This window comes from Streptomyces sp. NPDC002156 (assembly GCF_053593675.1).
In genome coordinates this window covers 1-56,169 of record NZ_JBSFDA010000046.1, presented here as the reverse complement: position 1 = coordinate 56,169, position 56,169 = coordinate 1, and the positions used below count along the sequence as shown (strand labels likewise).

The window sequence follows — 56,169 nt, the reverse complement described above, 5'->3', positions numbered from 1 at the left end:
GTGAGTACACCGCACTCTGGCTCGAGTCGATCACCCGCACCGGCTACGCGGTGGACGGTTCGACGGAACGCCTGAACCCGGTGATCTTCGGCCGCAACAAGCTGGTGCTGCCCAACCGCGTAAAGAAGGCGACGGGCGACACAGACCCCCTCTTCGGCCGCCTCCGCATCCAGGACGTGGTCTCGGAGTACGGCGGCCGCACCCACGTCACGTACAAGGCACCGGAGGGCGCCTGCGCCACGGGCACGGACTTCCCGGCGGTCGACAAGAACACCCTGCGCTGCTACCCGGCCTACTGGCACGCGGACGGCGAACTGACCGACAAGCGCATCTCGTGGTTCCACAAGTACGTGGTCGAGTCGATCACCGAGTACCCGCAGCTGGCGGACGCCACAGACGTCACGACGACGTACGAGTACGACACCGACACGTCCAACAAGACGGTAGGCGCCCTCTGGGCCAAGAACCAGGCGGAGTTCTCCCGCCCCAAGACCCGCACGTGGGACGACTGGCGCGGCTACCCGGTGATCACGACGATCTCGGGCGTCCCGTCGGCCCCGGATGGGAGTGTCGCCTCCAAGTCGGTGACGCGCTACTTCCGGGGCATGAGCGACGACGTCCTGGACGACAGCACACCGAAGGACTCGAGCGACGACGTCAAGCGCTCGTTCAAGGTCCAGGACGTCACGGGTGCGGACATCGCGGACGACCGCAAGGCGTATGCGGGGATGGTCGCGGAGTCGCTGACTTATCCGGATTCGGGTGCGTCCACGTCGTCGGGGTGGCTGTCACGGACGGTCAACTATCCGGATGCGCCGGTGCGGTTGGCGACACGTAACCGGACAGACGGTCCGGACGTGGTCTCCGAGCGCGTCACCTTGGGCAAGGTCAAGACGGTCACCAAGTCGTCGGGTACACGGCCGGGGGATTCGGCGACGCTGCGTACCGCGCTGACGGAGACGGACTACGACGCGAAGTACGGTCTGCCGACCGAGGTTCGTGAGTTCGGTGACACGGCCACGGCGAAGACGAACGACGACTCGTGCACGCGTACGTCGTACGTGCACAACGACTCCGGTGCCACGGACGGTGTTTACCTCGTCGGTCTGGTCAACAGGACGGTCACGACGACCGGTACGACCACCTGCTCGACGGACCTGTCGGCGTCGACGTCCACGACGATGGTCAACGGCTCGCGCGTCTACTACGACGGTTCCACCGAACTGGGGGCCACGCCGACCAAGGGGCAGGTGACCCGTACCGAGCTGCCCACGGCTGCGGGCACGGGATGGCAGACGACCAGCCCCGAGTCGCGGACGACGTACGACGACTTCGGTCGGGTCACCAAGGTCATCGACCCGACCGGGCTGACGGACACCACGACCTACACACCGGGCTCCGGCCAGGTCTACGAGATCAAGACGGTCCACGGCACCAAGACCGACAGCAGCGGCGCCGAAACGGGCCTCGTCACGACCACCAAGGTGGAGCCCGGCCGAGGCGCGACCCTGACCTCGAAGGACGCCAACGACCGCGTCACTGCGTACGCGTACGACCCGCTGGGCCGCACCACGGCTGCCTGGGGCCCGACCCAGCCGGCCACGGACGACCCCGACGCGCGCTACACGTACAACACGGTCGCCGACAAGCCGGTGTCCGTGGTCACGGAGGCGTTGCAGGACAACCCCAGCAGCGCGTCCGGCGACGGCGTGTACACCCTGTCCACCGCGATCTACGACGGCCTGGGCCGTGAACGCCAGTCCCAGACGCCGGCGGTGGGCGGCGGCAAGCTGATCACCGACACGTTCCACAACGCGGCCGGCCAGGTCAGCTTCACCCGCAACGCCTACTACATGGCGGGCGCCCCCGGCACCGACCTGATCGTCCCCGTCTCCGAGTCGCTCGTCCCCAACGCGACCACCTACACGTACGACGGCCTGGGCCGCGTTCTCACCGTCACGCCCGTCCACCACTCCTTCCCGCAGACGGGTGAGGATGCGGTGGACGGCAATTCGACGGTGAAGACCACGGACCGCCGTACCCGCTACCAGTACGGCCTCGACTACACGATCGTCCGCCAGCCCACGGGCACACCCGGTTCCCGGGTGTGGACGGACGTGCTGGGCCGCACGGTGCAGCAGGACACGTACAGCGACACGGCGCTGACCGAGGCCGGGGCGATCTCCACGGCGTACGAGTACGACGTGCGCGGCGACATGTTCAGGTCCACCGACGAGGTGGGGCACACCCGCACCTGGACGTACGACGCTCTCGGCCGTGTCACCGACACGACCGACCCGGACACCGGCGCCACGCACACCGACTACGACGCGTACGGCCGGGTGGACACGGCGACCGATGCCCTCGGCGGGAAACTCACCTACAGCTACGAGCGCTTCCACCGCGTCTCGGAGATCAAGTCCACCCCGGCGGGCTCCAGTTCGGGCACGACAGTCCAGTCGTACGTCTACGACTCGGCGCCCGGCGGCAAGGGCCAGCTGGCCTCGGGGACCCGCTACAACGACGGCGGCAAGGCGTACAAGACGTCGATCGCCGGTTACACGGCGGACTACCAGCCGACGTCGATGACCTTGACGTTGCCGGACGGCACGACCTCGGGCACGACAGCGGACGGTTTCAAGACCAATTACACGTACGACTACACGTACAACGACGACGGTCAGCTGGAGAAGTACACCACCCCTGAGGTGGGCGGCCTGAGCGCCGAGTCCGTCATCACCCGTTACAACGAAGCCGGGCTCCCGACCACGGTCTCCGGTCAGGACTGGTACGTCGCCGAGACGTCCTACTCGCCGTACGGCCAGGTCATGCGCTCCACGGTGGGCGAGGTCGGCCACCGGGTCTGGCAGGACAACTCCTTCGACGAGTCGACCGGCGAACTGCTCACCAGCAAGCTCGTCCGGGAGAACATTGCCGACACGGGCGTCGTCCCCGACCACACGGTGAGCACGCGTGCCTATGCCTACGACCCTTCGGGCAACATCCTGTCGGTCGCGGACAAGCTCGGCTCGGGTACGACGGCCACCACCGACCGGCAGTGCTTCACGTACGACACGCTCGGTCAGCTGAGGACGGCGTGGACGACGCCGAGCGGGGGAGCCTGCACGGCGACCGGTAAGACGACGGCTGAGCCGGTGTACTCGGACGGCAAGGTCAACGTCTCGTCGAACTACGACGGCTACTGGCAGTCGTACGAGTACGACGTGCTGGGCAACCGGAAGTCGAAGACGGTCCACAAGGCGGACCCGACGATCACATCCGGGGTGGTCGACACCAAGAACGACGTGGTCACCGACTACGCCTACGGCAAGAGCGACGACGCAACGGTCAGGAACGACCAGCCGCACACCCTGACCTCATACGACACCACGTACAAGACGGCGGCCGGGGCCGAGGTCAAGACCCGCTCCACGCAGACGTACGACGCGGCGGGCAACCTCACGAACCGCACCACCGGCGGTGACACGGAGCAGGTCCTGACCTGGACGTGGGACGGCCAGGTCGAGTCGGTGACGGGCTTCGGCCCGGACGGTTCCGGGGCCTGGGTCGGTGCGTCCGACATGTGCCTGGACCTCGCGGGCGGCAACCCCGCGGCCGGCGGCATCATCCAGATCTACGTGTGCAACGCGTCCAAGGCACAGAACTTCCGCCTCAAGGCGCTGGATGCCGACAACAACGGCACGGTCGAGGACAAGACCATCGGCCAGTTCGTTGTCGCGGGCGCCTGCGCCCAGCCGACCAGTGCGGCGGCGGGAGCGGCGGTCCAGGTCCAGCCCTGCGACAAGACGGTCACGACGCAGCGCTGGCAGGTCCTGGACACGGGACTGCTCAAGCTCGTGGGCACCACCCTGTGCATGAACGCGCCGTCCACCGCGAACAGCACCGACCTGGTTCTGGCGACCTGCTCGGCGTCGGCGACGGGCCAGGTGTTCAAGCCGGCCTCGAAGACGACGTACGTGTACGACGCGATGGGCGACCGCGTACTGGAGCGCTCGACCTCCGGTGCGGTGCTGCACCTGCCGGACACGACCGTCTCCCTGACGGTCTCGGGCAAGGTCCGCTCGGCCGAGCGTTCCTACGGCCACGCGGGTGCCCCGACGGTGACGCGCTACCGCGAGGCGTCCTCGGCAACGGGCGTCAGCGAGCACCTGTTCGCCCAGGCGGTCGACCACAACGGCACCCCGCTGGCCGAGGTCCGGCTGGACGGCGGCCAGGCGGTCCGCATCACGAAGAAGGACCCCTGGGGCGAGGACCGCAAGGGGTACAACACGGCGCGCTCGCGCACGGCGTTCGCGACGGGCGACGACGACAAGGCTGCGGGCCTGGTGCATCTGGGCGCGCGGGAGTATGACCCGGCGACAGGCCGCTTCGTGTCAGCGGACCCGGCCCTGGACCACAGCGACCCGCTCCAGGCGAACGGCTACTCGTACGCGAACAACAACCCGATCACGCACTCCGACCCGTCCGGTCTGACCTCGTCGGCGTCGAGCTTCGACGCGTCGATCGCGGCGCTGGAGAGCCAGATCGCCGAGTACCAGCGCACCCTGTCGGTCTCGATCGGCGATGTGATCCTGTCGGTTGGCTGGGCGGTGTTCAAGGAGTTCATCGGCTGGAACGACGTGGTCGGCTGCTTCTCCCAGGGCGACCTGTGGGCCTGCGGCAGTCTCCTGATGGACGCGATTCCGTGGACGAGTGTCTTCTCCAAGGGCAAGAAGATGTGGAAGGCCTTCAACGCGACGCTGAGCGCGGTGAAGGCGTGGAAGGCGGCCAAGGCCGCCGCGGAGATCGGCCTCAAGGCGGCGAAGGCGGCCAAGGCCGCGCTGATCAAGGCGAAGAAGGCGGCGGAGGCTGCCGCGGCCGAGGCGAAACGGAAGGCGAGAGAGGCGGCCAAGGCCGCCGCCGAGGCCGCCAAGAAGAAGGCGCACACAGGGTCGAAGGGCGCGCGGGGCAATGCTCCGCAGGTCCAGGCTCGCAAGACCGCGCAGAACAAGGGTTCATCCGGCGGAGGCCGGGCGGAGTCCAAGTCGGGAGGTTCCCGCGGGGGTTCGGGGCGCGATGACGCGGACTCGGGCGGCGGTGGGTCCGACGGCGGCTCGGACGGTGGCGGGTCCGCCGACAGTTGCACGACCAACAGCTTCACGCCCGGCACCCGGGTTCTCATGGCCGACGGTTCCGCCAAGGAGATCAAGGACGTCGAGGTTGGCGAGCGGGTCATGGCCACCGACCCGGAAACGGGCGAGACCCGGGTGGAGACGGTCACCTCCGAGATCAAGGGCGAGGGCGTCAAGCACCTGGTCAAGGTCACCATCGACACCGACGGCACGAAGGGCTCGCAGACCGCCGACGTCACGGCGACCGACGGCCACCCCTTCTGGGTTCCGGAACTGGGCACCTGGATCAAGGCCACCGACCTCAAGGCCGGCCAGTGGCTCCAGACCGGTGCCGGCACCCTCGTCCAGGTCACTGCCGTCAAGCGCTGGACGGCGCCCGACGCCACGGTCCACAACCTCAGCGTCAGCAGTCTGCACACGTACTACGTACTGGCGGGCGCGGCACCCGTACTCGTCCACAACTGTGAGGTCGAGTACGGAAGCACCGACCTGAGCCAGGCGGTCATCCAGGAGCGCCTGAGGACGTCCAACACGGGCAACAACTTTGCCGCCGCCCGGTACGTCGACTCGGACGGTGTGTCCCGGATCGCGGTCGCGCACTCGTCACGGGGACGCGGCAACCACGCGGAACTGAAACTGATGAGGGAGCACGGGGACTCGATCACCGAAATGTACTCGGAGTTCCAACCGTGCATCGGGACGAACCAGTGCCGCCGCAAGCTCGACGACGCGGGGATTCCGACGTCGTATTCCTGGCCATGGACGACCTCGGCCGAAGGCAAGGCGGCGCAGGACGCCAGGAAGTCGGCCGTGAGCCAGTTGTTCCGCGACGCCAAGTCAGGAAACTGGGGGCTGCCGTTCCAATAGGCTGACCGGAACGGGACGGTCGGAACGGCCACGATCAGAACAAGGTGTTCATCGCATGGAGAACCATCAGTATTCGGCCTCGTATGTGGGACGAGTCCAGGACCGGGTGGCTCGTGAGTTCCTCACGGCCACCGGCCTGCCCGTGGCCTCCGTCCTCTTCACCGCGGACGAGGCCGACGGCCCGGACCTCGGCGGGGCGGTGGACCGCGAGGTCGTACGGATCGGGTACGACGTGGAGGGCGAAGGGTCCTACTACGTCGACGCTGAGACCGGTGCCGTCCTGTATGTGGAGGCGTACGCGTCCACCGAATTCCATGTGAGTGCTTCACCGCAGGCTTTCGCGGAATGTCTTGAGGTGTTCGAGAGGAAGACCTCTGAGACCGCTGCCGACGCGGATCCCGACGAACTGGAAGAGATCACGAATTCACTCCGCAGCGCCATCGAGGAAATCGACCCGTCCACCCTGCGCGAGGATCCGGGATTCTGGCACTCGCTCCTCTTCGATGTGGCGAACGGCGACTACCGAGCGGACGAGGAGGAGTGAGGCAGGACGCCGACGGCACGCTACCCGCTGTCGGCGTCCAGCTGCTCCAACTGTCGTAGGAGCCACTGACGTAGCTGCCGTTGTCGACAGGACCGACCCGGAAACGGACCGAAGTCAGCCCCGCTTCTCCCCGAGCGCCGCCCGCAGCCAGTCCAGAGACCCCGTAGCCAGCACCGCGTCGGCGAGTCCAGCTTGTCGGCGTCCCGGGCGCAGATCGCCTCCGGGGACTCCTTGGCCTCGTACTCGGCGACGATCTCCCGCACCGCCGAGGCCAACACCTCGGGCATGCCCGCGACTTGGTCGGCGGTGACGGCCTGCGGGTCCGCGTCCGAGGCGTACTTCTTGCCGAGGTGGTTCACGTCGCCGGTACGGGTCTCCTGCGAGTCGTGCCACACCGCCAGAAACGCCGCCTGCGCAGGATCGGCACCTTCGAGCTTCGCGATGATCGTCGCGAGCAGCGCGGTCCGCCAGGAGTGCTCGGCCACCGACTCGGGGTCGCGTACGCCGGCCATCCACCACCCGGTGCGCCTGGTCTGCTTCAGCGTGCCCGCCTCGTACAGGAACCGCGCCACCGCGGACAGGTCCTCAGCCACCGTCGAACTCCTCTCACGCCTCGGCGAGGCGGATCGCGTACCGGGTCTTCTCCGTGTTCGCCATGTTCTTCAGCTTCCTGCCATCCAACATCACGAGCGCCCCGCCGACTGTTGTCGGCGACGCCTCCTGAACTGCCGCCGTCCGGCACGGGATCCCGTCACGACCCGAGTACGTCCATGAGGTGGTCGTCGAGGTCGGTCACCCACTCCTCCCGCCGCCACGGCCGTAGCTCGCGCCGCGCTCGCCGAAGCCGGATCGCAGGCACCCGGCCGCCCGTCGCCGTCGCCCCGCTCACACACTCGTGCAGCAGATCGGCCGCGGCCCTCGGTTCCCCGAGGCGGATGCGGGCGAGCGCCTGGTCGGTCCGGACGATCGCGCGCTGCACCTGCTCGCGCGGCGCACGGAGTGCTTCCGCCGAGTGCGCGAACCGATCCTGCGCAACCGCCGCATCGCCGACGTACAACTCGCAGACGCCTTCGAAGCCACGGAGGTACGCGGGCGTGAACGAGGCCGGGGCGGGGTCGTCGGCGTGGTCGGTCTCGACGTCGTACCACGCCAGTGCCAGCGCCCCCTGCGCCTGACGGTCCTGTCCGGCCCTGGCCGCGATCTCCGCTCGCAGGGCGTGTGCTCGTGCCCGTACGAGGACCGAGTCGCCCGACCCCGCCACCCGTACCGCGTCGTCGACGAGTTGGCGCGCGCCTTCGAGGCCCCGCGCGGAGTAGAGGGTGACCAGGGCGTGGCTCAGCTGGACGCCGGCCTGTCGCCACGGCTGGCCGAGCAGATTCGCCTCGCGGGTGGCCTCCGCGTACAGGGCGTGGGCCGCCATGTCGTCGCGGGTCTCGAAGGCCAGCCGCCCGGCGAGAGTTGTCGCGGCCACCATGACTTCCCGCAGGCGGGGGAGGAGCGGTTCGGGTGTAGGCCCGGCGACAAGGCGGCGGGCCGCCTCCACTGCGGGGGCGAGCAGGAGTTGGAGACGCACCATCGGCAGCGAGCCCACTTCGGCGTTGACGTCGGACACGACGGACGCGAGCCCGGCCACCGTCCGGTCGTCCGCCTGCGCCGGGTCTGCCAGCGCAGTGGCGAGGCCGGTTCGCAGACCCGGGGCGAGAAGTGCGAGCATGCCGCCACCGTCGTCGGTCGTAGCGCGGACGACGAGGCTGCGCAGTTCACCGATCCGGCGCTCGCTCTCCCCGAAGAGGCCGAGCGCGTACAGGTACTCGGCGAAGTCGGATCCCGCACCCAGGGGGAGGCCGCCCCCGGGGGTTCGGGCGTAGAGATGCGCCAGGAGGAACTGGTACCGCTCGTCCGGCATCGGCGCCTTCGCGGATTCCCAACGGGCCGCTGAGCGCTGGACGTTGACCACGGACGGCAGTTGGGGTTGGTGCAGGTCCTCGGCGATGCCGATCAGGGCGCGGGCGAGCCCGGCGAGCGACAGGCCGCGCCGGTGTCGCAGCGCCTTCAACGAGGCCGCCCCCGCAGCTCGGTCTGTGCCACAGTCCATGCCGTTCACGCCGTCCATCCGTCCAGAGTGCGGCAGTTGGCGTCTACACGGGCACGATCAGGCGTGGCTTCCCCTGATCGGATGTGTAGTTGATGGTCTGCCACGTCCCGGAGCCGGACTCGTCGCGGTGTGGGAAGCCGATCGTCATCGACGAGCGGTCGACCATCCACCGGTTCCGTGCGTGATACGCGGCAGATTCCAGCTCTGCGGCCCGGAGTTCGACGATCTCCTTGATCCGGTCGCGGGTACGGGCGATTGCCTGCCGGGCCTCGGGGGGCTGTTGCCCGACAGTGCCCGGCACGACGACCGTGAGGTCCGCTGCAGTGTTCTCGGCCAGCCAGACCAAGGCCAAGGAGTCGATGCCGACGGCGCCGCCGATGCAGAAGTGCGCGTCGTCGTTCGCGAACGGCCCCACATAGGCCTCGAAGATCCGGGCGTACTCCTCAGGCGTCCGGTGCCCTGTGTTGCGGCTGCCCGTGATCGTCACCGTTCGCATGATCCACTCCGTGTCATAGATTGTCGTATCCCGAACCAGCGGACCGGCTGGGATCGTCGATCCGTGGACATTGACGACCTGCGACAACTCGCTTCCCACCTGGAAGAACACCGCCTCCAGGTGGTCGTGAACGAAGCCGAACTGCGGCTGCACGTCACGAACCCCCGCAACAGCCGTCTCACCGAGGAGATTGTCGCTGTCGCCGACCGGTACGTCACCGGATTCGACTACGAGATCGGTGAGCGGGGCGCTGAAAGGGAGTGCGCCGACCGCATTGCGCGCATGCTCGCGGTGGGCGCTCCTACGGTTTCGGAGAACACGCCGTGAGCGGCGGCGGCGCGCGCCGGACGAGCGCGGCTGTGACCGACCCAGTGGCCCACAGGTATCTGTCACTGATGGAGCACTGCTCTTCGTGCGTCCCGTGCCGGGCCGACACGTCCCGAGCGTGTCCGGAAGCCGATCGATTGCGTCACGAGTGGTCGAAGGCGCGTAGGGGGAAGACCTCATGAAGAGGCTCTGCGGAAAGTGCGGCCAGCCGATCCTGAACGACGAGAAGTACACCTCGTACGACAAGTTCTCCGCTTCAGCGGGCGGCGACACGGTGCACCTGCATGTCGAGTGCCCGCCGAAGCCCCGCCTGTTGGCGCGCGGGTAAGAAGTGCTGGCGCCAAAGTTCCTCCTCCCGTCCCCTTTTCCTGGCGGAAGACGGCAGGAGCAATGGAGATCCGCGCGACTACCGTGGGACGCATGAAACTCTCGCCACCAGTTGCCCGGGAACGTTTCATCGCATCGCCCGTCGCCCGGCTGGCGACGGCCGACCGCCACGGGGTACCCCACGCGGTACCCGTGACCTTCGTCGTCCTGGACGACGTCCTGTATTTCGCCGTCGACCACAAGCCCAAAAGCACGTGGGACCTGCGCCGCTTGCGCAACATCCGGGAGAACCCGTCGGTGACGGTGCTGGTCGACCACTATGACGAGGACTGGGCACGGCTGTGGTGGGCGCGTGCCGACGGGCGCGGGGAAGTCCTGGAGGACGGCGAGGAGCGGCTCCACGCGGTGGAGTTGCTTTGCGGCAAGTACGACCGGTACGGGCAGTACAAGGACTCCCCTCCCCAGGGCCCCGTGGTCGCCGTTCGGGTCGGGCAGTGGAGCGGCTGGGCTTTCTCATAGCCCTGCCGTGGCCTGCCGTGGCCATGTCGGCCGGAGACGGCGATCGCCAGGACCGCCGTCCCGTACAGCCGGTCAGCCGGTGCTTCAGAGGATCCTGACCTTGTTGATGCTGACCCCGCCCGGATGGTTCGGCCAGGTCATGACGGTCCACTTGTTGATCCCCTGAGCGGGCTGCCAGCTTCCGTCCCCGAGCCACTGGACGCGGTTGTTGCCCGTCGAGATCCGGGTGACCCACCAGTTCGTGGAGATCAGGTCGGCCTCTCCGGCGTTGGCGTAGCACCGCATCTGCGAGTTCTCGCCGGGCCGGTGGATGGTGATCTGCAGGAAGTCGGTCCTGCTGCACGTGCCCTCGTTGATCGCGAACGCGCTCGTCGCGCCGACGGTGAGCGAGGCCGTCACCGCGACGGACGTGAGCGCGGCCAGGACCGCCTGTTTGGCGATTTGCTTCATGGGGGGTTGTCCACCTTCCAGGAGCAGAGGCGGAGCGACCCTTCGGGACGAACTCGCCTCGCGTGCCACTCCGTTGAGGCGATCTTCTTCCGCCGGCCCGGTCGCTGACCAGCCCGAGGAGGCGGAGCTGCCCGAAGATACGGGAGGTCTGCCTGGCGGGCCATCGGCTGCTGCCCGGGGGCGAGATGGTATCGACGGCGATAGTATCGCTACCGATACCATTGTCTACGGGAGTCTTCTCATGCGCCGTTTCATCGGCAGGGACCGCGAGCTGACCGTCCTCCGCACCGCCCTGCAAGCGGTCGGCGATGCCGCCGGGTCGCCGGCGCCAGGCCAGTGCATCCTCATGCGAGGCAGGCGCCGAGTAGGCAAGTCCAGCCTCGTCGAGGAGTTCCTCCGGCGTACCGAGACGCCGTATCTCTTCTTCACCGCGGCCGGCGGAACGGCGGAGGGCGAGCTGACGGAGCTGCTCGATGCCGTCGACCGGTCCACGCTCCCCGGCCGGGAACTGTTCTCGGAGGAGGCCCCCACGCAGTGGAACGCGGCCTTCAGGCTCCTCGCCGAGGTCCTGCCCGACGACCGCCCGAGCGTGGTCGTCATCGACGAGGTCCCGTATCTCATGGACCGCATCGACGCTTTCGAGGGCATGTTGCAGCGGGCGTGGGACCGGCTGCTCAGCCGCAAGCCGGTCCTGCTCCTCCTGGTCGGCTCCGACCTGTCGATGATGGAGGCGCTGAACAGCTACGACCGCCCCTTCCACCAGCGCGGGCGGGAGATGGTCGTGGGCCCGCTCAACCCCGCCGACATCGGCGAGATGCTCGACCTGGAACCGGCGGCCGCCTTCGACGCCGCCCTGATCACCGGCGGCCTACCACTGATCTGCGCGGAGTGGCGGCCCGGAGCGGACGTATGGGAGTTCCTCCGTGACTCGCTCGACAATCCCATCTCGGCACTGCTGGTCTCCGCCGAGCGCTCGCTCGCCGCGGAGTTCCCCCCACAGGCGATGAGCGGGGAAGTCCTACGGGCCATCGGCACCGGCGAGCGGACCTTCACCAACATCGCCCGCGCCGCCGGCGGCATCTCCCACACCACTCTCACCCGTGCCACCGAGCTCCTGACCGGGAAAGGGATCGTGGCAGCCGAACTGCCCCTCTCCCTACGGCCGTCGAAGGAACGCCGCTATCGGGTGGCAGACCCCTACCTGCGGTTCTGGCTCGCGTTCCTGGACCCGCACATGGCGGAGATCGAACGTGGGCGAGGGGATCTCACGCTGGGCCGGATCAAGGAACGGTGGACGAGCTGGCGGGGCCGCGCGATCGAGCCCCTGGTCCGGGAGTCCCTCGCCCGACTCCTGCCGGACGGCACCCTGCCCGCCGCCCCGGCGATCGGCGGGTACTGGACCCGCAGCAACGACGTCGAGATCGACCTCGTGGGCGCCGACCGGCAGCCGGTGGCCCGGCAGTTGCTCTTCCTCGGCTCGGTCAAGTGGCTGGAGAACTCCGTGTTCGACAGCCACGACCTGGCCGTGCTCCAGAAGCATCGCGCGGCGATCACCGACGAGCCGGTACCGCTCGTCGCGGTCTCCCGCAATGGGGTCAGTTGCTCCGGGCTCCAGGCGGCGTACGGTCCCGAGGAACTCCTCGGCGCCTGGCGCACGAGTTGACGGGCGCCTACCGAAGCACTTCGAGTGAGATGTGCGCCGACAGAGCGCCAAGGAAATCCGCCGCGTCGAACACCGCCCCCGCCGACACAACCCCCACCCCCCCGCCCCCGCCCCGCCAACACCCACCCCACCGCCTTCACAGCCAACGGCGCGCTCACCGCGTAGATGTCCCGCCCCCGCGCCACCCGCCCGCCGCGACCGCCCGCTGACCGTGGAGGACCTGGCCCGCCGGGCGAACATGAGTTCGCGCAACCTCGGCCGTCATTTCCGCACGATCACCGGCACCACCCCGCTCCAGTGGCTGCTGACCCAGCGCATCCGGCGCGCACAAGAACTGCTGGAGGCCACCGGCGACAGCGTCGACGCCATCGCCGAGGCCGTCGACATGGGCACCGCCACCACCCTGCGCCGCCACTTCAACCGCACGATCGGGGTGCCCCCGGACGCGTATCGCCGTACGTTCCGCAGCTCGCGATCCAGCGCTGGATGACGAGCCGTCCGGTCAGGGCCAGGCGTTGATCAGGTCTTCGGGGGTGAAGCCGAGAACTCCTTCGGCGGTGCAGTTGCTGCGGGCGACGGCGACGAGTGGAGTGTCGTCGTCGGCTCCGGGGAGCTGGGAGCGGTGGGTGATGAGGCGGGCGAGGTCGCGGTGGTCGAAGGGCTTGTTCTCCAGCCACTTGATGGAGCCGACGAAGGTGATCTTCTTGGCGATGGGGGAGCGGTCGGCGCCGATCAGGTCGATCTCGGGGTCGTTGGTGCGGGTCCAGTAGCCACCGATGGCGTTGGTGTCCTCGGGGAGGCGGTCGTCGGCCAGACGCCAGAGCGCTTCCCGGAGCACGGGCTCGATGGCCCGGCCGCGCCACGAGGGCCAGCTGGTGTGGATGGCATCCAGTACTCGGTCGCCGCGTCCGCGCTCGACGGCCGGGATACCGGGGCCGATGAACGAGAGCCAGAAGCGCAGATAGGGGTCGTCGATACGGTAGCGGGTCTCACGGCTCGGCCTGGTGGACAGGGGCAGCTCGGCGGCGACCATGCGGCGGCCGGTGAGGAAATCCAGGGAGCGGGTGACGGAGCCGGGGTTGAGGCCGCCGGCGGCCCGGCCGATGAGGGTGAAGGTGCGCTCGCCGTGCCCGATGGCACCAAGGACGGTACGGGCCTGCGCCTCTGTGGGGAATTCGGCGGCAATGGAGCGCTCGCCGCTGACGAGCAGGGCCGAGGTGGGCATGCGGAGAGCCTGCCGCAGGTATCCCCAGAGGTCGGTGCCGTGCGGCCACTCCTCCAGGATCAAAGGGAGCCCGCCGGAGACGAGATAGGCGTCGAAGGCATTCGCGGGAGACAGATCGAGCATGGTGGCGACGTCGTGCGGGGTGAGCGGGGGGACGACCATCTCGGTGCCGCGCTGGTAGAAGGGGCGACCGTAGGTGTTCAGCTTCTCCATCATGGCGATGTCGGAGCCGATGAGGACCAGCAGTACGGGCAACTTGGACAGGTTCCGGTCGAAGGCTTTCTGTAGGGCGCCCTCGAAGGTGGGGTCCTCGCGAACGAGGTAGGGCATCTCGTCGAGTACGACGACACTGGGCCTGTCGGTGGGCAGGGCCGTTGCGAGCAGACCGAGTGCCGCGTCCCAGGACTGAGGGGCTGCGAATTCTGCGAAACGGGCGGCTTCGGGGAGGCTGGACGCTGCCACCTCGGCAGTGAAACCTGTCAGATCTTCCTCGCGGGATCCGCCGACGGCCGTGAAGAAGACATGCGGCATCTCCGCGCGCTCAAGGAACTCCTCGACCAGCCGGGACTTGCCCACGCGGCGCCGCCCGCGGATCAGCACCGCCCGCCCTGGCCGTCCGCTGCGCCCGCCGGCTTGGACGGCGTGCGTCAGGGCGTCCAGCTGCGCGAGCTCGGTTCGGCGTCCGATGAACCCGTTCACGACGTACGACCTCGCATGGTTGGCTCCGTGCTGGGAGCGTTTCGGCAATGAAACTTTCTTTCATGCAAGTATAGGTCCAGGGTTCCTGCGTGTGCGCGACGCCTTGACGTGCCCCTGCCGCAGTGGGTTTATGGGAGCGCTCCCACGTTTCCGCTGATGCTGAAGTTTCTTGGCGCTCACTTTCTGGAGTCGCAGTGAGAACAACGAGAAGCACCACGAGAAGCACCACGAGAAGCACCACGCGAAAGAGCCCCTTAGCCGTCCTGCTGACCGCACTGGTCACCCTCCTCGGTCTCCTGGCGCTCGCCCCAACTCCCGCCCAGGCGCAGGCACATGAGGTGGTCGAGCCGCCCCCCACCACCCAGGCCACCGGCATTCACATCTCCAACGGCCGTCTCCTCGAAGGCAACGGCAACGATTTCGTGATGCGGGGCGTCAACCACGCCCACACCTGGTACCCGAACCAGACCCAATCCCTCAGGGACGTCAAGGCGTTGGGCGCCAACACCGTCCGCGTCGTCCTCGCCGACGGCCACCGCTGGACCGCGAACACCGCCGCCGACGTGGCCGCCGTCGTCGCCCAGTGCAAGGCCAACCGGCTGATCTGCGTACTGGAGGTGCACGACACCACCGGCTACGGCGAGGACGCCGCCGCCGGCACGCTCGACCAGGCGGCCGACTACTGGATCGGCCTCAAGAGCGTGCTCGCGGGCCAGGAGAACTACGTCGTCATCAACATCGGCAACGAGCCCTGGGGCAACACCGATCCGGCGGGCTGGACCGCCCCCACCATCGCCGCCGTACAGAAACTCCGCGCCGCCGGCTTCGAGCACACGATCATGGTGGACGCGCCCAACTGGGGCCAGGACTGGCAGGGCGTCATGCGTGCCAACGCCCAGTCCGTGTACAACGCGGACACCACCGGCAACCTGATCTTCTCGATCCACATGTACAGCGTCTTCGACACGGCGGCAGAGATCACCGACTACCTCAACGCCTTCGTCACGGCAGAACTCCCCATCCTGATAGGCGAGTTCGGCGGCCCCGCCGACCAGTGGGGCGACCCGGACGAGGACACGATGATGGCCACGGCCGAGCAACTCGACCTCGGCTATCTGGCCTGGTCCTGGAGCGGCAACACGGACCCGATCCTCGACCTGTCGATCGGCTTCGCCCCGACGCAGCTCAGCTCCTGGGGCCAGCGCATCTTCAACGGCGCCAACGGCATCGCCCAGACGTCCGAAGAGGCCACGATCTACGCCGGTACCGGCACCGACACCCAGGCCCCGACCGCCCCCGGCACCCCGGCCGCCTCCGCGACCACCGCCACCTCGACCACCCTGACCTGGGCCGCCTCGACGGACAACGTCGGCGTCGCCGGCTACGACGTCGTACGGGTGAGCAGCGGCGGTACGGAGACCACGGTCGCCGCCTCCACCACCGGCACCGTCACGGTCACCGGCCTCACCGCGGCCACGGCGTACACCTTCGCCGTGTACGCCCGTGACGCGGCCGGCAACCGTTCGTCCCGCTCGGCGACGGTGAACGTCACCACGTCCCAGGGTGGCGGCACCCCCGGAGTCAGCTGCTCGGTCGCCTACCGAGTGGTCGGCGAGTGGCAGGGCGGCTTCCAGGGCGACATCACCCTCCGCAACACGGGCACGGCCACCCTCACCAACTGGACCCTGGGCTTCTCCTTCGCCAACGGCCAGACCATCAGCAACATGTGGGGCGGCACGCCCACCCAGACGGGCGCCGCCGTGAGCGTCGTACCCGCCTCCTACACAGCCACGATCCCGGCGGCGGGCTCGGTCACCGTCGGCTTCATCGGGGTGAAGGGGACGACGAACGCGGCGCCGACCGCCTTCACGGTCAACGGCACTGCCTGCACGACCAGTTGATCCGCGTCGGCGACTCGGGGGCGGCGTTCCGTGGTTTCGGGACGCCGCCCCCGTACTCCCTCACTCGAGCCCGTTCCCTATCCACAGATGGAGAAGGAGATCCACCCCTGGTGCGACGCGATCTCCACCCGCCGTCGGGGAGGCTGGACGCCATGACCGGCAAGAAGCGGGAAGGCAGCATGGAAGCGATCGTGGAAGCACTCATCGAGCCCGACTGGAAGACCGTAGGCATCCTGGGGGCCGCCCGGGGCGGCGCGCTCGCGACCGACGGCGCGGCCATCGGCACCGAGCACCTTCTCGCCGCCATCACCACGACCAAAGGGCCCGCGCGCGAAGCACTCGCCGCCGAAGGGGCCACCCAGACCGTGCTGTTGGCGGTGATACGGGACCGGATGGGCCGGGACGACGCGTGGCGCGGCGCCGACGACGCCGAGGGAAGCGTCGCCGCGCAGGACGTGCTCGGGGAGGACGGGGGCCGGCGCGACCGCTTCACGGGCGCCGCGGCCGGAGCGTTGACGGCGGCGATGGGTCAGGCACGACGAGAAGGCGCGTCGAAGTTCGGCGCGGTCCATCTGCTGCGGGCGTTGCTGGAGGAGGACAGCCGTACGGAGGACAGCAATGTGGAGGACAGCCGGGTGGAGGGCAACCGCGCGGTCGAGTTGCTGGGCGTCTGCGGGATCTCACCGCAAGCCGTACGGGACCGCCTCGACGGAGGCACCGGTGGCACGGTCGGTGAGGCGGACGGCCTCGCACCCCATCTGCACGCCACCCGCGACGTACTTCTCGGTCGTGACCAGTACCGTCATCTGCCCTTCTGGAAGCGCTGGCTGGTCAAGAGCGCCGGGATCAACCTGGCGTCCAAGCCCGCCTGGTGGACCGGGATGGAGACCTACGAGCAGGCGCGTCGCCTCGGCGACAGGACGGTCGGCACCGAGCACGTCCTGCTGGCGATCCTCGCCACCCACGAGGTCGCGCTCCGGTACCCGCACCTGGCGGCGGAGAACGCTCCCGCTCCCGACACCCGGTACGCGGGCGGCGAGCGGCTGGCCGGCCTGGGCATCGACTACGCCTCGGTGCACAGTGCGCTGACCGGCGATCACGTCCTTCTGACGGCCGACGCCCGCCCCGTCGAGCAGTACCTCGAAGAGGCCGCGGGCCCGAGTGCGGTGAGTACGGCCGACTCCGGCGGCGAATCGCCGGTCGACCCGGGCACGGGCCCGCTGGTCGAGCTCCTCCTGAGCGAGGAGACACGCGCCCGGCAACTGGTCGACGCGCTGACCGCCACTCCCGGCGACTGACAGACGAGCGCAGGAAGGCGCCTCCACGCTGCTCGCCAGACAGCGCCACCGCCGTACGGCGCTCGCCCCGTACGTCCGCGTCTGGGGATACGTCCAGGACGCGGCCGTCGGCTACGGCTACCGTCCCCTCCGCGCCTGCCTCTGGCTGCTGGACCTGCTCGTCTGCGGCGCGCTGTACTTCGGCCCGTATCCTCCGGCACCGCTCGAAGCGGGCAAGACACCACAGTTCAACGCCGTCTTCTACACCCTCGACCTGCTGGTCCCGATCATCACCTTCGGCCAGGAATCCGCCTTCGCTCCCCGGGACACCGGCCAATGGCTGGCCTGCACACTGATCGCGTCGGGCTGGATCCTGGCCACGACGGTCACGGCAGGAATTTCCCGCGCGATCAGCCGCCAGTTGCAGGCCTGGCACTCCCCAGGCCCCCGACAGCCCAAAGGCCCTCCCGTCTGCCGGACGGAAGGGCCCTTGACCTGCGATTTTCCCTGTGCGCCTCCGTGACTCCCTTTCGAACCCCAGTAAGCCCCTGGTTCGGCTACTCAAAGCGCTGGGGGATGCCGGTGTGGTGGCGTTGTCACAACAGGTAGAGCCCGCGCCGACCGATCCGGCTGTAGCGACGGACATCCGCGAGTGTCGGATGTTGTCGCCGGACGAAGTGACAGGACTGGTCGAGGCATACCGGCATGGAGCCGAAATGAACGAACTGGCTCGTCAGTATGGCGTCCATCGCCATACGGTAGACCGGCATCTCGAGCGCGCAGGCGTCGCCAAGCGTCCCATGGTCAAGATGACACCCGGTAGGATTGCACGAGCACGCGAGCTCCAGGCGCAGGGATGGAGTTTGGTGCGTGTTGGTCGGGAACTTGGAGTGAGTGCGAGTACGGTTGGGAAAGCGCTTAAGAAGTGAAGTAGTGAGAACTCTTTCTTAAAGGCAGCCCAGCCAGTGAGATGCATGATTCTTCGAGGGCTTCAAAAAATGCACGCATATAAAATGCACCTTCTTTGCCTATCTTGGAGTGCGGGTGTTTAAGTTTCATAATAAACCCCGCCTGTCGACTGTCGCTATCCCAACAATCATGTAACATTTGCCATATGTAGACGAATTCGGTATGTGTTTCAGAATCTAAAGATTGACCGTGCAGTTGAAGTACGTCTTGCACTGTCTTGGCTGCTTTTATGAGCTTCTCGTGGAGTATCTCTGCTTCATTCCGTTCGAGCTGAGCAAGTCGGGAATCGGTGAGGGCGGAGAGATACTCAACTTCAATTTTTCTCACTTCCCACACAAACTCCCAATACCTGCCGTTTCTGTCTATTGATCGAGAGAGTTTACTTAATCTCTCGTCATTCATAATATCCGTATTGTCTTTGCCGAAGTAGAGATACCGAGCTGCGCCGACTAAGTGGCGTATTTCCTGCTCTACTTTGTCGTAGGCCATGACCGCTGATGTTGATTTAAGCGCGTTTTGGCGCCGGTCTTGGAGAGTTTCAATTAACAGAGTAGTGACGACAATTATAGCCGTACTCGCGCTCAAGTTGATCAGAAAACCACTTAAGATATTATCCGCTTCAACGATACTGCGACCAGTCACGAATAAGACCGCAGTCGTCGCAGCTCCACCAAGGAGCACGGTTCTTTTTGAGTGAAGGGCGATTGAATCTAGTGTACGTTGTATGAAATCTCTTCTCTGTAGAGGGGAGAATGATAATCGAACTCTCCATTGCCGGAGTTTTCTCTGCATTGTTTTCTTCTGCCTCATATTCGCTACTCAGTATATCGCAATCTTGTCTCTTTCAGAGCTTAGTATGATGTACGTGTAAAGATATGCCCGCTGGTTGCCTATCTGCGCGAGTTCAGTTCGTCGCACTGTTTCTGGACTCGGGCGACGCTCTCTTCGATAATTTCCTTGCCACCGCCGTGCCAGTAGGTTTCATACTCTTTTAGCCAAAGATGCGCCAGCGCTCGTCTAGTGATTTCGTGTAGATCTTCAAAGGTCAGATAGACCGGCCATGTGGTCGGTGGATTACCCTTGCCTCGCTCGCAATGTCGAGGCATATGTCTTTCATCAGCCAGAGGCTGGTAGGTCGCTGCATGACTATCATCGTTGCGCATTTCAAGTAAGAAGTTGACTCGCGCGTCGAGCCGTCGATTGGCGTCGGACTGCCAGAGATGGGACGGTAGCGGAATTTTACCGAGGAGTGTACGTCGACCGTCCTCGTCGAGATTCTCCCTGTAGAAAGCGCGTATCTGACGACCCATGCCATACTTATCGTTGTACTCGTTGAATAACTCATCAAGCAAGATGCCTACATCCTCTGACGTCAAGGCGTTTGCGAGTTGCTCTTTAGCACCCTTACCTTTCAGGAACTGCTCGAGACTCTTATGCTTGTCGGTCTGCATTGCGCACTGCACAGCAGAGAAGATTTTCCCTATATCTCGCGTACGACGGGACGCATCCAAATATTGAGAACTCTTAAAGAAGTTCGCCATGCGTCCGCTGGGCAAGCTGAAGTATAGAAAATCGTGCTTGTCGAACACTTCGGGAAACTGGGCTGTTATGTTTTGTCCGGTGACATCAGGGTGTGTCCACATGTTGACATATCTCCATTTACTACAACCAGTATAGTTTTTTTGACAGTAAAAGGAAAGCATGGCGACAGCTCAACTCTCTTGTTTAGTAGCAGTAAGCTCAATTAATGCGCGGATGAGTAGTTTCATATTCACCTCCGGCCTCGCCACCACCGCAATCGTGTAGCGTTTTCCATCCAACGCATCCATGCGTGCCGGCGATGGATTGCGGCGTCGAATCGGTGTGCTTAACACCGAATTCCACTCCGAACGTGGAATATCAAGCTCCTCAGAAATCTGCCGAAAGACGCGCTGTATCAGTCGGGCGTGCTTGCCGGCTTGGTGGACAAGCGCAGGCTTCACGACGGCAAGATTTCTAATGTGGGTGGTGAGCTCAGCTCTAGTCGGCTGCTTAGACGGCTGATAGAACTCATGGAGTTGCCATTGTTCATGAAGCGAGAGAACTGCGTACAACTTAGGGAAGTCCAGCCACGCAAGCCGCAAGAAAACATAGCGTTTGTAATGCTCTCCTGGGCTGACTCGTGGCATCCGGCGTTTCTCCGCTTACCTAAATTAAGCATGCGCTCTTGTTGCGTCTTTTGCAACAAGTCCGGTACATAGCTGGTCTCGCCATCAGGGGTCGGCTATTTGACAAATCATGTACCGGATGGCAAAGACCCTAACCAGATTCGAACCCCGCAATAGAGGTCACGCCGTTATGCTTCGTAGCTTTGTGGCACATACAACAACGAATATCCAACACAAAAGATCGCCGCACTGCTGCGACGACCTCTGTTTTGGTAATGAAAATCATTATCTCTTGGTGCGCCTCCGTGACTCGCTTTCGAACCCTGGGAAGCCACTTGCGCGCCTGTTCAAGGCACTGGAAGGCGCTGGTCAAGTGGAGGTTCCGCAGGTAAGGCCGATTGTGGTGGATCCTGCGGTAGCGACTGAGATCCGCGAGTGCCGGATGCTGTCGCCCGACGAAGTAGCCGAGTTGGTGGAGGCATACCGGCACGGTGCCACCGAGCAGGCGCTCGCGCGGAAGTATGGAGTCCACCGCCACACGGTGGATCGGCACCTGGAACGTGCGGGTGTTGCGAAGCGCCCGTTGACCAAGATGACACCAGCGAAGGTGGAGCAAGCCACGGAGCTTTACGGGCAGGGGCTGAGCACGAACCAGATCGGGAAGCAGTTCGGTATCAGCGGCAGCACGGTATGGAAGGCACTCAAGCGGGCGGGGGTGAGGATGCGCCCGCCGGTGGCGAAGTGAGGTGCACCCCCCTAGCGAAGAACACCTCGTGTCCGCTGGTCGGGCGCGGGGTGTTCTTCATTTCTGGACTACACGCTTCTACGACTCAGTCAGGCGCATCATATACTTGGCCTGGATTGAATTCTTGCGAGAATCTTCCCAAGCTCAGCCAAGGACTCGTTGGTGAGCAGTGAAGGATTCGCCTCAAGTATCAATCTGACATTTTCCGCGATTTGCTGACGCGTGGGATTTTCGGCGGTGCTCAACTCCAGGGAGTCACCCTCATCCTCGATCCGAGCGCTACGCAAAATTCTCATCTGTTCATCGCTGAATAGCCTAGCCATCAGGGCTGCGGCAAAGCGTGCCGATGCTTCTTCGCTACTCATGCTCACTTGATCTTCTTCGAGTTTCGCAATCACTTCTTGTGAGGAATCCGAGGATTTGGATTCAATCAAGGTGGCTGACTCGGAAGGTGTGTCCGGGCTGTCAGTCTTACGAGTCCGGGCAAATCTGTTGCGCGTCGACTTTATGAACGGGAGGGCCTGAGCGTTCCACAAGTTCTTAAGGCGTGGTGCAGTCCACTCCGCAAATTTGATGAGAATAATCAGAGCTTCGACTATCTCCTCGGGGTCCAAGCGCTCCCGTGTTTGGGAATCCGACTCGCAGTCGCACTTGTTCGTATTGCAGAAGAGCGGCGGCGGTTCCGTTGGCGGGTCTTCCTCGTTCTCATCGTCAGGAATGAATTTAGCGTGCCCGACGAGGTTCTTTTGGTCATCGTACAGATTATGATGGAGGCCACCATCTTTTGAATGGCCAGGAGTCAGATCGTCAGGATACTCAAAACGACCTTTAACACTAGCCATTTATGACCCTCTCTTCATCTGGTCATCGAAAAATTCATCCGTACGTCGGAAAATCATTGCCCAGGATGATCCGCCAAAGACGGATGGCTTCACGGTAGTCGCCTCGATCCTCCGCCGCCAGGGCAAGGTCCGCCCTGTCCCGCGCACTCTTGAGACTGTCGTTTACGGCGTCCTTACTCGCCCAGTTCAAGTAGGTGGAAAGGTCACCGCTAAATCCAGCAGGGTCCTGCACTGAAAGGTTGTAGAGATTGTAGTCGAAGAACAACCGCAACGCTTTGCGCGAATTACTGCCCAGAGTTCCGTACGTTCGCGCAACCAGCATCTCAAGGTGGAAGGATGAAAGATGCGAACTGTGTGCCTTGTTCCACTTCTTGGCGAACCGGATGATCTTCTTGAGGTCACCGTCCAAGGCGTTGTTACGCTCGTTGAGATATGTCTCATGCTTGTTGGGATTGGTAGTCAACCAGTTGCCCGCGCCATCAGGGATGCCGTAATCGCCACTCGTGTATTTCTCGACCGGCGCCACGTCCACGCTCAGGCCGTCGGCGTAGAAGAACCGCACAGCCTGGCCGCGAGCACCAATCTTACGTACGGGCGAGTTTTCGTTAAGAACCTTCCGAACCCGATATAGAAACTCGGAGGAATTATCCCGGTATTTTCGGTTCCACAAGTCCTGGTCGACATGCAGATGCACCATGAGGTCAATGTCATCGACAGGATTGCAAGCAGTGTTCCGCCCGAGTGAGCCGATGATCTTATGGGATTGGTAGCGGATGTCGTTCCCGGCAGGGAACGCCGCCTTGATGACGTTCACGACGATGTCTCGGCGCTCGTAGACCTTGGTCCAGGTGGCAGGCGAGGGCTTTACCTTGGTGTCGAACTCGTTGAACGCAGCCACGATGGTCGTTGCCATTCCTACTCCCCTTCGTCTGTGGCATAGCTTTGGCCACCGCCGCTGATGTTCTTGCTGGACTTCTTGTATGCGAGGCGACCCGGCGGGTCGGACGTCTTGTTGAGCTCATCCCGAGTGTTGGTGAGATTGCGCAACGCATCCCGCGCGTCTTCGCGGCTAAGATCGGCCAGGTCGATGGTGAGGAACTGCCGTGCGGTTGTCTGAAGTTCAAGGTAGGCACTGGCCGAAGCCTGGGCCTGTGTCATACGACGCGACGCGTTCACGGTAGTCAGGGTGGCGCTGAACGCAGCCGAGATAAGAGCCAACACCCCCGGCCAGATACCGAGGTCACCGCCGAGAGCGGTTCCACCGGAGATGGCGGCGAGTGCTGCTGCCGGGACGCCAAGCATCAGGTTGATGAGCCGCCACAACTTGGCCTGCTCGAACTGGCCTTGTGCGCTCCACAGCGCACTCTCATGGATGCGGTCTGCCTCTTGCGCGATCGCTTGGTGTGACTCAGGGATGCCGTCGGGGATCAGTGACACGAACACCTCATAGGACCAGGAACCGCGTAAGTAGGTGAAGACGGGGCAACAGGAGCAACGGGCCAGTGTAGACGGCTGGGTTCATGGTGGGCCAGCGGTGTGCATGTGGTGCGACGGCTCTAGCGTGTCCGCCAACGTGGGGCGTGCTCGGGCGTGCTGAACCGGTCTGATTCACGGGGTGTGGCCGGCTGCGGGTTGGTCTCCTCAATCTAGGAGCCCGTCTGCCGCACCAACTCGTCGCGCTGGACGACGCGCGGACTCGACTTCCCGCGCTTGCTGGCGGAAGGACGCGGCTTGGCGTGCACCGTCACCATGTACACGGTGATGCCTTCAACGTGGAGCCGTGGCGGCCACGGCTTCGTGTCCTCGTCGGTAGGGAGCTGTAGGCCCTGGTCGCTCAGATTGAAGACGACGAGGTAAGCCACGTTCTTGCCGTAGTTCTGGGCGTAGCTGACCGCCTGTTGGAACCCTTGGGCCACGTACCCCACGTCGTAACTCTTCTCCGGGGAGTACAGCTTGACCTCGCAGACGAGCGGATCGTCACCTTCAAGGCCACTCACGATGTCGGCCTGACCGGAAGCAGATTTCGGCTGCGAGAACGGATAGTCGATGCCCTGGTCAAACAGGAACTTGCGAAGGTACTGGTCGTACAGGTCCTCACCGTGCTTAGTGTCAGCTTCATACTTATCGAATAGCTCCGCTTGATCGAACCACTCAAGACGCCGAGCGAACCGTTCGAGCATGTAGAGGATCTCACTCGCCGAACCGATCTGCTCTTGCAGATACTCGACGAACGGCTCGACTGCTTTTTCAGTCAAGCCCCGGATCATAGCGTTGAAGTTGGTATCATTAGAGAAGCATCTTGCGTGATTCTGTGGGTCTTCTCCACCTGCCCATCTCGCGATAAAGCGCCATGTGACCTTTGCGCGACCAATCTCAGAATCGGGCCAGTCATAGTAACCGCGACGTGTGAAGTTCTCCGCAATCCAATTATCTGCGTCCAGCTCAGGGAGGCTGGTTGCCACCCGCTCTGCGATCGCACGCAAGGCGGCCGACCGCTGAATGAAGTCGTAAAAATACTTGATCTCCCGGTCGAAGACCGTGTAGTCCGTCTTGTAAAGGCGACGGTATCTTTCTTGCAGCTTGACCTGTAGGTCGCGTTCGTAGCGCATCAGAAGAGTCCTTTCAAGGCCTTAGTTAGCTGTTCCATGGCAAGGTCTACTTCCTCAAGCGCTCCGAACATAGAGCCGTCGGCGTCAACCAGGCGGATGCGTGCTCGACAGCATGGGCAGTACCGATATGCCTGTACACGGGCATCAAGAAACTGAATCTCAACCTCGTACCCGCAGCGAGGGCACGGAAAATTTACGAGGCTGGCTAGGATTTCAAAAGACAGCTTCATGGTTGGATTATATCAGCAGAAAGTGACTCGGTGTGACATTTCGACTACCACTCGCTAATTCTCTGGTGGTAGGGATGTCGCGTATTCCGCACCCGCTGTGTGCGGAAGTCGTACGCACGGCTTCTATTCAGTACGACGAGCGCTTGCCTGCGCGGCAAGCGCCGGGATCGCTGCAATCTTCTCCGCCGTGAGGTCGTTCCAGACGAGCCCTCGGGGCCGGCGCCTGTTGGGGCACTCGATCACCTCGTCCGGCGTGACGATGAGATCCACACTGAAGTCGTGCTCTGTCTCGGGGATCTCCTCGTCGACGACCTGGAGCTGGTGAACGGGCGCGACAATGACCGTCTCGTCCGTCACGAGGCCCGCCTCGATCAGGAGCGCCACCTCTAGGTCGGAGTACCCCGCGCCCTTGCCAATACGTGCACCGGAGCGGTTGACGGCCACGCTGCCGCAGATCACCACGTCAATGGGACGCATGTCCTCGACGCCGACTCGGCGAGCCACCTGTGCGGCACCCTTCTTTTCCGCAGCCTGCTCGACAGGTAGCTCAAGCGTCTCGGGGTCCAGCAAGTAGAACGGTTGGAGGCTCGCCATCCTCGGCACGGCCATATAGAGGAGCTTGCCGTCCTGCAGAGCGCGGATTCGGACCGGCAGTTGGGCCCAGTCGGGGTTCGCCTTGACCGTCCGGGCCTGCTTCCACACGTCCAGCTCGGCCAGGCGCTCAGCCGTCGCCTCCGCGCCGTAGAAGCCGGGGATCTTGCCGTACGAACCTTCCGGCACCGCGCTCTCACGTTCGAGCAGGCGCCATACCTGGTCGCGGACGGCTTCCTTGGCCTGGTCGATGTTCCTCATGTGCCCCTACCGGTCCCGTCAGATCGCCGCCATGAGGGCCAGAAGACGATCATTGACGTCCTGCACCCACGGCTCGTGCCGCCACTCGCGAAGCTCTCGACCAGCGGCGAATGCCAGGTTAAGACCGCCGCCACCGCGTGTCAGCTCCACGGCGTCGATCGTCCGGTGCATGGTCGCCGACGCTTCGTCGAGCTTACGCTGGCGGATCAGAGACAAGGTCAGATTCCCTAGCGCGATGGCCTGGCTCTTCTGCTTCGCGGCGAGCGCCCTGGCGGTCATACGCAGGATGGGTTCGGCGCGCTCGGGCAGGTTCAAGAAGAGGTAGCACGAGCCCGACAAGCGGCTGAACTCGTTGATCGTGTAGTACTCGGCCGCTACGTCGTTGGCACCGACCCGGTCGAGCTGCGCCTCCGCTTGCGTCAGTGCCTCCTCGCATGACTTGAGGTCGCCGCTCATGGCGTAGCCCTCGGCCACGTGAAGCAAACTCAGCCCGGTAAGGGAAGGACTGGCGGATCGTGCGACCTCCGCCGCCTGTCCCGCGAGCGTTGCGCCCTTGAGGGGGTCTTTCTCGCCGTAGAGCGCCACGAAGCTCTTGCGTAGCGTCGCGTATGCCTCGGCGTACGGATCTCGTACCTGGCGGGCCGCGGTCACCGCCTCGTCCAGATAGGCGACCGGTGCGTCGTGGTCGCGCCGCTGGCTCACGTCCCAGACGAGCTGTCCCATGAACGTGGCCGACTCAGCTTCGACTTCGAAGAGGGCTTTGCGCACGCGGGGGTTGGTCGCGTTCTCTCGAAGGAACTTCACCTGCCCGTGGACCTGGCCGGCGGGTCCGAGCAGAGCCGTCGAGGGTGCTCTGTCGTACCGCTCGTCGAGTTGGCGAATCCGCTCGTGTAAGTAGGCGACTGCCACCAGGTCTACTGACGAAGGGTGCTCCAGGACGTAGCTCATGCGCTCGCTGGGCTTCGTCTGGATGACCGTCACGTCGTCGAGTAGGGACTCCAACTCGTCGAGTGTCACGTTGAGCGCGGCAGCGAGCTTGGGACGTACCCAGGGCTGGGGTTCACTCTCGGCCGTCTCCCAGCGCACGACCGTCGAGCGCTCGATGCCCAGTCGTTCGGCGAGCTTGTCTTGGCTGTATCCCGCAGATTTGCGACGCTGAGCGAGCCGCATGCGCTTGGCCGCCATCGCACTTCCCTCCCGGGGCTCGGGGGCGTACCCACCATAGCCACCCGGGGGCCGTTTACGCAGGTCAAGGCCGCCCTTGCCTCATTTTTGCGTCGTTCTTGCCCCTCCTTCGCTCTGGGTTTCCGCAGGTCAAGGGGCTTTTCTTGCCGTTATGCCGGTCCAACGGCGCCTGGCCCCAAGCCCGTCACTGGACCGGCTTCGAAGCGGCGAAAGGGGACTTCATGCGACCTGCAATTTACGGCTACATGCGCGTCGTGAGCATTGAGGAATCGGACGACGAATCCGAGCGCGTGAAGCGAGAGTTGACCGCATACGCCCAGCGCGAAGGCTTTGCGCTCGACCAGGTGTTCACAGAAAACATCAGGTGTTCGGAATCCGCGTTCTCCGTGATGCTCGACTCCTTGAAGCTCCACGACGTCAAGGACATCATCGTCCCCTCGCTCTGGCACTTCGCTCGGCTGCCCGGCCTCCAGGACGCCATGCGGCAGCACATCGAGCAGGAAACCGGCGCTCGTATCTGGGTAGTTCAGGGGCGGCGCGCGTGACCGACCAAGAACGTCCCCTGATCTACGGGTACATGCGCGTCCAGCGAAGCCAGACCGACGACGAGTTGCTTGCACTTGAGCGTGGTCTCCAACTCTTCGCCGCCTCCGAGGGCTATCGGTACGCCATGACCTTTCAAGAGTTCGTACCCGGCTGCACGAGAGTGTTCGGGTCATTGGTCGCTGAACTCACCCGCGTCGGTGGTCACCACGTGGTCGTACCGACCATGGATCACCTCGCGCTTCATCCGCTGTTGCAGATTCACCTGCTCATGAAGTTGGAACTGGACGCAGGCGCTGAGGTCTTCGAGGTGATTGCCTCGTGACCGATGAACAAGAGGTCCCGCCGAACCGCGACTGGGTCTACACCAGCAGCTTGCAACTGGCTGCCGTACCGTCAGCCGCCAGTTGCTCGCGCATGCTCGTCCGGCTGACGTTGACCCGGTGGAAGTTGGCCGAATACGTCGAGACGGCGGAGCTGGTGATGTCGGAACTCGTCACCAATGCTCTGCGGGCAACCGGGCTCACCGACCCGGAACCGAAGTCATGGGAAATTACGGCGGAGCACGTCATCGGGGTGCAGCTCCGTGCCACCGGTACGAGCCTGGTCTTGGACGTCTGGGACAGGAGCCCTGACGTACCCGTAACCGAGAGCCCCGGCGACGACGCCGAAGGTGGACGCGGACTGCTGCTCATTGGAGCGACGTGCAAGCAGTGGGACGTCTTCCGACCGCACGCCGGAGGGAAGATCGTGTGGGCAGAACTCGAACTGGACAGGGCAGCGAAACCGCCGCCGCTCACCACCATGCCCGTACGTATCCCCGGAGCCACCAAGCCTCCCAAGGGGCCGGTCCTGCGCGTGGCGGAGGAGGCGCTGCTGCAACGCTTCCTTGACGCGCTGTATCAATGGGATGAGTCGCGGCCTGTTTGAAGGACGCGGCTCAACCGTAGGCCGGCGACTGTCCTTGATCCGACAAATCGATTCCCATACACGAGCACCCCGTGACTGTTGTTGTCACGGGGTGCGAGTTGTTTTCCTGTTCCCTGGAAGGCGTAAGCCACCCAGGGGGGCCGCACACTTTTAATTCAAGCACGCTCTGGCAGCTACGATGAGTTGCCAGTCTTTATGATTTCTTGTTCCTGCCCCTGAAAGCGTAGATAAACCAGGCGCCCAAGGTTATGTAGTACACAAGCACGCCGAACTGCTGGTAGGCCATGGCCTTGACGCCGTACGCCTGTCCGGCCGTAAGTATGAGCAGAAGCACGAGGACAAGTCCGCCTGCAATAAGAAAAGTTGGCGCCGCAAATTTTCGATACTTCTTTGATGACTCCACCAAAAAGAAAGCCCCGAGTAGTAGAAGCCCGACTGGCCAAACGATGGTCAGCTGTGTTAGTAAACTGTAGATTGCTTGCAAAATAATCTGAATCATTTCCATTGATAGGTGCCCTGTTTAGTTTCTTATACGTGTTGATGTGCCGTCGGCCGGGGCGAATACCCCGAGCCGACGGCCCACACCCGATTAAGGACGGGTCACTGGATCACAGGCATGGCGTGTAGAACTCCATGGTCGTGTACCAGGTGCTGGTGATGATGTGTCCGCGTACGCACATACGCGGCGAGTGGATTTGGTTCGACCATGCGGTCTGCCACTCGTTCCCGTTTTGCCAGTCCGAGTTGTAGCCCGACTCGGGCTGCTCGGCACGGACCTTGTACGTGAAGCCTCCATACACCGGCGTGAAGCGTGCCCACTGGACGCTTCCGCAGTTGTTGGTGCCACGCAGTTCGAGCCTGCCCGCGTACACCGGCTTGCCGAGGGTGGTCTTAGCGAAGACGTCCACGGCAGCCTGAGTCCAGGCTCCCGCCGTACAGCCGGTGGCCTGCGGGTCCTTGTTGTTGCAGCTGCTGCCGTAACACGAGGCCGCGCTTGCCGGGCTGGCCGACAGGAACATTCCGCTGGTTGCAAGAACGGCGCTGCTTGTCAGCACCGCGAGCCGTTTGATGGCCCTCATCTAAACATCGCTCCCTGATGTTGTCCTACAGGTGGGGAATATCTTGCGATATTCTTGATTGATTTAGACATGGTTGGTTACTTTTGAGAAGGCGTGAAATTTACAACGTATTGGTTCAATGGGGGTAGAAAAAAAGAACACCCCGTCCTGATGGCCTGTGCGGACCACCAGGACGGGGTTTCCGCCGTCAACCGCCGGGAGCTGGCGGGAGGCGGAGTTTAGAGAAGGCTACTGCCGTTCCTTGATCTATTAATGCCACACTTCGCGAGCTTTGCAGAGGGCGGAATTTACAACGCCACCGAATTAGTGTTGACTTTGATCAACGCATGGTTCATAAATAGAAGTGTTGACGGAAATCAACATCAAAAATTCCTCGTCGATGTCCTGCGGCTACACGAGATGAACCACCAGGGTTCGTCGGCCGCAATTCACCGAGGAGGTGGCTCGCGATGAGCGAGCAACCAACAGGAACAGGCCAGCTTCGCACGCTGGCAGTCCGGATCACCGAGGATCTGCGAGCACAGCTGGACGTTGTCGCCCAGATCACCGGACGCAGCACCACCGAGGAAATTCGGTTCGCCCTGGAGCACTGGGTCGAGAAGACCAAGTCTGACCCGGCCATCCTCCAGAAGGCAGCGGCAATCCGTGCCGACATCGAGCGTGAGGTGCAGACGCGCCGTAACGCCATTTCGGCAATCTTCGGTGCCGAGGACACCGCGGAGGAGAAGACTGAAGAGTCAACCCCCGTCGGCCGTCCGGCTACTCGCCGAGGCAAGACCTCGGACGAGTAGCACACCGCTTCACCTTCGAGCGTGAGGTCGAAGGTGAAGCACAAGGCGGGAGCCCACCTGGACGCGACTGATGTCGCTGCCTGGGTGGCTCCCGCCACTTTTCATTATGCCTCTGCCTCTGAATCTGTCACATCTGGCATGTACTTTGAACTAACCAAAACCCGGTGGAGCCTGCCATGTCTGGCCGCTACCGTTGATCCATGACAGGCAATCAGCACACGAGAGGTGTGTCGCATGGCAAACGGTAAGCCGTCGGCAAGTCCGTGGGATTCACCGATCTTTCAGCCGCTATTGCATGAGGCTGGTCTCGCAGCCCAAACCTTGTATATTGGTCTAACAACCCTGCGCAAGGCCAGCTATCAGGAGCCGGAGAAATACTACGGAGGATTCTTCAGCTACACCATCGGGCTGGAACGTGTCATGAAGTTGACCATCTTGCTCGACTCCCTTGTGGAGAATGGGGAGTTCCCCAGCGACCAGCAACTCAAGAAAGCCTACAGTCACGACTTGAGTAAGTTGCTTTGCGCCGTACGAGAAATCCGGGAAAAGCTCGATCAGAGTGAGCTTCGTTGGAAGTTGCCGCACCCAGAAATCATCGACGACGCGGTGACGTTCCTCGCCGAGTTCGCCAAGACCACCCGCTACTACAACCTTGATGTGCTGTCGGGTAAGGCTCCGTCTCTCGACCCAGTAGCGCGCTGGTTCCAGGTGGTTGGGAAGCCGTTGCTTGACAAGCGGCCTGCGCGGCAGACACGTCGGAATTCGGAGTATGCGAGCGCCATCGAGGAGCTCATGGGGGACAAGCTGATCATCCGGTCCATCAGAGAGGACGGCACCCCAGTGACAAGCGCCGGAGAAGCCTCCATCGCTGAGTACGAAAGCGAGTACGTAGCGAAGGAAGGCACCTTCCTTTGTACAGCACTGGCGAGGTACGTCATCGAAGTGCTTCGGGACCGAGGACATGCAGCACGAGGCGCGGGCCATGCGATCCCGGCCTTCGGCGACTTCTTCGCCTTGTTTAACAACCGTGACGACCTCCTCAAGAACCGCAGGTCGTTCGTGATGAGGTAAGCGAGGTGCCCGGCATCATGCAAGCCGGGCACCGACGATCGCTCTAGCCTTCCGGACGACGAGCCCGCCGGAACCATCTTGGAGTACGTCTGCCTACCAGGCCGGCCACGGCCTGAAGGGGCGAGTGGTTCTGAGCGGCACCCTCAGAAAATCAAAACACCCCGCGACCGCCAGCGGACACGGGGTGTTCTTCGCTGGGTTGCAGGGTGGGGTTCGTCGGAGCTGACTCAGTCTCGTGAGCTTGTGGGGATGACCTGAGCGATCACCTCATCGAGCTGAATGTCCAGGTTGGGGCTGCCGTTGGAGTAGACGTACGCGCGTACGCGCCTCTTCGGGTCGCTGTAGCTGGAGCCTTCCTCCACGATCCAGCCCTCGAAGGACCAGTCCGGGTACTCGAAGTAGACGGTGTCCTCGGGCGGATACACATCGCCCGACTCGTCCTTCGCGAAGACAGTTCGCGCCACGGTGACGGCCACCTGAACGGTGGTGTCGTGATCCAGCTTGACGGGGATCGTCTTGGGGTCGCTGTATCGGGTGTCGAAGGCCGAAGCCTTCATGTCCTCGATCGTGAACTCTGGCGTAGACCCGAACAGGCTTTTGTTGGATTCAAAACCGATGTTACGAAGGTCGCTGGTGAGGCGTTCTTCCGGCATGCTGTCGTACCTCTCATTCGATTCGGATGGGGCACGCCGCTAGTTCGGGGGAACGGGCAGGGTGCCACACCAGAAGAGAGAGGCAAGGATCTATTGCCAATTCGGCAATCTGTGTTTATTTAAACATGTAGACGCACTTTAGTCAACACTATCCAAGCTTGACCTTGACGTCGAATAGAACGTAACCAGCATTTTGGCCGATAACGCCGTCTAGCTTATTCTCCCCAAGGAGTGTGCCGGAAGGCGTTGTAATCCCACTTGTTGCGGTGTCACCGTTAAACGTCTCCGCGAGTTGCGGAGGGCCAGGAGTGTTGTCGTAGGGCAGCACATGTACCCGTGCACTCCCACGCTGGTACGTGATTGTGACGGGCTGCGAGGAGGTAAAAGTGCAGCTTGCCCACACCGTCATAGAGTCCGCTGCCGACAGGATTCCGACGAGGGATGGGGTATTGGATTTGTTTACGGGGAGACGCACGCGAACGCGCGTGTCATGCAGCTTTGCCGCACTGTTTCCGTCATTGAGGTTCGGAGCTACTGCGTTATCGAACCAGATGTAGCACTGGTAGGTATGGTCGTCACGAGCCGTTACTTCCGTGCTCCAGATAGCGTTTTCTCTGTCACGGCACTGCACAAAGTTGCGCTCATCCCCGTGCTGATCGTGGTCGGTGATCGAGTTGAGTACAGGATAGGGCGCAGGCTTCTTCATGGTGAATGCGCGTCGCTTCGGCCCCCATCCATGACTATCGTCTGCGCTGGATTGGCCTGATACTGCAACTTCGACTTTTGCCAAATTAGGATTGATGGATCCTGGCGGTTTGGATTCTAGCCTGGCATACCTCTCTTTGAGTGCATCGCTAATCAGGTCGTTCTTGTCTGGCGATACCTCCTTCATGATGAGGGCACCCGAAATAAGACCTAGCACCAATACGAGTGCTAGGCAGGCGTCGGCGCCTATAGTCGCCCTGTCGGAGTATCGATCGACCAATGACCAGAGAAACTTTTTGAACTTTTCCTCGTTGGTCGGTTCCTCTTCTTCAGTTGAGGGCGGCAATTGTGGCGGATCATGGATGGGATCGGCAGATGCGTCTTGCTGTTTGCCGAGCAATGCCGATGAGTTCTTAATTATGATGTCGGCCAGTGTTTCGAAACCTTTTTCTTCATATCGTCGAACCTGTCGCTCACTACGCGCGATCTCTGCGGTTACATGCGGCCCACTTTTAGCGATTTGCCTTCGGCGCTCGTCCGGGCCTGTGCGAGGGTCGTACCCTAGGGCCAGGGCACTGCGGACAGCTTTTTGCTGATTTTCGTCATCGATCAGCATAGACATTTTATCGAGCGTGGCGATCAGGCTTGCCGAGTCTTCGGGACTCAAGACCAACTTCGTAACGCCTTCTGGTGGAATATCTACACCAAGCAGATGCAAAAGAAGGGGGTGCGACTTGAGCTTAATTGCGGTTAGCCCCGTACCTTCGCGCAGAAATTTGAAGCTCGCGACGAGTTCATCCCGGATAACGACGTTCAAGCCCACTCCTCCACAACCAGCCGCGTCACTACTGCCCGCAAGGTAGTGCATGTCGCCCATCTGACACGCCACCGGATGTCATGACATCCGGTGGCTGCTGTCATGACACGTTGAAACATGGCAGGTCAACGGCATGTACGCGAGCTGGTGGCCTGATTCATGGTTGGTGTGCGGCGACCAACTGGTCCGTGCCAAGGCCCGGTTCCAGGGCTTGACGAGTGGGACTGACGTTCGAGCGACTGCACGAGAGTGCCCGCTCGTCCTTCGTCTCCGGCGCCGCTCCGGTGAAGTCGACGTCTCGGCTCACCACTTCTCACACCACACCATCAGCAGAGGAGCTTCGCCATGCCTCGAAACAGCTACACCCCGCGCATTCGCACGGCCGAGCGCGCCCAGATCGCACATCGGACAGAGGAAATGACCAGGCTCGAAAAGAGCCTCAGCCGAAAGGACGCGGACATCTCCTTGGTCCAGCCCGCCGGCGACGGCAAGGAACGTCGTCGCATGCGTCGTGAACAGAACCAGCGACACAAGCCGGAGCGCTTTCGCGGTGCCAACCAGCCGTAGCTAAAACGCTTCCGGGGGTGGGGCTCCTTCTGGAGCCTCACCCCCGGGACGAACTCCCCCAAGCACAAACGACATCACCAAAGGAGGTCCTGCTATGCGCCTCACCATTCACACCACCGACAGTCTTCGCGTTGTCCCGAATCCGTCGCCGCGACGTTTTCGGCTCGCCGCAGTTGCTGCGCTCACAGTCGCGACGACCATGACTGCCTGTTCCGTCGGCTCGTCTCCGCACGGCGAACTCGCCCAGGACAAGCAGATCCTCACCGATTGCGACGCGTCATCGCCGCCCGCCTCGGATATCCAGGTCGACGGCACGGGGTCGAGCGACACGAAGGAAATCACCGAGGAACGGATGGCCGCCATCGAGCAGGTTGTCCGCACCACCGCCATTTGCTCCGGCCGCCTGCGGGTATCCGTCTTCTCCGCCTCCAGTGCGGCCACAGCGACACTCTTCGACGGACCGCTTCTGCTCCACGGCGCCACCGACAATGCTCGGCTCAAGAGGGCTGCGGTCGTAGTCGACGACGCCATGACCGAGATCCGGGATGCATACGGGCCCGCGGTCGCCGGCCTCAAGGGCAAGGGCAGCGACATCACGGCCGAGTACCGGCTGGCCGGTGAATGGATCAACCAGGTAGGCGGTGACTTCCGTCTGCACCTGTTCATCCTCACGGACGGCTTCCAGAACGTTGGCATCGATCTGGGCAAGCGAGCCATCAGCAAGCAGGAAGCTGCGGAGCTGGCGAACAAGACGGCCATGCCGAAGCTCCCGGGTGCTTCCGTCACCGTCGCTGGACTCGGCCGGGTGGCCGGGACACCACCGCGTTCGGACGTCGTCGAGGGCCTGGTCACCTATTACGACGCTCTGTGCAAGAAGACCGGCGCTGCGAAGTGCGTCTCCGTCACCGACTACGCCTCCGAGGGACGGTGACCGCCGTGAAGCTGTTCCGCGACACGACAGCGCCGCTGGACGCATGGACGCAGGAAGCCGACGCGGTTTCGCTGCCCCGACTGGATGAAGTCGGTGGTCACGCCCGCCCGTCCGGTGTCGGCGTGACGTATGCCGAGCAGGAGTACCACACGCTGGCCGACGAGCAGGAACTGATCTGGCTGGCCGAGGGCGAGCGCGCCGCTCGCCCGTTCCAGGAGCGAGCACGCGGCCTGGACCGCGTTGCCGCGGGCACGGAGTTCCTGCTGTCGGAGCAGGAGCACGAGGTTCGCCAAGCACAGGCCGACTACCAGCACGCGGCGTGGGTCCTGACCCCATATACACGGCGCGAACCGTGGACGAAGCTGCGCTATTGGATCGGCTGGCCGGTGCTTTGGTTCGGCGACACCGCAGGTGTCTGGTCGGCGGCGGTCACCAACGGCGATGTCCCATCCATCGCGTTCGGGCAGTCGCTCGCCTCCGGCTTGGCCGCCGCCTGCGCCGGACTGGTCGGGGCGGAACTGAAGTACATCCGTATGGCCAAAGCCCGGCAGCGCGATCCCGAGTCGCTGACCGACGACGAGGCGCGGTATGCGCGTCTGTTCGCGGGCACCGACAACGGCGGCAGCATCGTGAAGCTCATCAGCTTCTTCTCCCTCGTCGTCGTAGCGCTGCTCGCCGTCGGCATCTTCTGCCTTCGGGCCAGCATCGAGGGCAGCGCATCGGGGCTGACGTTCGGGCTGCTGGCTGCGGCCACGGCGATCGGGTCAGGCCTGCTCGGCTACTCGGCCGCCGACGAAGTGGCGGACTTGCTTGCCGGTATGGCCAAGCGCGCCCAGAAGGCCGAACAGCGATACCTCAAGCTGGCCAGGTCTTCGGCGTTCAGGGGCAAGGCACAGGCCGAGGCAGCAGAGCGCTCCATTCGGGACGAGTACCAGCTGCGCGGCCAGGCCGCCGGCAAGCGGGTGGAGTCCCTGTCCTGGAGGGTGCAGCGCCGCAACCCGCAGGTGCTCGGACACGGCTTTCCGGCCGGTGAACAAAGCGGAGTTATCGGGAGGCGTACGCGTCGAGGTGGTGCCGCGTGAACCGCATCGGCTCGCTGCTTCCCAGCACGCTCCTCGGCAGTCGCCTACTTGGATCCCCGACGCTGGGCACGCCGGCCACGCGAGCCCGTACGGACTACCTGCTCGGCAGTGCTGGTCGTCCGGCCACCGTGCCGACGCTGACCATCGCCGACTTCGACAACTCCGGCTCGGTCACCAGCCCAGCCGGAACCGACCCCCTGTCGAACCGGTTTACTGAAGTGGCGCATGCCTTCTCGGTCGTCGCTCGTCGTGGTGCGCGCCACGAGCTGGGGGCTGTGCTGCACTTCGACATCCCGTCGAGCGGCGACGTCCGCCCCACACCGATCACCAGACGTGGAATCGCGAGGCTGCGCCCCGGCCTCCACGTCCCGCCGGACGGTGCAGGTACGAGCGAGCTAGCCCCCAGCCTCTGCCGAGCGATCGAGATTGCCGATGCCCACCCGGACCACGCGGCAACGCTCGTTGTGCTCTCGGACTTCTGGCTGCTGGACCCTGAACCATCCGACGTGCTTTCCGAGTTGGCGGGATTCCCCGGTGACGTTCACGCCGTCGTCCTTGGCAACCGCCTGGGCTCACGAGTGCTCGACGAGCGCATCACCGTGACGCATATCGAGCGGGACGATCCGCCCGGCGCGGTCGCACGGGCATTGTTCTCAAGCCTTGTCGCCCGACGCCCCGGAAGTCACGTCCACGCGCCGATGTGACGTGCTCTCTGGCTGGGGTCGTCGCCGATTCCACAACACATTTCTCGTCACCCGTGCGTCAACAGGTAACCGAGGAAAGGTCGCTCTGCGGGGCCGAATCTTCGGGCGATCATTCGACCGATCCAACGATTTCCCAACTCGCAATCCCGCTTCATAACTAGAAGCAGATTCCGGCAAGTCACATTCAAGATTTCCGGAGACCGAAAGGAGAAAACGACATGACGAACACCATCAACGAACCGACCCAGTCAAGCATTCCGCGCAGGTTTCGCACCATCCTGGCCGACCCGCCATGGGACATCCAGCAGAAGGGCGGACGAGGGGCGGAGCGCCACTACCCGCTCATGACCCTGGAGCGCATCAAGGCTTTGCCCGTCGCCGAGCTAGCCGAGGACGATGCCCATTTGTGGCTCTGGGTAACTAATGCCACCCTCCGTGAGGGCTATGACGTTGCCGAAGCCTGGGGCTTCACCGTCCGGTCGCCGCTCACGTGGATCAAGTTCCGACTCGGGCTTGGCGTCTACCTGCGCAACGCGACCGAGCACCTGCTCTTCGCCACTCGCGGCAAGGCACCGGTCCAGTTCCGTGCACAGCCGACGTGGATCACCGCCCCAGTGCAAGACCACTCACACAAGCCCGAGGAGCAGTACCCGCTCATCGAGCGCCTGTCGCCCGGCCCGTACCTGGAGCTGTTCGCCAGGCGTCGGCCGCCGAGCAACTCGCCGTGGTTCGTGTGGGGCAACCAGATCGACGCCGACGTGTCGCTTCCGGGCTACCCGGTGCCCAGCGACCGTCGCCGCGACGAGCGGGCCATATGAGCGGCGAGAAGAAAGGCGAATCCCCGATGGGAAATCCGTTCGTGTGGGTCTTGCGCGCCTGCCTGCTGTGTCTCGGCGCAGCCATCGCCATCAATCTCGCCGTCGCGTTTCTGCGCCCTGTGTTGCCCTGGATCGTCGCCGCTATCTGCCTGGGCTCATGCGCGTGGATCACAGTCGCCATCGTGCGATGGAGACGCTCAAGGTGGTAGCAACCGCCGTACAGAGGTCGCGCGTTGTGGAATCGACAAACGCCATTGACGCGTTGACTAAGATCAACGATAACTGGATATGTGGGGTGTTGATTTCAGTCAACACTCGCAAGGAAAGGAGGTGACCTTATGACTTCAAAACGAAGGGGGAACAACAAGGAACGCAGGGGGCGCGAGGAACGCCGCTTTACGGTCCGTGGCATTCGCCGCGACTCACCAGATATCCGCAAGCTCTCGAAGGCGCTGCTCGGCCTGGCGATGGCAATGGCCGAGGCCGAACTCGAGGCGCAGGCCCAACAGGCCGCTCGTCAGCCTGAAGTGGAGGCCACCTCTTCCAACACGGAGGTGAGGCAGGGGTGAGCTGGATGCGTAGCCACACCGAGCTGGTGTTCTCTGGCCTTCACTTGCCCCGTCCGCTGGATTCCGCAGCCGTCGTCGGATTCCTGACCCGTCTGGCCTCCGACCGCGATGCACCACGCGTCGTCCTCGAAGTCCGGGCCGACCCTGGCGGCATCCGACACCTGCTCGGTTGCCACGCCACCGACGTCCAGGCGCTCCGCCGGATGCTCGGTGACCTGATCCCCGGCAGCCTGCTGACCACACCGGGCCTCGGCACAACTGAACCTCGTCCGCCCGTGGATGAGGCAGGGCGGTTGCGTCTCCACCCAACCGGATTGCCGCTACGGAGCGACGATCACGAGGCCACCACCCGGGCGTTGCTCTCCAGCCTTGCAACGCCACTCAGGCAGGGTGAACAGATCGTCGTGCAGGTGCTGTTCGGACCACGGCGCGCTCCGCGGGCCGTTCCGCCGAACGCTCCCGATCCCAGCACCACCCTGCTTCAGCTCCTTACCCAGGGCGAGCGTCCGGCCAGCACCGAGACGCGGGCGCGGCTCAAGGAACGCGCGTCGCAGGCCGGGTTCGCGACCACCATCCGGCTCGGAGCGTCGAGCCCGGATTCCGGCCGGCGCCGCCGGTTTATCGGGAGTCTGCTCAGCGCGATCTCTACCGCCCAAAGTCCTGGGGTGCACATCGACCTGGTGCGCGAGCATCCCAAGCACCTCAACGAGGCTCGCTCGCCGTGGCGTTGGCCGCTGTCGCTCGGGGTGTCCGAAGTCGTCGGGCTGCTCGGCTTTCCTCTGGGTGAGGGCGATTTCCCGGGCCAACCGCCTGCACACCCGAAGCTTCTGCGCGCCGAGGCCAGCGTCCATACCGGATCGCGCGTCTTTGCAAGGAGCGCCGTACCAGGCGACGACCGTCTGCTCGGCATCGGGCCGAAAGACCAGACATACCATGCTATTGCGTACGGCCCGAGCGGCTCCGGCAAGACCAATGTTGCGCTGCGATTGATCCTCGCGGACATCGAGGCGGGACGCCCTGTTGCTGTCCTCGACCCCAAGCGACAGCTCATCGACGACATCCTCGCGCGGGTCCCCGAGCATCGCCGGGGTGATGTGGTCGAGCTGAATGCTGGCGACGAAAATCCAGTGGGGTTCAATCCGCTGGACGTTACCGGCCGTGACCCCGACGTCGTCGTCGACGGCGTCCTGGCGGTCTTCGAGGCGGTCTTCGCTGACGGCTGGGGACCCCGCTCGGCGGATATTTTCTCGGCCAGTCTCCGCACCCTGGCCAGGGCCAGCACGCCGAGCAGGCCGGCCACCCTGGTCGATCTGCCGCGGCTGCTCACCGATCCGAGGTTCCGTCGCCAGCAGGTCGGACGGGTCCACGGCGACGTTGGCCTCGCCGGATTCTGGTCGTGGTACGAGGCTCAGTCGCCGCAGGCGCAAGCTGCCGCTATCGCACCGCCGCTCAACAAGCTGCGGCAGTTTCTCCTCCGCCCGGCCCTGATTCACATGCTCGACCAACGCACCGGCAAGTTCCGGCTGCGCGACATCTTCCGCGAAAATAAGATCGTGCTCGTCCCTCTGAACGAAGGACTCATCGGGCCGGGAACGGCGTCGCTGCTTGGCAGCCTCATCATCGCCGACCTGTGGCAGGCCACCCAGGAGCGCGCCAACGAGCCGGGCGCCGAGAAGCGTCCTGGCGTCGTCTACGTCGACGAGGCTCCGAGGTTCCTCAACCTGCCCGTGTCCCTCGCTGACGCCTTGGCCGTCTCAAGGTCGCTGTCAGTCGGCTGGTTCCTGGCTGCTCAGTTCCGCAGCCAGTTCCCACCCGCGCTACGCACCGCGGTGGACATGAACGCCCGCTCCAAGATCGCGTTCGCCACCGAGTACGAGGACGCGCGGGACATGGCCAAGCTGACCCGGTCCCTGATTGCCGAGGACTTCCAGGCACTTCCGCGCTTCCACGCCTACGCCAACCTCGTCGCCGACGGTCTGCCGTCCGGCTGGGCACTGGTCGAGACGTTGCCGCCTCCGCCTGTCACCACCGACCCCGAGGCCGTACGGGCGACAGCTCGGGCCAACTACGCCCCGGATCCGATCACGCCCACGACTGACACGAACACGGCTGACAGCGACGAGCCACAGGCGCTTGACACGACTGCCTCGACCACAGCCGTCGACCAGATCGGTCGGAAACGGAGGCAGCGATGATGCCTCTCTTCGCCCCTGTCTTCGCCCGACTGTTCGCGACCCTGCCAGCAGGCCATTTCCGCAGTTCATCCGGCCTACGCCCCACCTTGCGGGATGGGACTGACCCCCTACTCGGGGGTCACGGCGGCGGGCCTGGCGGCTGCCACCGACTCCAACTTTGGACGGGAGGTGCCCTATGAACCCGAACGATGTCGCCAGCCTGCTACTACGGCTCTCCGAACGTGACCTGGCCGTCCTCGAATCGCTACGCGCTCACCGGCTCCTCGGCACCGCCCAAATTCGCCGTCTGCACTTCAGAGAAGGGCACGCCACCATCACGGCGGCTTCGGGAGCCACCATGCGTGTCCTCGTCCGGCTCGAATCGCACGGCCTGGTGGCGCGGCTCACCCGGCGCATCGGCGGGGTGCGCAGCGGCTCGTCGGGGATCGTGTGGCAGCTCGCCTCGACGGGCGAGCGGCTGCTGCGCACCGTGCACGGCGAGAAGAAGCGTCGGCGCTATGTCGAGCCGTCCTTGGCATTCACCGCGCACACCCTGGCCGTCGCCGAACTTGCCGTCAAGCTTCACGAGTACGCCGGCCAAGGGGCTATCGAGCTGCTTAGCGTCGAGACCGAGCCCTCGTGCTGGCGCTCGTTCGTCAACCCGCACGGCACGCTCGAATGGCTCAAGCCCGACCTGTACGCCGTCACCGCCAGCGGTGACTTCGAGGACCACTGGTTCATCGAGGCCGACCGCGCCACCGAGCACCCCACGGTCGTCGTCCGCAAGGCCAAGACCTACCAGCGCTACGCGGCCACAGGCGCCCACCAGGCCCGACACGGCCTGTTTCCCGCCGTTACCTGGGTTGTCCCGGATACGGCCCGACGTGGCGCCCTGGAGGCCGCCCTGTCGGCCGACACGGGGGTACAGCCGGAGCTCTTCCGCATTGTCACCGTCGACGAGTTCGGGCAGCTCGTCACCGGCGACCAGCCGGACGCACCGACTGATGCCACTGGTCCGCCATGAGCCGACCGTGCGCCAAAGCCAACAGCAGGCAAGATCTCAGCGTTCTTTCAAAGAATGGTCGCATTATAGGGAAAGCGTCAAGCTTCCCCCGGAACTCCGGAAAGTAATCCCGGAATTACGTTGCGGAATTGTCAACAATTGCTGATTTCGGGCAACGGGCGAGGTAAAATGGGAATACAAATAAAGGAGACGCCGAGATAATGAAGCGCGACGCAACACTACAATTTGGGGAATACCTTCAGCGCTTGCGTCAGGAACGAAAACTCGGAATTCGCGAGCTTGCCAGGAAGGCGCATCTCGACGCCGGAGGACTCACTCGACTGGAGCGAGGAAAGAGATCGCCGCAGCCAGAAACGCTCAGAGCCTTGGGTGCAGCGCTCGAAGTCCCATTTTCCGATCTGTTCATTATGGCTGGGTATTTCACCCCATCCGATCTACCCAGCATGAGCACCTATCTGCGTACGCGCTACGACCTGCCAGAAGACACGATCGCCTCGGTTGACGAATATATCCAGCGGCTCATCGACGAACATGGCCTCGACTCCAATGGCCCGGCTCCGTTCGAAGACGAGTCAGAGATTCCGTCAGAGAAATAACTATCGGATGGGGAGAGGAGGATCACTATGAACACAGCCAAATACACCGCCCCCACTACCAGTCCCGGAGCGCTCACCGCCCTACGTGACCTCGGCCGCGAGCCAGCCAGCTCCATGGAAGCCATGCGCCGCATCGCTGCCCAACAGGCAGGGCTGCTCCGGGAACTTCTCCCTGGTCCTGCGAGCCAAGCTTCCACCCACCTCACGAGCCTCGTCCCGAACATCGTCGTGGAGTCGGTTGCCCGCCTACCTGTTGCCGGAATCACCTACTGGGCGAATCGCCACTGGCACGTCCATGTGCGCGAAGACGACTCGGCCGACGAGCGGGCGTTTACGGTGCTCCACCAACTGAAACACATTATCGACCACCCGATCCGCCGAGCGACAGCTGCTTTTAGTAGCGCAGACTGGGACGTCCTGGCGAAGTACTTCGCTGGTGCCGCACTGGCCCGCGAACTGACAGTGGCCTCGGCGTAAAGAGAAAGGAGGAATACCTGTGAACCAACCGCTCAACGCAAACAACGATGCAAGCGGCTCCATCCACTGCGTGCAGGTAATCGAAGAAATGGGAGGTGTCCGATGACCGTACCTGGCGCCGTGAAGACAGGGATCTCCTACCTGCGAGTATCGACGAAAGAACAGGCCGAGAAGGGTGGACAAGCCGAAGGGTTCTCCATCCCCGCGCAGCGTGAGGCTAACCACCGCAAGGCGGAAAGCCTCGGCGTCGTGATCGTCGCCGAGTTCATCGACGCGGGGGAATCGGCAAAGTCGGCAGACCGTCCCGACCTCCAGAGGATGTTGCGCTACCTGGCAGAAAACACCGTCGACTACGTGTTTGTCCACAAGGTGGATCGCCTGGCAAGGAACCGCGTGGACGACGTCGAGATCACTCTGGCCATCAAAAAGGCCGGCGCGACTCTGGTCTCCGCGACGGAAAACATCGACGAGACCCCCTCCGGGATGCTGCTCCACGGCATCATGTCGTCCATCGCTGAGTTCTACTCCCGGAACCTCGCCACCGAGGTTCACAAGGGGATGAGCCAGAAGGCCAAGACTGGCGGCACCCCTGGCAAGGCCCCACTCGGCTACCTGAACGTCGTACTGCGCACACCTGAAGGGCGCGAGGAGCGCACGGTAGAGGTGGACCCCGAGCGCGCCGAGTTGATCAGCTGGGCATTCGAAGCCTTCGCGAGCGGCGCGTGGACGTTGCGGTCGCTGGCCGACGAGTTGGAAACCAGGGGGCTCACCACGAAGCGGACCCCCAAGATGCCGTCGCGCCCGATCCGGCCCAACGTCCTGCACAGCATCCTGACCAATCCCTACTACAGGGGCGAGGTCGTGTATCAGGGCGTCGTCTACCCCGGCCGCCACACGCCGCTCACCAACCTGGTCACCTGGCAGAAGGTCCAGGATGTCCTTGCTGCCAACCTCGTCGGTGAGCGACAGCGCGACCACCCCCACTACCTCAAGTCCAGCGTCTTCTGTGGTGACTGTGGCAGCCGCCTGATCATCACCAACGCCAAGAACCGCCACGGCGTGATCTACCCGTACTTCATCTGTCTGGGACGGCACCAGAAGACAACCAGCTGCACCCGCAAGGCACTGCTCATCACCAAGATCGAGAAGATGGTCGAGGACCACTGGGGCACCGTCCGGCTCGCCCCCGAACTCCGCGACGCCATCGAGGAGGGACTCCGAAGCGAACTTGCCGCCCACCGCAAGGAAGCCGAAGACGAGCACAAGCAGCTCGTGGCCGAGAAAGCGAAGCTCACCGCGCAACGTCAGAAGCTTCTCGAAGCGATCTACAGCGGTGCGGTACCGATGGATCTCATCGCCAGTGAGCAGCAGCGCATCACGGACCAGCTCACGGCCATCGAGGCAAGGCTCGGCGCGGCGACGGCCACCTTCGACGCCATCGAGACCAACCTCACACGCGCACTCGACCTTGCCCGCGACTGTCACGCCGCCTACCTGGCGGCTGATCCGCAGCTGCGCAGGCTGTTCAACCAGGCGTTCTTCACCCACCTCATGATCGACGAGGACGGCGTCCACAGCGAGTACGCCGAACCGTTCGACACGCTGCTCGACGGCGACGTCCTGGAGGCAGGGCAGACCGCGCTGGTCGATCGCGCAGAGGGGCAGGCCAGGCTGCGTGAAGCACTGGAACGGCCCGCATCGCCCGCCAACAAGAAGACCCCCAGCACACTGGCTGGGGGTCTCTCTGTTCACCTTCCTACCCCCGTTCGGGGTGTCGAAGGTTCGAATAAAACTACTTTGGTGCCCTCGGCAGGATTCGAACCTGCGACACCGGCTTTAGGAGAGCCGTGCTCTATCCCCTGAGCTACGAAGGCGGGGTCTGTAGGAACGCGGGTCGGAAATCGGGGTGAACCCTGCGATTCCAGACACGTGATTCCGGTGGGTTGTACCGCGCACGGCCGAGGCCACGCACCTGCGCAAGTGTAGCGGGTGAGGGGTGCGGGCTGCTGCCGCCCCGGCCCGGCTGCCGGCACAGGCGCGAGGTCGGGGCGGCACGTTGATGTTCTGTCCCGTCTTGCTTCTGTTCGGTTGCTTGGTCGAGCTCAGCGGCGGGGCGGTGCTTCGACGCCCGTCATCGCGAGGGCCGCCGGCGGGAGGCGCTCACCGTGGATGGTGATGCTCGCGACTGCGGCGTTCAGTTCCTGGAGTTCGGCGGGGGTGAACCTGACCTCCTCCGCGCCGATGTTCTCCAGGAGGTGGGACAGGCGGGTGGTGCTGGGGATGGGTACGATCCACGGCTTCTGGGCGAGCAGCCAGGCGAGGTCGATCTGGGCGGGGGTGGCGCCCTTGCGTACGGCCCAGTCCTGGAGCAGCTGGACCAGGGGCATGTTGGCGGCCAGGTTGTCCCGGCTGTTGCGGGGGAACGCGGTGCGGCGGTCGTCGGCGGTGAACTGGAAGTACGGGCTCATCGTGCCGGTGGTGAAGCCCATGCCCAGGGGTGCCCAGCACACGAAGCCGATGCCGAGTTCCTCGCAGAGGGGCAGGACGTTCTCCTCGGGGCCGCGCCAGAGGGTGGAGTACTCGTTCTGGATCGCGGTGAGCGGCAGGATCGCGTGGGCCCGCCGGACGGTCTGCAGGCCCGGCTCGGACAGGCCCCAGTGCAGCACCTTGCCCTGGGCGACGAGGTCCTTGACCGTGTCGGCGACGTCCTCGATCGGGACGGCGGGGTCGACCCGGTGTTGGTAGAGGAGGTCGATGTGGTCGGTCCGGAGGCGTTTGAGCATGCCGTCGACGGCTCGGCGGATGTGGTCCGGGCGGCTGTTGAGGCCGTTGCGGGCGCCGGTGACCGGGTCGATGTCCCAGCCGAACTTGGACGCGATCACCACGTCGTCGCGCACGGGCCGGAGGGCGTCGCCGACGATCCGTTCCGACTCCCACGGCCCGTACGCCTCGGCCGTGTCGAAGAGGGTGACTCCCTGGTCGACGGCTGTGCGGATGAGGGCGACCATGTCGTTGCGGCTGGTGACGGGACCGTAGAGGTTGCCCGGCATGGTCTGGGTGCCGAGGCCGATGCTGGAGACCTTCAGGGAGCCGAGCCTGCGGCGGCCGGTCTGGGTGACGGCCGCGGTGACGGGGTTACGGCGGAGGGCGGAGGCCCCGGCGGACGGTGCCGCGTACGCCTGGGATGCGGCTCCCGACACGGCCACCAGTGAGGTCGCCGCGAGTGCGGCCGCGCTCAGGAAGCCGCGACGGCCGCGGTCGGTCGGGTTGCCGTTCGGCGTGCTGTCCTGTTCGTGCATGCGTGACATCCCTCGTGGTCGTCTGCTGGGAGCGCCCCACGTCCGTGACCGCGGATGATGCCCACGCTCGTCCGGCGCTGGGCGTCCTGCGGTTCGGATGTCGCCGGGCGGTGAGACCGAGTCAACCAGTGGGTCCGTGGGGGTGGGAGGGCGTGCTGTGCCGGGTAACGGCAGTACCCCTCAAGCCCTCAGGTCCCCAATTCCCTAGTGCCTCAGGTCCTCAGGCACCCGTGATTCCACATGTATGCGGGTTCGCTACCAGGTCGTTGCCACGGAGCGCAGCGCGGTCCAGGTGTCGCCGTCCCGGGCGTAGTCCATCGTGAATCGCAGCGGCCAGTCGGCGTGGGTGCCGTAGACCGTCGCCTCGGTGACGATGCGGCCGACGAGGCGGGCCGTGTCGCCGTCCACGTCGACGGTGACGTTCTTCTCGGTCACGTCGTGGTAGATGAACTGCCCGGCTCGCATCTGGGACAGCCACTCGGTCTTGGGCTGCTGGTAGCCGGTGATGTGGGTGAGGGTGAAGCCGTCGTCGAGCAGGTCGTCGAGGGCGTCGGTGTCGCCGTCGGTCATCGCTCGCAGGTGGGCGCGGTAGGCGGCGAGGACCTCGTCGCGGGCGGTCGCGTCCGGGGATGCGGGCATGGTGGCTCCTGGCCTGGTGGTGGGGGTGGGGGGAGGGGAGCTATTCGGCGGTCTGGCGTCGGGACAGCCGTACTTCTTCGATGTCGAGATGGCGCTGGACCTGGCGCAGCACGGTGTCGTCGATCTCGTGGTCGTCGCGGAGGCGGAGCAGGGTGGTGCGTTTGTGGGTGAGGAGGGCCAGGCGCAGGGCGGTGTAGTGCCTGTGGTGGCGCAGGACGGCCGCTTCGTCATCGGTGTCCGTCTCGCCGCCGCCCGCGCGGACGACGAGCAGGTGGGTCTCGTACTCCTGGCGCATGCGTTCGGCGACCGCCGGGTCGGTGTCCAGTTCCTCGGCAAGCGCGGGGAGGGCCTTGAGGGCCTCCTCGGTGGCGGTGGTCTCGGCGAGGAGGCGTTCCTCCTCCACCGAGGTGTCGTGGGGCAGGCGGGCCCAGCGCACCACGGCCGGCAGCAGCAGCCCTTGCAGGACCAGGGTGGTGACGATGACTCCGGAGGTGACGAAGACGATGGTGTCGCGGTCGGGGAAGGGCGCGCCGGAGTCGAGGGTCGTGGGCACCGACAGGGCCACGGCCAGGGAGACCGCGCCCCGGAAGCCGGCGATCGAGGTGACCACCCGGGCGCGGTAGTTCATCCGGCGCAGGCGCTGCTGCGGGCGGCGGTCGAGCAGGCGGATCAGGTACGGGACGGTGAAGTTGAAGGCGAAGCGCGCGGCTACGACGACTGCGGAGACGGCCGCGACGGCGATGAGGGCGTTGGTGAGGTCGTCGCCGTGCAGTTCGCGTACGGCGGCCTGGGCCTGGAGGCCGACGAGGACGAACAGGGAGCCGTTGAGCAGGAAGGTGGCCAGCGACCAGGCCTCCTCCGCCTGGCGGCGCATCTCGGCGCCGGCCATGCGCGGTCCGGCCTGGCTCATGATCAGCCCGGCCACGACGGCCGCGAGGACGCCGGAGGCGTGGATCAGTTCGGCGAGGAGATAGGCGGTGAAGGGGGTGAGGATCATGACCACGTTGCCGAGGAGCGGGTTGCGGAAGACCCGTTGTGCCTTGATCACCAGCCAGGCGATCAGGGTTCCGGCCGCCGCGCCGCCGATGTAGGAGAGGGCGAACAGTGCGGTGACGTGCGGGAGCGTGAAGTGTTCCTCGCCGACCGTGATGCCGACGGCCAGGCCGAAGACGACGAGTGCGGTGCCGTCGTTGATGAGGCTCTCGGCGCGCAGCAGGGTGACGTTGCGGCGGGGCAGTGCCTTGGCGAGGACTCCGACGGCGGTCGCGTCGGTGGGGGCCACGGCCGCGCCCAGCACCCAGGCCGGTCCCCAGGCCAGGCCCAGCTGGTGTGCCACGGCCGCCACGGCTCCGGCGGTGCCGATGACCAGTACGGTGCTCATCAGGACGATGCCGCGCAGATCCTGCCGGATCCCGCGCAGGGAGGTGGTCAGGCTCTCCCAGTACAGCAGCACCGGCAGGAAGATCAGCAGCACCGCCTCCGGCGGCAGCTCCACCTCGCGCAGCGCGGGCACGAAGCCGAGCAGCGCGCCGAGGACGAGCAGGACGACGGGTGGGGCGATGCGGTAGCGGTCACCGGCGGCGTTGCCCAGGAGCACCGCCACGCCGAGGACCACGACGAGTTCGAGACCGATCACGACATGGCTCCCGGCAGGGTCAGGACGCGGACGACCGACCGCGCGGCCTCGGGGGGACCGGGAGCGCGGCGCTTGGTCGTGGTCGGGGCGAGGGGCTCGCCGGGCGACGTGTCGGCGTGGGTGTCGACAGTGGACATCGGTCTTCTCCCGCGAGGGCCGGCGAGGCAGGCGCCCGCGATGGTCAGCGCGGCAGGAGCCGCATGGTCGTCGAGCCCGCGGTGGCGCTCGTGATGCGCTGGATGGTGTTGGCGGAGTAGCGGCCGTACTTGGTGCGGTAGGCGGCGTCGACCGCGTCGTTGATCCCGCCGTCGACGTCCCCGTCCCTGTCCCTGTCCCTGTCCACGTCCCCGTCCACGTCCACGGTTACGTCCTCGAACGTCACGTCCTTCTCGACCCCGCCCGCCTCGACACGGCCCTCGTGCCGGGCCCGGGTGCCGCGGAACCACGCGGAGGCGGGGCCGTTCACGGAGCGGACGTAGATGTCGTCGTCCACGCGCACGACCCAGATGGTGCGCGGGCCGCCCAGTTCGCCGTCCCGGCGCAGGGAGGCGACCTCCAGTTCCTCGGCCGCTCCGACCCGGTCGAGTTCGTCGTCGGTCCAGGCAGCAGTGGCGGTCATACGCCCATCTCCTCGGTTCTTGTGGGGGATCTTCGACGAGCATCGAGCCCGGTCATCGCGGCCGTGGCCGTGGCCGTGGGTCAGGCCAGCGTCGAGGTGTCGATCACGAAGCGGTAGCGCACGTCGGAGGCCATGACCCGCTCGTACGCCTCGTTGACCCTGTCGGCCGGGATGACCTCGATCTCGGAGCCGATGCCGTGCTCGGCGCAGAAGTCGAGCATCTCCTGGGTCTCGCGGATGCCGCCGATCAGCGAACCGGCGAACGACCGGCCGCGCAGGATCAGCGAGAACACCTGGACCGACAGCGGCTCGGCGGGGGCGCCGACGTTGACCAGGGCGCCGTTCACGGCCAGCAGGCCGAGGTAGGCGTCCAGGTCGAGCTTGGCGCTGACCGTGTTGACGATCAGGTCGAAGGTGCCGGCCAGTTGCTCGAAGGTGGCCGGGTCACTGGTGGCGAAGTAGTGGTCGGCGCCCAGGCGCAGGCCGTCGTCCATCTTCTTCAGCGACTGGGACAGGACGGTGACCTCGGCGCCCATGGCGTGCGCGAGCTTCACGGCCATGTGGCCGAGTCCGCCGAGCCCGATGACGGCGACCTTCCTGCCGGGGCCCGCGCCCCAGCGGCGCAGCGGGGAGTACGTGGTGATGCCCGCGCACAGCAGCGGGGCCGCCTCGTCGAGGCCGAGGCCCTCGGGAATCCGTACGACGAAGTCCTCGGTCACGACGACGTGCGTGGAGTAGCCGCCCTGGGTGATCGTGCCGTCCTTGTCGACGGCGCCGTAGGTGAGGGTGTTGCCCGGCAGGCAGTACTGCTCCTCGCCCCGCAGACAGGACGCGCACTCGCCGCAGGAGTTGACCATGCAGCCCACGCCGACCCGGTCGCCGACCGCGTGCCGGGTGACCTCGGCGCCGACCTCGGTGACCACACCGGCGATCTCGTGGCCGGGGACCAGGGGATAGACCGACGGGCCCCACTCGCTGCGGGCGTTGCTGATGTCGGAGTGGCAGATGCCGGCGTACTTGATCTCGATGAGGACGTCGTGCGGGCCTACGTCCCGGCGTTCGACGGTCGTGGGGACGAGGGGCTCGGTGGCGGAGGTGGCGGCATACGCGTTGACGGTGAGCATGGTGTGTCCGATCTGGTGGTTCTGGTTGTCCTGGTGGAACTGCTGTTTGCTGTAAGGGAGTTGGGTCAGCGAGGTTCGAGCCGCATCGTGGTGGAGCCCGCCTCGGGGCTGGTGATGGCTTTCACGATGTACGCGGCGTAGTGCCCGTACTTGGTCCGGTAGGCGGTGTCCACGGCGTCGTTGACCTCGTCGCCGGCGTCGACGATCGTCACGTCTTTCAGCACCCCGCCGGCCTGGATACGGCCTTCCTGGCGGGCCCGGGTGCCGCGGTACCAGTCGGAGCCGGGGCCGTTCACGGAGCGGACGTAGATGTCGTCGTCCACGCGTACGACCCAGATGGTGCGCCGGCTGCCCAGCTCGCCGTCCCGGCGCAGGGACGCGATCTCCAGTTCCTCCGCGTGCCCGATGCTGTCGAGTTCCTGGCTCGTCCAGGCCGGTGTCGCAGGTGTAGCCGGTGTTGCTGATGTCGGGGTCATGAGGTCTTCTCCTTGAGGAATGCGGAGGCCACCGCGGTCAGGACCACGAGCAGCGCGGCGATCAGGAGGCTGGTGCGCAGCCCGTGCAGGAAGTGCGCGTGGTTGGAGACCAGGGCGCCGAAGACGGCCACGGACAGGGCGCCGCCGAGCTGGCGGGACGCGTTCAGTACACCGCTCGCGGTGCCGGCGCGCTCGGCGGGGACACGGTCGAGGAGCAGCGAGGTCACCGCCGGTACGGCGAGGCCGCCGCCGGTTCCGACCGGGATCATCAGCAGGACCAGCAGCCAGGCGGGCGCCGACGCGGGCGGAAGGCACAGCGCGACCAGGCCGGCGGCCATCAGGAGCTGGCCGGTGATGATCGGCATCCGCGCCCCGAACCTCGCGGCGAGCCGGGCGGCCGTCGGGCTGACGACCGCGGTCAGCAGCGTCATCGGCAGGAACGCCAGCCCGGTGGCCATCGGCGACAGGCCCTGTTCCTGCTGGAGGTACAGGCCGAGGAGGAAGATCATGCCGTAGAAGCCGACGTTGAGCGCGAATCCGACGGTCGCCGAGAGCGCCATCGTCCGGGCGCGCAGGAGAGCGAGCGGCACCATCGGGTTCCGGCCACGCGCCTGCGATGTCAGGAAGACCGCCGCTGCCACCACGGCCACCGCCAGTGCGAGCAGCACACGCGGCGCGCCCATGCCCACATCGCCGGCCTCGATCGCCGCGTACGTCAGGCCGCCCATCGCCGCCACCGCGGCGACCTGCCCGGTCCAGTCGAACGGGGCGTCGCCCTGGCGGGGCGAGCGGGCGGTCCGGGTGAGCAGGAACAGCGCCAGCACGCCCACCGGCAGATTGACGAAGAAGATCATGCGCCAGCTGATCTCGCTCAGTACGCCGCCCAGCACCGGCCCTGCCGCGGCACCCACCGAGCCGCCCATCGCCCACACCGAGATCGCCCGGGCGCGCCGGGCCGGGTCGGGGAACGCCTCGCGGATCAGCGCCAGCGAGGCCGGCACGATCACCGCGGCGCCCGCGCCCTGCACCAGCCGCGCCACGACCAGCACACCGAGGTCCGGTGCGAAGCCGCAGGCGGCGGAGGCGAGGGTGAACACGACGAGCCCGGCTCCGAACGCCTGCCGCGCACCGATCCGGTCGGTCACCGACCCGGCCGACAGCAGCAGCGCGGCGAACATCAGCGTGTAGCCGTCCACCACCCACTGCAGGCCCGTCATACCGCCGCCGAAGCCGCGCCCGATCTCGGGCAGCGCGACGTTGACGATCAGGGCGTCGAGCGTCATCACGAAGAAGCCGAGCAGCGCGGCGGCCAGTGCCCATCGGGCACCGTTCGCGGCGCCGGGCCGCCCAGCGGCGGTATCGGCCGACGCCGACGGCTTGTCCGATGTGACAGAACTGGACACGGGTGGTTCTCCTGAGGGCGAAACGAAACGAAACGAAACGAAAGGGGTTCCCTGCGCGGAACGAGTTGCGCGCAGGAGTTCTTCAACCGCCGTCCAGCCTGCGCGCCGGACGCGTCGCGTGGCAGGCCGAGCTGTGCCGGGGAGCGCTGTTCGGGGGTGTGACAGGTCCCCCCAGGTCCAGCCCATGGATCCGTCCTGCCCGCCCTGACACACTGGCCGCATGGCACGTGAGCAGCGCAATGGCGGCGACGGCACCGAACTGGGGCGTTTCCTGCGCGCCCACCGTGCCCGGGTGACACCCGAGCAGGCCGGTCTCAAGGCCGGCCCCGGTCTTCGCCGTACGCCCGGACTGCGCCGTGAGGAGCTGGCCACCCTCGCCGGGGTGAGCATCGACTACTACACGCGCCTGGAACGCGGCAAGGAGTCCCACCCCAGCCCGTCCGTCGTCGACGCGCTCGCCCGTGTCCTGCTGCTGGACGAACACGCGCACGAACACCTGCGCGACCTCGCCGTCTGCGCCGCCCGCCCCGCTGCCTCCGAGCCCCCGACGGCGCCCACCTCGTCGGTGGGACCCGGGGTCAGGCTGCTGCTGGAGAGCCTGCGGCCCCACCCCGCGGTCGTGGTCAGCCGCACGATGGACCTGCTCGCCTGGAACCCGGGCGGGCTACGGCTGTTCGTGGGCATGGAGCAGTGGCCGGCCGAGAAGCGCAACGTCGCACGCTGGGTGTTCCTCAACCCCGGCGCCCGTACGGTGTTCGACCACTGGGACGAGCAGATCCGCGCGTGCGTGGGGCGCCTGCGCGCCCTGGCCGGCACCGACCCGGACGCCCCCGACCTCGTCGGGCTCGTCGACGAACTCCTCGCCGAGAGCCCGGAGTTCGTACAGCTCTGGGACCGCTACGACGTACGGGCGCACACCCACGGCAGCAAGACCTTCCACCTCCCGGACGTCGGCACCCTCACCCTCGACTACCAGTCCATGCAGCTGGAGGGCTTCCCCGGCCACCGCCTCGTCGCCCACTACGCCGAACCCGGCACCCCCGACCACGACAAGATGGTCCTGCTGGACATGGTCGCCACCGGACCGGACACGAAGCCCGCCGAGAAGTAGAAGAAGTAGAAGAAGTCGAAGAAGTAGGGCAAGCGGAACTGACGCGGCCCTAGGGCCGGATCAGGACCTTCAGTGCGGTGCGGTCGGCCATCGCCCGGTAGCCGTCCGGTACGCCGTCGATGCCGACGGTGTGGTCGAAGACCCGGCCGGGATCGACCGTGCCGTCGAGGATGTCGGGCAGCAGTTCCTCGATGTAGGCACGGGCCGGGGCCGCGCCACCGGTGACCGTGATGTTGCCCATCATCGACTCGAACCCGAGCGGGATCCCGGTGTACTGCGCGACCCCGAGCCGGCTGATCACCCCGCCGTGGCGGACGATGCTCAGCGCCGTGTCCATCGCCTGCGTGGCGCCGACGGCCTCGATCACCGCGTGCGTACCGTCGCCACCGGTCAGCTCCCGGACGCGCTCGATGCCTTCCTCGCCGCGCTCGGCCACGACGTCGGTGGCGCCGAAGTCCCGGCCCAGGTCGGTACGGTCCGTGTGCCGGCCCATGAGGATGATCCGCTCGGCGCCGAGCCGCCTGGCGGCCAGCACCGCGCACAGCCCGACCGCGCCGTCGCCGATCACCGTCACCGACTTCCCGGGCGCGACCCTGGACGTCACCGCGCCGTGGTGGCCGGTGCAGTACACGTCGGACAGGGTCAGCAGGGACGGCAGCAGGGCCGAGTCCTCGGCCACCGGCAGCTTCACCAGCGTGCCCTGTGCCTGCGGGACCCGCACGGCCTCGCCCTGGCCGCCGTCGACACCGTTCGGTCCCCACTGGCCGCCGTGACGGCAGGACGTGTGCAGTCCCTCCGTACAGAAGTCGCAGGTGTTGTCCGACCAGACGAAGGGCGCGACCACCAGGTCACCGGACTTCAGCCCGGCCACCTCCGGGCCGACCTCCTCGACCACGCCGAGGAACTCGTGGCCCATGCGCCGGCCCTCCTCGGAGGCGGGCATCGACCCGTACGGCCACAGGTCGCTGCCGCAGACGCAGGAGCGCACGACGCGTACGACGGCGTCGGTGGGGTTCTGGATCTTCGGGTCGGGGACGTTCTCCACGCGTACGTCTCCGGCGCCGTACATCACTGTTGCTCGCACGAGATTTCTCCCAGCTCTGTTGCTCGAAAGGGGGCGCTGTATCGATCGGAAGCGGGTCTGCGGTTCAGCGGGTGCTGCTACGAGGGCGGCTCAGCGGGTGCTCCTGCGACGGGCGTCGTACTCCCCGTACTCCTCGTCCGAGACCTTTTCGAGCCACTCGGTCTCGGGGCTGCCGTCGCCGGTGCCCTCCCACAGCGCCAGGTGCTCCATGAAGCGGTCCGGGGCGGCGCCGTGCCAGTGCTCCTCGCCCGGCGGGGTGTGGACGGTGTCGCCGGGGTGGGCCTCGACGACCGTGCCGTCGCGTGTGCCGATCAGCGCGACGCCGGAGACGATGTGGAGCGTCTGGCCCATCGCGTGCGAGTGCCAGTCGGTCCGCGCGCAGGGCGAGAACCGCACCATGTTCGCGCGTATCCGGGACGGCTCCTGGCCCGCGTGGACGACGTCGAACCAGACGTCCCCGGTGAACCAGTCGGCGGGCGCCTTCACGGTGGGCTGCTGCTTGAGGACTTCCAACGTGCCGCTCCTTGCTTGCTGCGCCGCCCGGCATCGCCGGTGCGTGCCGGTGCCCCCGACGGACATCTTCGATGTCGTCGACTCTTCCCGCATCGCGGGCCGCGTGGCAGGCCGGGCCGTGCCGGGGAGCGGTGTTCCGGGGTGTGACAGGGCCCCCCACGCACCGGCCGCGGCGGTCGTGCGACCCGCAGACTGGAGGACATGACCAGCGAGCAGCAGACCGGCGGAGGCTCCGAACTGGGCCGCTTCCTGCGCGCCCGCCGGGCCCGGGTGACCCCGGAGGAGGCAGGCCTGACGGCCGGTACCGGCCTGCGCCGTACGCCCGGCCTGCGCCGCGAGGAACTGGCCACCCTGGCCGGGATCAGCATCGACTACTACGTCCGTCTGGAGCGCGGCAAGGAGACCCGGCCGAGCGCGTCCGTGGTCGATTCCCTGGCCCGCGCCCTGCTGCTGGAGGACGACGAGCACGAGCACCTGCGCGGCCTGGCCGCCCGTGCCGCGCGCGGTACGCCCGAGGCTGCCCCGGAGGGGGGATCCCCGGCCGCGCCCAGCCGTACCGTCCGGCCCGGGGTGAAGCTGCTCCTGGAGAGTCTGCGCCCCCAGCCCGCGCACGTCGTCAGCCGCACCAACGACCTGCTCGCCGCCAACCCCGGCGGCCTGCGCCTCCTCCCCGGCATCCAGGACTGGCCGGCCAGGGAGCGCAACATCGCCCGGTACCTCTTCCTCCACCCCGCCGCACGGGACCTGTTCCACGACTGGAACACCCACCTCCGCGGCTGCGTGGCCCGGCTGCGCGCCCTGGCCGGCACCGATCCCGACGCCCCCGACCTCACCCGGCTCGCCGGTGAACTCCTGCTCAAGAGCCCGGAGTTCGCCCGCCTGTGGGAGCGCTACGACATCAGGGGCCACTCGTACGGCCGCAAGACCTTCCACCACCCGGACGTCGGCACCCTCACCCTCGGCTACCAGTCCATGGAGCTGGAGGGCACCCCCGGCCACCGCATGATCACGTACTACGCCGAACCAGGCACCCCGGACCACGACACGATGGTCCTGCTCGACCTCCTCGGCCAGGACCAGCCCACACGGAGGCCGACGGCACACGAGACCCGGCCGACGCCGGCGGAGGACGATCCCGCGTCGCCACTGTCCTGACCCGCGGTGCTGAACGGGTGGGGTGGCTTTGGCCTGACGGCCATGTGCCTGACGCCCCAGTGCCTACCGCTCGCGGGCACCCCCGCGACGGCTGCACCTCCGGTGGCTGCACTTCCGTGGGCTCCCCGCCCCGCCGCTCACCGCCGCAACGGCCACCGCCAGGATGACGACGACGCCCGCCGGGGCGGAGACCGGCGGGGCGGAGAGCCGTGCCGCCATGTGGGCCGGTGAGCTTTCTGACGCGTCCCTGTGGCTCGGTCGCGCTGAGCGACCCGGCCCCGGAGGTCTCGTGGCTCGGGCACGACACCCGCTCGACGTCTGCCGCCGACGACGCCGCGCCTCGTGGGGCCCAGGCACGCGGCCGGTGGGGACCAGTCGTTCCGGGTCGGCGGGTGGGGACCGGCCGTTCCGGGTCGGCGGGTGGGGACCGGCCGTTCGGGGTCGGTCGGTGGAGCTCAGTCGTCCCGGGTCAGCTGGT

53 protein-coding genes, 1 tRNA gene and 5 pseudogenes (1 of these 59 only partly in view) are annotated in these 56,169 nt (G+C 65.4%); 28 read left to right on the top strand and 31 right to left on the bottom strand.

Features of this window, described 5'->3' with window-relative positions; translation table 11 throughout:
• Both ACWCRB_RS20405 and ACWCRB_RS20400 read left to right on the top strand, forming a co-directional pair.
• Positions 1 to 5,999, top strand: partial view of a ricin-type beta-trefoil lectin domain protein gene (locus ACWCRB_RS20405; RefSeq protein WP_450997381.1) — the 3' portion only. The gene continues 2,146 nt to the left of window position 1, outside the view; the window shows 5,999 of its 8,145 coding nt (coding positions 2,147–8,145); its start codon lies off the left edge, out of view; its stop codon occupies positions 5,997 to 5,999.
• A gap of 1 nt (position 6,000) precedes the next feature.
• On the top strand, positions 6,001 to 6,543 hold the full coding sequence (locus tag ACWCRB_RS20400) for an SUKH-4 family immunity protein (RefSeq protein WP_450997383.1): 543 nt from the start codon (positions 6,001 to 6,003) through the stop codon (positions 6,541 to 6,543).
• 114 nt (positions 6,544 to 6,657) lie between these two features.
• On the opposite strand, the pseudogene ACWCRB_RS20395 reads toward ACWCRB_RS20400, so the two are convergent.
• From ACWCRB_RS20395 to ACWCRB_RS20385, 3 genes and pseudogenes are all read right to left on the bottom strand, one after another.
• Positions 6,658 to 7,136 (bottom strand): annotated as a pseudogene (locus ACWCRB_RS20395) (HD domain-containing protein).
• 158 nt (positions 7,137 to 7,294) lie between these two features.
• Entirely contained in the window at positions 7,295 to 8,656 is a 1,362-nt protein-coding gene (locus tag ACWCRB_RS20390) for a hypothetical protein (RefSeq protein ID WP_450997380.1), read from the bottom strand.
• 25 nt (positions 8,657 to 8,681) lie between these two features.
• Positions 8,682 to 9,134, bottom strand: coding sequence for a hypothetical protein (locus ACWCRB_RS20385; RefSeq protein WP_450997379.1), 453 nt, complete (start codon positions 9,132 to 9,134; stop codon positions 8,682 to 8,684).
• Positions 9,135 to 9,197: 63 nt separating this feature from the next.
• On the opposite strand from ACWCRB_RS20385, the gene ACWCRB_RS20380 reads away from it, so the two are divergent.
• From ACWCRB_RS20380 to ACWCRB_RS20370, 3 genes are all read left to right on the top strand, one after another.
• Entirely contained in the window at positions 9,198 to 9,461 is a 264-nt protein-coding gene (locus tag ACWCRB_RS20380; protein ID WP_450997378.1) for a hypothetical protein, read from the top strand.
• A gap of 178 nt (positions 9,462 to 9,639) precedes the next feature.
• Positions 9,640 to 9,789, top strand: coding sequence for a hypothetical protein (locus ACWCRB_RS20375; protein ID WP_235477825.1), 150 nt, complete (start codon positions 9,640 to 9,642; stop codon positions 9,787 to 9,789).
• Between the two features lie 92 nt (positions 9,790 to 9,881).
• Positions 9,882 to 10,307 carry a TIGR03668 family PPOX class F420-dependent oxidoreductase gene (locus ACWCRB_RS20370; protein WP_450997377.1) on the top strand — a complete coding sequence of 142 codons (426 nt, stop codon included), beginning with the start codon at positions 9,882 to 9,884 and terminating at the stop codon, positions 10,305 to 10,307.
• Positions 10,308 to 10,391: 84 nt separating this feature from the next.
• Here ACWCRB_RS20370 and ACWCRB_RS20365 read toward each other — a convergent pair whose 3' ends face one another.
• Entirely contained in the window at positions 10,392 to 10,757 is a 366-nt protein-coding gene (locus tag ACWCRB_RS20365; RefSeq protein WP_450997376.1) for a beta/gamma crystallin domain-containing protein, read from the bottom strand.
• A gap of 241 nt (positions 10,758 to 10,998) precedes the next feature.
• Here ACWCRB_RS20365 and ACWCRB_RS20360 point away from each other — a divergent pair, with 241 nt between their 5' ends.
• Complete coding sequence (locus ACWCRB_RS20360) at positions 10,999 to 12,420, top strand: ATP-binding protein (RefSeq protein ID WP_450997375.1); 1,422 nt, start codon at positions 10,999 to 11,001, stop codon at positions 12,418 to 12,420.
• Positions 12,421 to 12,427: 7 nt separating this feature from the next.
• On the opposite strand, the pseudogene ACWCRB_RS20355 reads toward ACWCRB_RS20360, so the two are convergent.
• Positions 12,428 to 12,608: pseudogene (locus ACWCRB_RS20355) on the bottom strand (saccharopine dehydrogenase); the annotation flags it as partial.
• A gap of 2 nt (positions 12,609 to 12,610) precedes the next feature.
• Between ACWCRB_RS20355 and ACWCRB_RS20350 the strand changes: the two are divergent.
• Positions 12,611 to 12,910 (top strand): annotated as a pseudogene (locus ACWCRB_RS20350) (helix-turn-helix domain-containing protein); the annotation flags it as partial.
• 12 nt (positions 12,911 to 12,922) lie between these two features.
• Here ACWCRB_RS20350 and ACWCRB_RS20345 read toward each other — a convergent pair.
• On the bottom strand, positions 12,923 to 14,344 hold the full coding sequence (locus ACWCRB_RS20345; RefSeq protein ID WP_450997374.1) for an ATP-binding protein: 1,422 nt from the start codon (positions 14,342 to 14,344) through the stop codon (positions 12,923 to 12,925).
• A 194-nt stretch (positions 14,345 to 14,538) separates the two neighbouring features.
• On the opposite strand from ACWCRB_RS20345, the gene ACWCRB_RS20340 reads away from it, so the two are divergent.
• The 3 genes and pseudogenes from ACWCRB_RS20340 to ACWCRB_RS20330 form a co-directional block, all read left to right on the top strand.
• Entirely contained in the window at positions 14,539 to 16,245 is a 1,707-nt protein-coding gene (locus ACWCRB_RS20340) for a cellulase family glycosylhydrolase (RefSeq protein ID WP_450997373.1), read from the top strand.
• A 110-nt stretch (positions 16,246 to 16,355) separates the two neighbouring features.
• Positions 16,356 to 17,543, top strand: a complete 1,188-nt coding sequence (locus ACWCRB_RS20335) for a Clp protease N-terminal domain-containing protein (protein ID WP_450997372.1) — start codon at positions 16,356 to 16,358, stop codon at positions 17,541 to 17,543.
• Positions 17,544 to 17,556: 13 nt separating this feature from the next.
• Positions 17,557 to 17,943: pseudogene (locus ACWCRB_RS20330) on the top strand (oxidoreductase); the annotation flags it as partial.
• A gap of 175 nt (positions 17,944 to 18,118) precedes the next feature.
• On the opposite strand, the gene ACWCRB_RS20325 reads toward ACWCRB_RS20330, so the two are convergent.
• The 4 genes from ACWCRB_RS20325 to ACWCRB_RS20310 all read right to left on the bottom strand — a co-directional run bounded on the left by ACWCRB_RS20325 (position 18,119) and on the right by ACWCRB_RS20310 (position 20,659).
• Entirely contained in the window at positions 18,119 to 18,271 is a 153-nt protein-coding gene (locus ACWCRB_RS20325; protein WP_450997371.1) for a hypothetical protein, read from the bottom strand.
• A 169-nt stretch (positions 18,272 to 18,440) separates the two neighbouring features.
• A complete protein-coding gene (locus ACWCRB_RS20320) occupies positions 18,441 to 19,133 on the bottom strand; it encodes a hypothetical protein (protein WP_450997370.1) in 693 nt (230 codons plus the stop codon).
• Between the two features lie 248 nt (positions 19,134 to 19,381).
• Positions 19,382 to 20,134 (bottom strand): hypothetical protein, encoded by a 753-nt coding sequence (locus ACWCRB_RS20315; protein WP_450997369.1) that lies wholly within the window; start codon positions 20,132 to 20,134, stop codon positions 19,382 to 19,384.
• A gap of 69 nt (positions 20,135 to 20,203) precedes the next feature.
• Positions 20,204 to 20,659 carry a hypothetical protein gene (locus ACWCRB_RS20310; RefSeq protein WP_450997368.1) on the bottom strand — a complete coding sequence of 152 codons (456 nt, stop codon included), beginning with the start codon at positions 20,657 to 20,659 and terminating at the stop codon, positions 20,204 to 20,206.
• 274 nt (positions 20,660 to 20,933) lie between these two features.
• Between ACWCRB_RS20310 and ACWCRB_RS20305 the strand changes: the two genes are divergently transcribed.
• On the top strand, positions 20,934 to 21,383 hold the full coding sequence (locus ACWCRB_RS20305) for a hypothetical protein (RefSeq protein WP_450997367.1): 450 nt from the start codon (positions 20,934 to 20,936) through the stop codon (positions 21,381 to 21,383).
• A 98-nt stretch (positions 21,384 to 21,481) separates the two neighbouring features.
• On the opposite strand, the gene ACWCRB_RS20300 is transcribed toward ACWCRB_RS20305, so the two are convergent.
• The 6 genes from ACWCRB_RS20300 to ACWCRB_RS20275 all read right to left on the bottom strand — a co-directional run bounded on the left by ACWCRB_RS20300 (position 21,482) and on the right by ACWCRB_RS20275 (position 27,101).
• Positions 21,482 to 22,225: a hypothetical protein gene (locus ACWCRB_RS20300; protein ID WP_450997366.1), complete on the bottom strand. Its 744-nt coding sequence runs from the start codon at positions 22,223 to 22,225 to the stop codon at positions 21,482 to 21,484.
• Positions 22,226 to 22,259: 34 nt separating this feature from the next.
• The gene (locus ACWCRB_RS20295; protein WP_450997365.1) at positions 22,260 to 23,138 is read right to left on the bottom strand and encodes an SMODS domain-containing nucleotidyltransferase; all 879 of its coding nucleotides are present in this window, start codon (positions 23,136 to 23,138) and stop codon (positions 22,260 to 22,262) included.
• 2 nt (positions 23,139 to 23,140) lie between these two features.
• Complete coding sequence (locus ACWCRB_RS20290) at positions 23,141 to 23,662, bottom strand: SLATT domain-containing protein (protein WP_450997364.1); 522 nt, start codon at positions 23,660 to 23,662, stop codon at positions 23,141 to 23,143.
• A gap of 209 nt (positions 23,663 to 23,871) precedes the next feature.
• Entirely contained in the window at positions 23,872 to 24,834 is a 963-nt protein-coding gene (locus tag ACWCRB_RS20285; protein WP_086747852.1) for a hypothetical protein, read from the bottom strand.
• Between the two features lie 353 nt (positions 24,835 to 25,187).
• On the bottom strand, positions 25,188 to 25,916 hold the full coding sequence (locus ACWCRB_RS20280; protein WP_450997363.1) for a 5-formyltetrahydrofolate cyclo-ligase: 729 nt from the start codon (positions 25,914 to 25,916) through the stop codon (positions 25,188 to 25,190).
• Between the two features lie 18 nt (positions 25,917 to 25,934).
• Complete coding sequence (locus ACWCRB_RS20275; RefSeq protein WP_450997362.1) at positions 25,935 to 27,101, bottom strand: helix-turn-helix transcriptional regulator; 1,167 nt, start codon at positions 27,099 to 27,101, stop codon at positions 25,935 to 25,937.
• 221 nt (positions 27,102 to 27,322) lie between these two features.
• Here ACWCRB_RS20275 and ACWCRB_RS20270 point away from each other — a divergent pair, with 221 nt between their 5' ends.
• The 3 genes from ACWCRB_RS20270 to ACWCRB_RS20260 are packed head-to-tail and all read left to right on the top strand — an operon-like array spanning position 27,323 to position 28,574.
• Positions 27,323 to 27,646 (top strand): recombinase family protein, encoded by a 324-nt coding sequence (locus ACWCRB_RS20270; protein ID WP_450997361.1) that lies wholly within the window; start codon positions 27,323 to 27,325, stop codon positions 27,644 to 27,646.
• Positions 27,643 to 27,969 (top strand): recombinase family protein, encoded by a 327-nt coding sequence (locus ACWCRB_RS20265; RefSeq protein WP_450997360.1) that lies wholly within the window; start codon positions 27,643 to 27,645, stop codon positions 27,967 to 27,969. Before ACWCRB_RS20270 ends, ACWCRB_RS20265 begins: the two co-directional genes overlap by 4 nt.
• A complete protein-coding gene (locus ACWCRB_RS20260) occupies positions 27,966 to 28,574 on the top strand; it encodes an ATP-binding protein (protein ID WP_450997359.1) in 609 nt (202 codons plus the stop codon). Before ACWCRB_RS20265 ends, ACWCRB_RS20260 begins: the two co-directional genes overlap by 4 nt.
• 193 nt (positions 28,575 to 28,767) lie before the next feature.
• Here the strand turns inward: ACWCRB_RS20260 and ACWCRB_RS20255 are convergent, their stop codons facing one another.
• Together ACWCRB_RS20255 and ACWCRB_RS20250 are read right to left on the bottom strand one after the other, a co-directional pair.
• A complete protein-coding gene (locus tag ACWCRB_RS20255; RefSeq protein ID WP_450997358.1) occupies positions 28,768 to 29,079 on the bottom strand; it encodes a hypothetical protein in 312 nt (103 codons plus the stop codon).
• 103 nt (positions 29,080 to 29,182) lie between these two features.
• Positions 29,183 to 29,653: a hypothetical protein gene (locus ACWCRB_RS20250; RefSeq protein WP_450997357.1), complete on the bottom strand. Its 471-nt coding sequence runs from the start codon at positions 29,651 to 29,653 to the stop codon at positions 29,183 to 29,185.
• Between the two features lie 449 nt (positions 29,654 to 30,102).
• Between ACWCRB_RS20250 and ACWCRB_RS20245 the strand changes: the two genes are divergently transcribed.
• Together ACWCRB_RS20245 and ACWCRB_RS20240 are read left to right on the top strand one after the other, a co-directional pair.
• Positions 30,103 to 30,444, top strand: a complete 342-nt coding sequence (locus tag ACWCRB_RS20245) for a hypothetical protein (RefSeq protein ID WP_450997356.1) — start codon at positions 30,103 to 30,105, stop codon at positions 30,442 to 30,444.
• Positions 30,445 to 30,678: 234 nt separating this feature from the next.
• Positions 30,679 to 31,515: a hypothetical protein gene (locus ACWCRB_RS20240; RefSeq protein WP_450997355.1), complete on the top strand. Its 837-nt coding sequence runs from the start codon at positions 30,679 to 30,681 to the stop codon at positions 31,513 to 31,515.
• Between the two features lie 227 nt (positions 31,516 to 31,742).
• Here the strand turns inward: ACWCRB_RS20240 and ACWCRB_RS20235 are convergent, their stop codons facing one another.
• Together ACWCRB_RS20235 and ACWCRB_RS20230 are read right to left on the bottom strand one after the other, a co-directional pair.
• Positions 31,743 to 32,072, bottom strand: a complete 330-nt coding sequence (locus ACWCRB_RS20235) for a hypothetical protein (protein ID WP_450997354.1) — start codon at positions 32,070 to 32,072, stop codon at positions 31,743 to 31,745.
• A 244-nt stretch (positions 32,073 to 32,316) separates the two neighbouring features.
• Positions 32,317 to 33,690: a hypothetical protein gene (locus ACWCRB_RS20230; protein WP_450997353.1), complete on the bottom strand. Its 1,374-nt coding sequence runs from the start codon at positions 33,688 to 33,690 to the stop codon at positions 32,317 to 32,319.
• 345 nt (positions 33,691 to 34,035) lie between these two features.
• On the opposite strand from ACWCRB_RS20230, the gene ACWCRB_RS20225 reads away from it, so the two are divergent.
• From ACWCRB_RS20225 to ACWCRB_RS20180, 10 genes and pseudogenes are all read left to right on the top strand, one after another.
• Positions 34,036 to 34,257, top strand: a complete 222-nt coding sequence (locus ACWCRB_RS20225) for a hypothetical protein (protein WP_450997352.1) — start codon at positions 34,036 to 34,038, stop codon at positions 34,255 to 34,257.
• Positions 34,258 to 34,351: 94 nt separating this feature from the next.
• The gene (locus tag ACWCRB_RS20220) at positions 34,352 to 35,188 is read left to right on the top strand and encodes a hypothetical protein (protein ID WP_450997351.1); all 837 of its coding nucleotides are present in this window, start codon (positions 34,352 to 34,354) and stop codon (positions 35,186 to 35,188) included.
• Between the two features lie 5 nt (positions 35,189 to 35,193).
• A complete protein-coding gene (locus ACWCRB_RS20215) occupies positions 35,194 to 36,270 on the top strand; it encodes a hypothetical protein (RefSeq protein ID WP_450997350.1) in 1,077 nt (358 codons plus the stop codon).
• A complete protein-coding gene (locus tag ACWCRB_RS20210) occupies positions 36,267 to 36,974 on the top strand; it encodes a hypothetical protein (protein WP_450997349.1) in 708 nt (235 codons plus the stop codon). Before ACWCRB_RS20215 ends, ACWCRB_RS20210 begins: the two co-directional genes overlap by 4 nt.
• A gap of 218 nt (positions 36,975 to 37,192) precedes the next feature.
• Positions 37,193 to 37,792: an MT-A70 family methyltransferase gene (locus tag ACWCRB_RS20205; protein ID WP_450997348.1), complete on the top strand. Its 600-nt coding sequence runs from the start codon at positions 37,193 to 37,195 to the stop codon at positions 37,790 to 37,792.
• A 338-nt stretch (positions 37,793 to 38,130) separates the two neighbouring features.
• Positions 38,131 to 38,361 carry a hypothetical protein gene (locus tag ACWCRB_RS20200; protein WP_450997347.1) on the top strand — a complete coding sequence of 77 codons (231 nt, stop codon included), beginning with the start codon at positions 38,131 to 38,133 and terminating at the stop codon, positions 38,359 to 38,361.
• Positions 38,362 to 38,366: 5 nt separating this feature from the next.
• Complete coding sequence (locus ACWCRB_RS20195) at positions 38,367 to 40,556, top strand: type IV secretory system conjugative DNA transfer family protein (RefSeq protein ID WP_450997346.1); 2,190 nt, start codon at positions 38,367 to 38,369, stop codon at positions 40,554 to 40,556.
• Between the two features lie 175 nt (positions 40,557 to 40,731).
• Complete coding sequence (locus ACWCRB_RS20190; protein ID WP_450997345.1) at positions 40,732 to 41,559, top strand: replication-relaxation family protein; 828 nt, start codon at positions 40,732 to 40,734, stop codon at positions 41,557 to 41,559.
• A gap of 200 nt (positions 41,560 to 41,759) precedes the next feature.
• Positions 41,760 to 42,155: a helix-turn-helix domain-containing protein gene (locus ACWCRB_RS20185; RefSeq protein WP_450997344.1), complete on the top strand. Its 396-nt coding sequence runs from the start codon at positions 41,760 to 41,762 to the stop codon at positions 42,153 to 42,155.
• A 579-nt stretch (positions 42,156 to 42,734) separates the two neighbouring features.
• A pseudogene (locus tag ACWCRB_RS20180) lies at positions 42,735 to 43,736 on the top strand (recombinase family protein); the annotation flags it as partial.
• 694 nt (positions 43,737 to 44,430) lie between these two features.
• On the opposite strand, the gene ACWCRB_RS20175 reads toward ACWCRB_RS20180, so the two are convergent.
• The 9 genes from ACWCRB_RS20175 to ACWCRB_RS20135 form a co-directional block, all read right to left on the bottom strand.
• Positions 44,431 to 44,506, bottom strand: a tRNA-Arg gene (locus tag ACWCRB_RS20175).
• Positions 44,507 to 44,734: 228 nt separating this feature from the next.
• Complete coding sequence (locus ACWCRB_RS20170) at positions 44,735 to 45,931, bottom strand: aldo/keto reductase (protein WP_450997343.1); 1,197 nt, start codon at positions 45,929 to 45,931, stop codon at positions 44,735 to 44,737.
• A gap of 255 nt (positions 45,932 to 46,186) precedes the next feature.
• A complete protein-coding gene (locus ACWCRB_RS20165; RefSeq protein ID WP_450997342.1) occupies positions 46,187 to 46,570 on the bottom strand; it encodes a nuclear transport factor 2 family protein in 384 nt (127 codons plus the stop codon).
• Positions 46,571 to 46,610: 40 nt separating this feature from the next.
• Complete coding sequence (locus tag ACWCRB_RS20160; protein WP_450997341.1) at positions 46,611 to 48,206, bottom strand: Na+/H+ antiporter; 1,596 nt, start codon at positions 48,204 to 48,206, stop codon at positions 46,611 to 46,613.
• Positions 48,203 to 48,343: a hypothetical protein gene (locus tag ACWCRB_RS20155; RefSeq protein ID WP_450997340.1), complete on the bottom strand. Its 141-nt coding sequence runs from the start codon at positions 48,341 to 48,343 to the stop codon at positions 48,203 to 48,205. The genes ACWCRB_RS20160 and ACWCRB_RS20155 overlap by 4 nt, the downstream gene beginning before the upstream one ends.
• Before the next feature lie 44 nt (positions 48,344 to 48,387).
• A complete protein-coding gene (locus ACWCRB_RS20150; protein ID WP_450997339.1) occupies positions 48,388 to 48,825 on the bottom strand; it encodes a DUF2255 family protein in 438 nt (145 codons plus the stop codon).
• An 80-nt stretch (positions 48,826 to 48,905) separates the two neighbouring features.
• On the bottom strand, positions 48,906 to 49,949 hold the full coding sequence (locus ACWCRB_RS20145) for an NAD(P)-dependent alcohol dehydrogenase (RefSeq protein ID WP_450997338.1): 1,044 nt from the start codon (positions 49,947 to 49,949) through the stop codon (positions 48,906 to 48,908).
• 65 nt (positions 49,950 to 50,014) lie between these two features.
• On the bottom strand, positions 50,015 to 50,425 hold the full coding sequence (locus ACWCRB_RS20140; RefSeq protein ID WP_450997337.1) for a DUF2255 family protein: 411 nt from the start codon (positions 50,423 to 50,425) through the stop codon (positions 50,015 to 50,017).
• On the bottom strand, positions 50,422 to 51,828 hold the full coding sequence (locus ACWCRB_RS20135; protein ID WP_450997336.1) for an MFS transporter: 1,407 nt from the start codon (positions 51,826 to 51,828) through the stop codon (positions 50,422 to 50,424). Before ACWCRB_RS20135 ends, ACWCRB_RS20140 begins: the two co-directional genes overlap by 4 nt.
• Positions 51,829 to 52,048: 220 nt before the next feature.
• On the opposite strand from ACWCRB_RS20135, the gene ACWCRB_RS20130 reads away from it, so the two are divergent.
• A complete protein-coding gene (locus tag ACWCRB_RS20130; protein WP_450997335.1) occupies positions 52,049 to 52,939 on the top strand; it encodes a helix-turn-helix transcriptional regulator in 891 nt (296 codons plus the stop codon).
• Between the two features lie 49 nt (positions 52,940 to 52,988).
• Here the strand turns inward: ACWCRB_RS20130 and ACWCRB_RS20125 are convergent, their stop codons facing one another.
• A complete protein-coding gene (locus tag ACWCRB_RS20125) occupies positions 52,989 to 54,023 on the bottom strand; it encodes a zinc-binding dehydrogenase (RefSeq protein WP_450997334.1) in 1,035 nt (344 codons plus the stop codon).
• Between the two features lie 90 nt (positions 54,024 to 54,113).
• Positions 54,114 to 54,536: a (R)-mandelonitrile lyase gene (locus tag ACWCRB_RS20120; RefSeq protein WP_450997333.1), complete on the bottom strand. Its 423-nt coding sequence runs from the start codon at positions 54,534 to 54,536 to the stop codon at positions 54,114 to 54,116.
• 201 nt (positions 54,537 to 54,737) lie between these two features.
• On the opposite strand from ACWCRB_RS20120, the gene ACWCRB_RS20115 reads away from it, so the two are divergent.
• Positions 54,738 to 55,691, top strand: a complete 954-nt coding sequence (locus ACWCRB_RS20115; RefSeq protein ID WP_450997332.1) for a helix-turn-helix transcriptional regulator — start codon at positions 54,738 to 54,740, stop codon at positions 55,689 to 55,691.
• Positions 55,692 to 56,169 lie beyond the last annotated feature (478 nt).

What these genes read in the sequence shown, in the direction of transcription:
- ACWCRB_RS20390 (WP_450997380.1), bottom strand. Translation starts at nt 8,656, where the DNA reads ATGGACGGCGTGAACGGCATGGACTGTGGCACAGACCGAGCTGCGGGG.
- ACWCRB_RS20385 (WP_450997379.1), bottom strand. Translation starts at nt 9,134, where the DNA reads ATGCGAACGGTGACGATCACGGGCAGCCGCAACACAGGGCACCGGACG.
- ACWCRB_RS20375 (WP_235477825.1), top strand. Translation starts at nt 9,640, where the DNA reads ATGAAGAGGCTCTGCGGAAAGTGCGGCCAGCCGATCCTGAACGACGAG.
- ACWCRB_RS20370 (WP_450997377.1), top strand. Translation starts at nt 9,882, where the DNA reads ATGAAACTCTCGCCACCAGTTGCCCGGGAACGTTTCATCGCATCGCCC.
- ACWCRB_RS20365 (WP_450997376.1), bottom strand. Translation starts at nt 10,757, where the DNA reads ATGAAGCAAATCGCCAAACAGGCGGTCCTGGCCGCGCTCACGTCCGTC.
- ACWCRB_RS20360 (WP_450997375.1), top strand. Translation starts at nt 10,999, where the DNA reads ATGCGCCGTTTCATCGGCAGGGACCGCGAGCTGACCGTCCTCCGCACC.
- ACWCRB_RS20325 (WP_450997371.1), bottom strand. Translation starts at nt 18,271, where the DNA reads ATGGACGCCATACTGACGAGCCAGTTCGTTCATTTCGGCTCCATGCCG.
- ACWCRB_RS20315 (WP_450997369.1), bottom strand. Translation starts at nt 20,134, where the DNA reads ATGTGGACACACCCTGATGTCACCGGACAAAACATAACAGCCCAGTTT.
- ACWCRB_RS20310 (WP_450997368.1), bottom strand. Translation starts at nt 20,659, where the DNA reads ATGCCACGAGTCAGCCCAGGAGAGCATTACAAACGCTATGTTTTCTTG.
- ACWCRB_RS20300 (WP_450997366.1), bottom strand. Translation starts at nt 22,225, where the DNA reads ATGGCTAGTGTTAAAGGTCGTTTTGAGTATCCTGACGATCTGACTCCT.
- ACWCRB_RS20295 (WP_450997365.1), bottom strand. Translation starts at nt 23,138, where the DNA reads ATGGCAACGACCATCGTGGCTGCGTTCAACGAGTTCGACACCAAGGTA.
- ACWCRB_RS20285 (WP_086747852.1), bottom strand. Translation starts at nt 24,834, where the DNA reads ATGCGCTACGAACGCGACCTACAGGTCAAGCTGCAAGAAAGATACCGT.
- ACWCRB_RS20280 (WP_450997363.1), bottom strand. Translation starts at nt 25,916, where the DNA reads ATGAGGAACATCGACCAGGCCAAGGAAGCCGTCCGCGACCAGGTATGG.
- ACWCRB_RS20275 (WP_450997362.1), bottom strand. Translation starts at nt 27,101, where the DNA reads ATGGCGGCCAAGCGCATGCGGCTCGCTCAGCGTCGCAAATCTGCGGGA.
- ACWCRB_RS20270 (WP_450997361.1), top strand. Translation starts at nt 27,323, where the DNA reads ATGCGACCTGCAATTTACGGCTACATGCGCGTCGTGAGCATTGAGGAA.
- ACWCRB_RS20255 (WP_450997358.1), bottom strand. Translation starts at nt 29,079, where the DNA reads ATGGAAATGATTCAGATTATTTTGCAAGCAATCTACAGTTTACTAACA.
- ACWCRB_RS20250 (WP_450997357.1), bottom strand. Translation starts at nt 29,653, where the DNA reads ATGAGGGCCATCAAACGGCTCGCGGTGCTGACAAGCAGCGCCGTTCTT.
- ACWCRB_RS20245 (WP_450997356.1), top strand. Translation starts at nt 30,103, where the DNA reads ATGAGCGAGCAACCAACAGGAACAGGCCAGCTTCGCACGCTGGCAGTC.
- ACWCRB_RS20240 (WP_450997355.1), top strand. Translation starts at nt 30,679, where the DNA reads ATGGCAAACGGTAAGCCGTCGGCAAGTCCGTGGGATTCACCGATCTTT.
- ACWCRB_RS20235 (WP_450997354.1), bottom strand. Translation starts at nt 32,072, where the DNA reads ATGAAGGCTTCGGCCTTCGACACCCGATACAGCGACCCCAAGACGATC.
- ACWCRB_RS20225 (WP_450997352.1), top strand. Translation starts at nt 34,036, where the DNA reads ATGCCTCGAAACAGCTACACCCCGCGCATTCGCACGGCCGAGCGCGCC.
- ACWCRB_RS20220 (WP_450997351.1), top strand. Translation starts at nt 34,352, where the DNA reads ATGCGCCTCACCATTCACACCACCGACAGTCTTCGCGTTGTCCCGAAT.
- ACWCRB_RS20205 (WP_450997348.1), top strand. Translation starts at nt 37,193, where the DNA reads ATGACGAACACCATCAACGAACCGACCCAGTCAAGCATTCCGCGCAGG.
- ACWCRB_RS20200 (WP_450997347.1), top strand. Translation starts at nt 38,131, where the DNA reads ATGACTTCAAAACGAAGGGGGAACAACAAGGAACGCAGGGGGCGCGAG.
- ACWCRB_RS20195 (WP_450997346.1), top strand. Translation starts at nt 38,367, where the DNA reads ATGCGTAGCCACACCGAGCTGGTGTTCTCTGGCCTTCACTTGCCCCGT.
- ACWCRB_RS20190 (WP_450997345.1), top strand. Translation starts at nt 40,732, where the DNA reads ATGAACCCGAACGATGTCGCCAGCCTGCTACTACGGCTCTCCGAACGT.
- ACWCRB_RS20185 (WP_450997344.1), top strand. Translation starts at nt 41,760, where the DNA reads ATGAAGCGCGACGCAACACTACAATTTGGGGAATACCTTCAGCGCTTG.
- ACWCRB_RS20170 (WP_450997343.1), bottom strand. Translation starts at nt 45,931, where the DNA reads ATGCACGAACAGGACAGCACGCCGAACGGCAACCCGACCGACCGCGGC.
- ACWCRB_RS20165 (WP_450997342.1), bottom strand. Translation starts at nt 46,570, where the DNA reads ATGCCCGCATCCCCGGACGCGACCGCCCGCGACGAGGTCCTCGCCGCC.
- ACWCRB_RS20155 (WP_450997340.1), bottom strand. Translation starts at nt 48,343, where the DNA reads ATGTCCACTGTCGACACCCACGCCGACACGTCGCCCGGCGAGCCCCTC.
- ACWCRB_RS20150 (WP_450997339.1), bottom strand. Translation starts at nt 48,825, where the DNA reads ATGACCGCCACTGCTGCCTGGACCGACGACGAACTCGACCGGGTCGGA.
- ACWCRB_RS20145 (WP_450997338.1), bottom strand. Translation starts at nt 49,949, where the DNA reads ATGCTCACCGTCAACGCGTATGCCGCCACCTCCGCCACCGAGCCCCTC.
- ACWCRB_RS20140 (WP_450997337.1), bottom strand. Translation starts at nt 50,425, where the DNA reads ATGACCCCGACATCAGCAACACCGGCTACACCTGCGACACCGGCCTGG.
- ACWCRB_RS20130 (WP_450997335.1), top strand. Translation starts at nt 52,049, where the DNA reads ATGGCACGTGAGCAGCGCAATGGCGGCGACGGCACCGAACTGGGGCGT.
- ACWCRB_RS20115 (WP_450997332.1), top strand. Translation starts at nt 54,738, where the DNA reads ATGACCAGCGAGCAGCAGACCGGCGGAGGCTCCGAACTGGGCCGCTTC.